The following is a 45,493-nucleotide window of genomic DNA, read 5'->3' as shown; positions in this document are numbered from 1 at the left end:
GTCCAGGGATTTTTCCGTGACCCGAATTTGGCCTACATCGCGGCGTGACTCGACTTACTTACGATCGCCTTAGTAACAGTGCTCCAGACCATCTCGGTATCCGAAGACGGCGTCGAACACCTCTTCGCCCATTGGGGAGGGGAGATCACCTACTTCTGGCAAACACACGGAAACCGCGCTCCTGCGCTCGCCGCCACGCTCCAACGCCTCGGCACGCCCGCGCTGATCGAGTTCGCTCTCAATCCGGCCGAGAACCAACACTATTCACCCGAGCTGGCCAACATTGTCATCGCCCGATGGCGCAACCTCGACGACTGTGAGGGTGAAGTTCACTTCTCAGTCCTACCAGGAGCCCGCGTTCCCGTGCTCGATGTCTGGCTGCCGGACGACCCTCGATGGCCGACGACGACTGTAGGAACGGCCGACGCGCTGTAGCGCGGTAGGCGGCTTAAAGTCGCGTAGTGAAGTGCGGCGCAATTCTTCTCCGGCCTCGGCAGACCCGGGTATCTCCTCCATTTCTACATCCTCTCGATATCTATGGAGTCGCCTTGGCCGGTGCAACGAAGCATAGAAGATGAAGATCTTGGACTCGTCGCCCTGGCGACGGGGGACTCGACATGACGTTGGCGTGACATCACCTGATTCGAGTGCTAGGAGCATCGGAAGTCAGCCGAAGTCCGCCCATCCAAGCATTTCTCGATAAAGGAGTTCGTTTGGCAACGCGGCCGGCATCGGGCGGGGATCATCTGCCAAGCACCCCAGTACGGGGTGCTTCTGGGTTGTGACTCTTGCCAGCGTCTTGTTGCGAATGATGAAGTGCGAGAACTCTTCCAGATAGCGCAGCGTCTCCATGAAGAGGGTCGTCGCGAGTGTGGCGATGTCGGCAACATATGTGCTTGGCTGAAACGGATTGGATGACTGCGCTTTCCAGACTCCCAGCCTGTCCAGTTGGTCTTGATTGAGCGGTGTGACGGCGGGTTCGAACTCTTCGAGCCCATTGAGAGTGATTGCTACCGTTGTGGACGAGCCATAGCTTCGCGACAACTGGTGTTGGGTATCGAGGGGAATGGCATGAATTCGGTTGCGCAACTGTCCGATAACCCAAGCGTATGAGCTCAACGATTCCAGCTCTGAGCTATCTGTCGGTTCGAACTTTCCGATAACTGAGCGCAGTTCGTCCACCGAGGTGAGGGACCCACGCTGCTTGTCGGGATTGAGGCTGGTGTCGAACAATGTTCGAGTGACGCGCGCGTACCTGTCCATCGCCGCACAGAGGTACAACAGCATGCGGTCGAACGCCTCTGCAGCGGTCTCGGACATGTCGGAGCGGTGCATTTCGGATGAGGTGCCATTGCTGAGCGCTGCGAGTAGATGGTCCACCGCCCCCGCGGCTCGGCTGAGGCGCAGGCCAATCGCTACCATGGACTCAACGAGGTCACGGTCGGCGCCCGCCGTCGCCATCAGACGGATTGCTGTGAGGTGCGGAACTGACGCGTCGATGCCAGCCAGGTACAGGTCCGCGACCGAGGTTGCGTTGTAGGTGCGGACGAAACTGCCCCCACCCACCAATTGTCCCTTGGTAGTTGTTAGCACGGGATTACCCGTCATTCGAAGGTAATGCCCGAACAACGGCACCAACTGGCTCGGCGTCACGCTCACGACCAGATCGTTGTCAGCGGCATCATCGCGTCCAGCGGTGGGCGCAGCTGTCACGATGACATCAGCCCCAATTGCCCCTGACGCGCTTGCGAGGGCTGCGGCACGGTGGCGATCTGCGAGAGTGATTCCAGAGTCGTCGGAGTACTCGGAGCGTGCAACTTCGTCAAGATGTGCGTAAACGCTGAAGAAGTGCCCGGAGGTCGCCAGAGTACGTCTGCCGTCCTCGTAGCCGGAAACTCCGACCGTCGATGAGTCCATGAACTTCGGTGTCTCGGTAACCGTCGTGAATGTGAACTGGTACCAACGGCGACATCCGAGCGCCTGCATCCATCTCGTGGGCTCCGACTCGTCGTTCTGGACGAGAAGAAGCGGTTCGACTTCCTCATCCCGGGCAAGGACTCGCAGCAGCTCCAGGGTGGGCTCACCCAGGGTCTGCACATCGACGGCGACGCGTAGCTTGCGTGTACTCGGTCGAAGTGGAAACAGCGGCCCAGCCTCACGTTGTGCGCTGGTTCGATCCGCAGGCGGTCGTACGTACCGCATGAAGCGGTGCCGGGGTGCATCATTGGGCACGTCGAGAGACACGGCGTAGTGATAGCACGTGACACCGACATGCTGATCTGTTTTTTGGGGCGTTCCCCAGAAAACGCTGCTGTGCGCAGCACCAGTGGCTGGCTTGATCCGTTAGGCGTCCACTGTCCACCTGCCTGGAACTGGGCTCGCCGGGGGCGCCACTGGAGGTCGTGGCCATCCGCAAAGCGCATCTGTGGGAGGCGCGCTGTATTGCACATCGCGAGGTTGACTCACATTCTCGGTGCCTGAATCCCGTTCATGCCATCAACGCGAAGCTCAATCGACATCAGCAAACGCGAAAACCCGCTCCAGCCCAGTTCAAGGTGAGTTGCTATCTGCACAGCGAAGAAATTGTGTCCGAGGGGGGACTTGAACCCCCACGCCCATTAGTAGGGCACTAGCACCTCAAGCTAGCGCGTCTGCCATTCCGCCACTCGGACATGACCAACCGCTCGGGTCGGCAGCTAAGGCTATCGGATTCGCCCGCTTCGGCCCAACCCAGCTGCTGAGACCGCCCCCGGTCCCCGGCGATGGTAGGAATTTGGGTTGTGACCGTTGATCGTGGGCAGACCGAGGTTCCCGACAACCCGGGCGACGACGTGGTCGAGGTCGTCAGCAGGTTGATCCGTTTCGATACCACCAACACCGGCGAACCGGAGACGACGCAGGGCGAGGCCGAGTGCGCGCGGTGGGTCGCCGAGCAGCTCGCGGAGGCCGGCTACCAGACCGAGTACGTCGAGTCCGGCGCGCCCGGCCGGGGCAACGTGTTCGCCCGCCTCGAGGGCGCCGACAACGCGCGCGGCGCACTGCTGATCCATGGGCATCTCGACGTGGTGCCCGCCGAGCCGTCCGAGTGGAGCGTGCACCCGTTTTCCGGCGCCGTCGAGGACGGCTACGTCTGGGGCCGCGGCGCGGTCGACATGAAGGACATGGTCGGCATGATGATCGTGGTCGCCCGCCAGTTGAAACGCGCGGGCGTCGTGCCGCCACGCGATCTGGTGTTCGCCTTCGTCGCCGACGAGGAGCACGGCGGTCAGTACGGCGCGCACTGGCTGGTCGACAACCGTCCCGACCTGTTCGACGGCGTCACCGAGGCCATCGGCGAGGTGGGCGGCTTCTCGCTGACCGTGCCGCGCCGCGATGGCGGCGAACGTCGGCTCTATCTCATCGAGACGGCCGAGAAGGGCCTGTCGTGGATGAGGCTGACCGCCCGGGGCCCGGCGGGACACGGCTCCATGGTGCACGAGCAGAATGCCGTCACCGCCGTCGCCGAGGCGGTGGCACGGCTGGGCCGGCACCGGTTCCCGCCGGTGATGACCGACGCGGTCGCCCAGTTTCTGGCCGCCGTGGGCGAGGAGACCGGCCTCGCGTTCGACACGGCGTCCCCCGATCTGGAGGGGACGATCGAGAAGCTGGGCCCGATGGCGCGCATGCTGAACGCGGTGCTGCGCGACACCGCGAACCCGACGATGCTGAAGGCCGGCTACAAGGCCAACGTCATCCCCGCGACCGCGGAGGCGGTGGTGGACTGCCGCATCCTCCCGGGCCGCAAGGCGGCGTTCGAGGCCGAGGTCGACGCGCTGATCGGCCCGGACGTGACGCGGGAATGGATCCGGGACCTGCCGTCCTACGAGACCACCTTCGACGGCGACCTGGTCGACGCGATGAACGCCGCCGTGCTGGAACTCGACCCGGACGGCCGGACGGTGCCCTACATGCTTTCCGGTGGTACTGACGCGAAAGCCTTTGCACGTCTTGGTATCCGGTGCTTCGGGTTCAGTCCGCTGCGGCTGCCGCCCGATCTGGATTTCGCCGCTCTGTTCCACGGTGTCGACGAGCGGGTACCCGTCGACTCGTTGAGGTTCGGCACCGGGGTGCTGGCACGCTTTCTGACCCATTGCTAGCCGAAAACATCACGCCACGAGAGGACTTTCCATGAGCTCGCCTACCGACCCCTACGACGCACTGCCCAAGCTGCCGACGTTCACCCTGACGTCCAACTCCATCACCGACGGCGCACCGCTGGCCACACCACAGGTCAGCGGGATCATGGGCGCGGGCGGCGAGGACGTCAGCCCGCAGCTGAGCTGGTCGGGGTTCCCGAAGGAGACCCGCAGCTTCGCGGTCACCGTCTACGACCCCGACGCCCCCACGCTGTCGGGGTTCTGGCACTGGGCGGTGGCCAACCTGCCGGCCGATGTCACCGAGTTGCCGGCCGACGCCGGCAACGGCGGTGAGCTGCCGGGCGGCGCGGTGACCCTGGTCAACGACGCAGGCATGCGCCGCTTCGTCGGCGCCGCGCCGCCTGCGGGCCACGGGGTGCACCGCTACTACGTCGCCGTGCACGCCGTCGACGTCGACAAGCTGGATCTGACCGAGGACGCCAGCCCGGCGTTCCTGGGATTCAACCTCTTCCAGCACGCGATCGCGCGGGCCTACCTCTACGGCACCTACGAACAGCGGTAGGGCGGCCCGGCCGGGCCCCGCCGAGGTTGCGCGCGCGTGGGTTGCCGGGCGAACGCCCGGTCGGCGCCGACAATCCCATCCCGTTCGGGCCCATCTCGTTCGGGCCCATCTCGTTCGGGCCCATCTCGTTCGGGCCCATCTCGTTCGGGCGGTGCATCACCTCCGCGAGGCGATTGGGTAGCCTGGCTGCTGGCAGACGCTAACGTCGTCGACGCCGCAACCCCATCGTGATGAGCCCAGGAAGGCCATTGATGTTTGCACTCGTCATCGAGTTGAAGGTCTGTGACCGCCACAGCCGGGCGCCGCACACGCGGCGTTTGGACGCGGTCGCCGCGACCACCCGTTACGAGCGCGCCACCGTCGGCGTCCAACCGCAGCCCGTTCGGCGACACCCGCTCGTGGCCCCTCCGAGGGGGGCCCTGCCGCCGCGAGGCGATCGCCCGTCGAGGAACAGCGTCGGCAGACCCACGCCGCGACGGCCTCGGTCCGCGAGCGGTGCGGCCAACCGATCACCGCTCATGGGGCACCGTGGCAGAGCCTGAATCCACCATCGCCGACCTCGTTTACCAGTACCGAGTCGAACGCGACTGGTCGCGTGAGCGGCTGGCCGAGGAGATGCACAAACCCAGTAGCTGGCTGTCGCAGGTCGAACGTGGCGAAGTCGTCCTGACCGATGTCACCGTGCTCGACAGGTTCGCGAAGCTGTTGGGTGCCCCGCTCGGCGAGTTCATCCAAGCGGCGCTCGGGGGCGGCCCGCGTGTGCACGGAATAATCGTCGACGAATCTCAACGGAGCAATGCGGACGAAGGGCCGGACGCTCTGCACGAATCGATTCAATACGAGTTGCAACGGTACGGCGTAAGCGATGTGCTGACTCTCTACGCCAATGATGACCTGGGTGAGTTGATGGATAGCTGCTCGCCCGCAGACGAGGTAATTCTCATCCGCTCCGGCCGGGAGTTGATACCGTCGGTGGTGCGGCTCTTGACGTTGAGGTCGGTTCGCTTGCCCTCCCATTTCATCGTGTGGGATCCCAATGACAACGGCCGCATAGCCGCCGCCCGTCTCGCGTGTGGGGATGTGCTGCAGATAAATTGTAGCGATCCCGGTGATTTCGACTGCGAACTGCGGAAATTGAGCAGCACGAGGAAACTTCACCAATACACGGTTGATGAACTCGTGGCCAATGATGCGGTCCGTGTCGGGGGCTCGTTCGCAAAGTCGGGTGTGCAGAAATATTTTCGTAAGCAAGCCGAGGGCCGCGGTTCGGTGAAGTTGGGTGACGAGAAGCGTTTCTATGGGCGACTTCCGGAACCGCTTCGCCGTCATTATCCCAAGTTATTGTTTTCCCACGAAGAGGGCGATGCCGTTTGTCTCGGGCTCGACTATGTCGGCTACCCCAATCTGCGTGATTTATTGCTGAATCTTCTTATCACACCCGAGCGGGCGGCGTCCGTGCTCAGGCAGGTACTCGATTATGAATACAACGAGGTGTATCTCGGACATTTGACGGAGACACCCTCGACCTATGTGCAGGATTATCATTTCAGTCGCGTCTGGAATCGTCTCGGGGTTTCTATCGACCTGGACCCGGGATTTGTTCCGCTGATAGAGAGTCGTCGCCTGCAGGTCAACGGACGGGTTATTCCTAACATCCCGGCGATGCTGTTTGAGCTGGAGCGGAGCGGTCGTGCGGTGGCGGAATTGGCGCCCCCCGGGGTGTCGCCCTACATTCATGGCGATTTGCACCTGGAGAACATCTTGTACGACCAGGAGTCGGACAAGTTCTGGTTGGTCGATCCGCGTGGCTATCCCGCCTGCGATATTTACTATGACATCGGGAAGTTGGCCCATAGTTACAACGGAATGTACGACTTGCTGCACGAGGGCCGACATGAGGTAAGGCACCGTGTCGTGAACGACACCGTGGTCGTCGACCTGGGCTTCAGATCGCCGTATCTCGTCGGACTGTACCGGCGGTTGAAGGACTCCATGCAGGGCGTCGTCGAAGAAGTCCTGGGCGCCGATGTTGACGAAATGGACCTGAAGATCAACTTCAACGAGGCCATGCATTTCTGTTCTGACATGCCATTTCACATAAATGCCGAGGCCTCGCCGAATGTTGCCGTGGCCATATACGCGACGGGCGCGTTGCTTCTGGCGGACGTCCTCGGAAAACTGTCGATTGACCTGCCGTTCTCGGGCCAATTCCAGCACCGCGGATTGAGTCGCATGAATGACGTCAATCACGATGCGTGGCGACTCGAGGGATAGCAGACATGCACGATGTCCACGCGCGTCTCGTCGCCTTCGACGTCGACGGCACGTTGCTGGATTCGGAAAATCCTGTTTCCGACGTCACCGCAGAGTCCCTTCGGAAACTGCAGAAGCGAGGACTCCAGATAGTTCTCGTCAGCTCGAGACCGATTGCCTCACTGGAATTTCTTGCGCGTGGGTTGGGGTTGGATGCGCACCTGATCGCGTATAACGGCGCCCTGGCCAGAACCGCGTCCGGCCGGCAGCTCACCGCTGAGAGTTTCGGAGTCGACAGGCGCCTGATTGACGTCCTCCGCACATTTTCGAATATGGGCGGCACGGTGAACCTCTATGTGAGTGACGGACTGCACTGGATGGCGTTCGGGCAATCCACCCTCATCGAAGTCGAAGAGCGGGCGACAGGTTTGACGGCCGACTCCCGACTCCCCTCGGATGCGCTGCAGGATACGGTCGGTATTTCTGTTTTGAAAGTTATGTGCCGGGGGAATGAATCGGCCTGCAGACGGCTACTCGGCGATATGGAAGCATTTCCCAACCTGGACGCCGTGGCGAGCGGCTTGGATTGCTGTGACATCCAGGCCAAGGGCGTCGGGAAGGCTGATGCAATGACGGTACTGTGCCGGCATCTCGGCATAGCGCCGGGCGACGTCGTGGCCTTCGGCGACAGTGATTCCGACGCGCGGATGCTGCAGATGGCCGGCTACGGGGTCGCGGTGGGGGCCGCGACCGCCCGTGCGAGAACGGCGGCGCGCGAGCACATCGACGGCCCGGGCTCGAACGCCCTTGCCGGGTGGTTGGACAGGATCGTGACGTCCGACTGATGTGGGACGAAAGATGGCGACGGTGGGCGCGATGAAATTCGGGTCCCGCTGAGATGGCGATGTCTCGTCGCACCGACGTGCTGATCCTCGGAGCGGGTGGCCGCGTCGGGGAAGCGTTGGGCCGGCTGCTCCCCGGATACGGCTTGTCGATCAGCAGTGCGTCGCGCCACCCGCCGGTGGCGAACGTTCACGGCGTCGACGTCCGCTCCGCCGGGGACGTCGTCGAGTGTGTCGAAGCCGTGCGGCCCCGGGTCGTGATCTACGCTGCGGGTTTGTCCGACCCGGATCGGTGCGAGCGGGATCCGTCGGCCTCTTACGACGTCAACGTGCGGGGCGTGCGGCATGCGGCGGCCGCGGCGTCGCGTATCGGCGGTCGCGTCATCTACTATTCGTCCGACTACGTATTCGGGGCGCCCGGGTCTTACCGTGAGGACGCCCAGGTGGCGCCCCGGCAGGTTTATGGGCGTCACAAGGTTGAGGCGGAGCAGTTCCTCCTCGGCGACGGCGACAATGTCGTGCTGCGGCTTCCTCTGCTGTTCGGGAGTAGAGATTTTGTTGCTGAAGCCGTCAACGCGACAGTGCAGGGCCTACCGCTTCGATGCGACGAGCGCCGACGGTTCCCGATTCCGCTGGACCATGTCGTTCAGGTCACCGCCATGACCATCGCGACGCATGCCCGGCGCGGTGTCTATCACGCCGTCGGCGTCGACGGGCTGACGAAGTTGGAGTGGGCAAACTACATCGCCGGGCTGCTCGGCAAACGCGCCCCGGCTGTGGCCGTGGCAACCGAAAGGTCATGCGCACGGCGACCGGTGGATGTTGAGCTCTCGACACGTCATCCCGAAATGCGCGCTGCCGCCGGAACGGTGTGGTCGGCCACCCGGGTGCGGGTCGCCGAACTGACAACCTGATCGACCGTGCGCCGCAACACCCGCCGCCCGAACCATATCGGGGGCCGGGCGCACGCACCCTCGCGCCGGCGGGTCGCCCACGGCCGGTTCACGCCGCCGGGCCCTCCCGCCCGGCCGCCGAGCCGACGGCATCGGCCAGGCAGGCGAACCCTCCCTCGTGCAGCCGGCGGGCGAGGCCGTCGTGAATGTGTTTGGCCCACAAGGGGCCGCCGTAGATGAAACCGGTGTAGCCCTGCAGCAGCGCGGCCCCCGCGGTGATGCGTTCCCACGCGTCGTCGGCGGTCTCGATGCCCCCGACGCTGATCAGCACCAGCCGGTCGCCGACCCGCGCGTGGAGCCGGCGCAGCACCTCGACGGCGCGGCGCGCCACCGGCGGTCCCGAGATGCCGCCCGGGCCCAGCCGGTCGACATCCGGGGTGCGCAGTCCGGTGCGCGACACGGTGGTGTTGGTGGCGACGATTCCGGCCAGGCCCAACTCGACGGCCAGGTCCGCGATGTCGTCGACGTCGGAATCCGACAGGTCCGGGGCGATCTTCACCAGCACGGGGGTCGACGTCCCGGCGGCCTCGGCAAGCACGGCCGCCAGGATCGGCCGCAGCGACTCGACGGCCTGCAGGTCGCGCAGGCCGGGCGTGTTCGGCGAGCTCACGTTGACCACCAGGTACGACGCGAGCGGACCGACCAGGCGGGCGCTCGCCCGGTAGTCGTCGACGGCCTCGGCGGCCGGGGCCGCCTTCGTCTTGCCGATGTTCACCCCGACCGGCACGTCGGGACGGTGCTGGGCGAGCCGCATCGCGAGCGCGCCCGCGCCGAGGTTGTTGAAGCCCATCCGGTTCAGCAGGGCCCGGTCGGCGGGCAGCCGGAACAGGCGGGGGGCCGGATTGCCGGGCTGACCGAGCGCGGTGACGGTGCCGACCTCGGCATAGCCGAACCCGAGCGCACCCCACGTGCGCAGCCCCGTGCCGTCCTTGTCGAAGCCGGCGGCCAGCCCCAGCGGACCCGGGAACCGCACCCCGAACACCGTGCCGGCCAGCACCGGATCCGACGGCGCCAACAGCCGGTGCAGCGCCCGCCGCGCCGGGGCGAGGGCCGTTGCGCCGCGGAGCATGGCGAAGGCCAGCGTGTGGATTCGTTCGGGCGCAACGACGAACAACAGCCGGCGCACCAGACCGTAGATACGATGGGCGGAGTCGTGCCGCGCGACGGTCGTCACAGTTCCAGCTGGTCGGGCCGCCGCCCCGCCGAATCGGCCCTGTCAAGGCGAGTTTTCTTGCGCCGCAACAACACCCGTCTGCTGCCGTCGGTATAGAGCCGGACGCGGGTCAGCTCCCAGCCGCGGTATTCAGCCTCGATCGACAGGCGGATGGAGGCGCTGATCCGCGTCACGTCCGGGGGCAGCCGCAGCGGCGCCCACTCGTATTCGTCGGACATCTCGGTGTCCCAGCCCGCGGTCAACGCCCGCCCGCCGCGTGTTCGATGACCTGGACCCCCGCGCCGCACCCCGACACCACGTACAGGGTGCCTGACGCTTCGTCAAAGGCCAGCGAGTTCGGTTGCTGCACGGTGGGGTAGTGCACCCTTTCGACGGGAATTCCGGTGGACAGATCGTAACCAACCACCGTATTCGACGCGGTCTGGGATACCCAGGCCAACGCGCGGGAACCGGCCAGCCCGTAGGGGGACCGGCGCACCGGATAGGCCTGGCGCAGCATCAGCGGGTTGACGCCGTACACCAGCAGCTGGCCGCCGCGGGTGTCCGCGGCCAGCACCACGCCCAGCGGGTCGGCGGCCAGGGTGGCCGCGCCCTCGCCGGCCCGCAGCGCCTGCTGAGCACGCCCGTCGGCGCCGATCGCCGTCACCGAGGTCTGCCCCCGGTCCAGCACCACCGTCGTATCCCCTTGGGTCGCAAGGGCATCCACGCGGGCAAAGATCTTGCTGCGGCTGCCGACGGTAGCGGTGCCGCCGCGGTCCGGGTTCGGGGAGGCGAGGATGTAGACCGCGCCGTCGGCGCTGCCGAGCACCAGCTTGCCGTCGGCGCGTTGCGCGATCGCGGTGAACGGGGTCTGCCCGGCACCGGCGACGCTCACGCGGGCGGTGTGGCCGCCGGAGACGTCGACCACGAAGTACCCGCCGGGAGTGGCCAGGTAGACCGTGCCGCGGCCGTCGCCGGCCAGCGCCGGTGCCGGTCCGGGCAGCGCGACGACACGCGGCGCGACCCGGGGATCGCCGAACATGGTGAGGCCGGCCGGGGCCGCCGGGTCGGCCCCGGGTGTCAGGACCACCAACTGGTGAGTCGCCGCGTCGAAGGCCGCCGCCGCTGCATGTCCCGCCAGGGGCCGCACCGAACCGGCCGGATCCTGCGACACCGGCGGTGACGCGGCCGGCCGGGCCGGTTCGATCGTGGGCGGAGGGGCCTGCAGCGGATTCGAGGAGCACGCAGCGACCAGCGACAGCAACGCCAGCATTGCGGGTAGGCGGCGCTGAGCGGCGCGCATACCGAATCTTTGTGGTGACAGCAACGGGCAACCTCGGGTCGGATAACGGAGAGATCGAATTTTAAGGAACGGTTTCGCATCCAATACGGCCATGGTGGCTACACCGGGCCGCACCGGAGCGGTATGGTCGCGACATGACCGTCACCGTGGACCGGCATGTCGTAGACGACCAATTCGCGGTCGAAGACATGCTGACGGGGATTTTCGCCAGTGGCTACGGGCGGGTCGGAGACGGACGTAGTTTCTCCTTCCACATCGAGCACCGATCACTCGTCGTCGAGGTGTACCGGCCGCGCCTGGCCGGACCGGTTCCACAGGCCGAAGAGGTGGTCGCCACGGCGGTCCGCGGCCTGGTCGACATCGACCTCACCGACGAGCGCAGCCTGACCGCGGCGGTGCGCGACTCGGTCGCGCACGCAGTGCCCGTCACACGCTAGTCAGGTCGGTCGCCCGCCCCGCCCACCAGGTACCGTCGTCGTCGTGACTGCGGTTTGGGCGACGACTCGGCTCCCGGGCATCGTCCCGGCTGCGGCGGCCGCGGCATGACCGTGATGTTGCTGCGGCACGGCCGGTCCGCGGCGAACACCGCGGGCGTCCTCGCGGGCCGGTCCGAGGGTGTCGACCTCGACGACAAGGGCCGTGAGCAGGCAGCCGGCCTGATCGACCGGATCGGCGACCTGCCGATCCGCGCGGTGGTCTGCTCCCCGCTGCTGCGCTGCCGGCGCACCGTCGAGCCACTCGCGGAGTCGCTGTGCCTCGAGCCGCTGGTCGACGAGCGGCTCGCCGAAGTCGACTACGGGGAATGGACGGGTCGCAAGCTGGGCGACCTGGCCGGCGAGGCGCTGTGGAAGGTGGTTCAGGCCCACCCCAGCGCGGCCGTGTTCCCCGGCGGTGAGGGGCTGGCGCAGGTGCAGGCCCGCGCGGTGGCCGCCGTACGCGAACACGACCGCCGGCTTGCCGAGCAACACGGGGGCGACGCGTTGTGGGTGGCGTGCACCCACGGTGACGTCATCAAGTCGGTGATCGCCGACGCCTACGGCATCCATCTGGACGGCTTCCAGCGCGTCACCGCCGACCCGATTTCGGTCAGCGTCATCCGCTACACCGAACTGCGGCCGTTCGTGCTGCACGTCAACCACACCGGGGCGCGCTTGTCGGCCGCGTTGCGGGCGGCGCCCACACCCCGGGACGACGCGCGGGAGGAGTCCGGACAGGCGCAAGAACAACCGGCCACGGCGGTGCCCGCGAGCGACGCGGTGGTCGGCGGCTCGACCGACTGATTTCGCCGCCGCCCGACGATCGGGCCCCATCGGATCGCACGGCGATGGCAACAGCCGGTATTTTGGAAGGGCCATGTCCCGCGCCATTCATGTCTTCCGCACCCCCGACCGATTCGTGGCCGGGACTGTCGGCCAGCCCGGCAATCGCACGTTCTACATCCAGGCGGTGCACGATTCGCGGGTGGTGTCCGTGGTATTGGAGAAGCAACAGGTTGCGGTGCTCGCCGAACGCATCGGTGCGCTGCTGCTCGAGGTGAACCGCAGATTCGGTACGCCCGTACCGCCGGAGCCCTCCGCGATCGACGACCTCAGCCCACTGGTCACGCCCGTCGACGCGGAGTTCCGGGTCGGCACGATGGGGCTGGGCTGGGACTCGGAGGCCCAGACGGTGGTGGTCGAACTGCTCGCGGTCACCGACGGCGAGTTCGACGCCTCGGTGGTGCTCGACGACACCGACGAGGGTCCCGACGCCGTGCGGGTGTTCCTGACGCCGGAGTCGGCGCGGCAGTTCGCCAGCCGCTCCACCCGCGTCATCTCCGCGGGACGGCCGCCCTGCCCGCTGTGCGAGGAACCGCTGGACCCCGACGGGCACATCTGCGCGCGCACGAACGGCTACAGACGCGGCGCGCTGCCCGGGCCCGGCGATGACGTCGACGAATGACCGGCGTGAGGTGCTGCGCGACGGCGAGCTGACGATCCTGGGACGGATCCGCGCGGCCAGCAACGCCACCTTCCTGTGCGAGGCGACTCTGGGCCAGTCGACCGTGCACTGCGTCTACAAACCCGTCTCCGGCGAGCAACCGCTGTGGGACTTCCCCGACGGGACGCTGGCCGGCCGGGAGGTCGGCGCCTACCTGGTGTCGGCGCGGCTGGGTTGGAACATCGTGCCCTACACGGTGATTCGCGACGGACCCGCGGGACCCGGCATGGTGCAGCTGTGGGTGCAGCAACCCGGCGACGCGGTCGACTCCGAGGCCCGGCCGGGACCGGACCTCATCGACCTGTTTCCGGCCGGCACACCGCAGCCGGGCTATCTGCCTGTTCTGCGGGCCTACGACCACGCCGGCGACGAGGTCGTCCTGATGCACGCCGACGACCTTCGGCTGCGGCGGGTCGCGGTCTTCGACATCCTGGTCAACAACGCCGACCGCAAGGGTGGTCACGTCCTGTTCGGCGTCGACGGGCGGGTGTACGGGGTCGACCATGGTGTGTGTCTGCACGTCGAGAACAAACTGCGCACGGTGCTGTGGGGCTGGGCCGGCAAGCCGATCGACGACCAGACGTGCGAGTCGGTCGCCGGCCTCGTCGACGCGCTGCGCGACTCGCTGTGCGAAGAATTGGCCGGGCACATCACCCCGGCGGAGATCATGGCCCTGCGCCGGCGCGCCCAGGCGCTGCTGGACAAGCCGGTGATGCCCGAACCCAATCGGCACCGTCCCATCCCGTGGCCGGCGTTCTGACGCGGGCTCTGACGAGGGTTCGGGGGCGGTGTCGGCGATACTGAGACGGTGAGCGCCGACGCGGATGAGATGACCGATGCCGCACTGGCCGCCGATCTCGCCGCCGATGCCGGGCAGTTGCTGCTCAAGGTGCGCGCGGAGATCGGTTTCGGCCATCCGTGGATGCTCGGCGACGCGGGCGACAGGCTGGCCAACGACCTGTTGCTGCGACGGCTGCGGGCCGAACGCCCCGGGGACGCGGTGCTCAGTGAGGAAGCTCACGACGACCTGGTCCGGCTGCAGCGCGACCGGGTGTGGATCGTCGACCCGCTCGACGGTACGCGCGAGTTCTCCACCCCCGGCCGCGACGACTGGGCGGTCCACATCGCGTTGTGGCGGCGGCCCACCGACGGGCGGCGCGAAATCTCCGACGCCGCCGTGGCATTGCCGGCCCGCGGCAACACCGTGTACCGCAGCGACACCGTGACCGCCGACGCCGCCCGCGTCGGTGTCGGCGGCACCATCCGGATCGCGGTCAGCGCCACCAGGCCTCCCGCGGTGCTCTACCGCATCCGCCAGATGCTGCCCATCCAGCCGGTGGCGATCGGCTCGGCGGGCGCCAAGGCGATGGCCGTGATCGACGGCGAGGTCGACGCCTACGTGCACGCGGGCGGGCAATGGGAATGGGATTCGGCGGCGCCGGCCGGGGTGTTGATGGCCGCCGGTATGCACGCGTCGCGCCTCGACGGCTCCCCGCTGCGCTACAACCAGTTCGACCCGTACCTGCCGGACTTCGTGATGTGCCGCGCCGAGCTGGCGCCGATTCTGCTCGGTGCCATCCGCGACGCCTACCGCTGAGCGGCCGCGCTGGACTGGACTGGACTGGACTGGACTGGACTGGACTGCCTCCTCAGCGGCCGACTACCCCGTAGGCGAACAACTGCTGCAAGAGCTTGTTCAAGTCGCCGATGAGCGGCGTGACGGGCAACGTTCTCCCGTCGAGCATCAACGAAAGCGCGGTGATTTGGGGGTATCCGGTGCCGTTCACGGGAAGGATCCCGTCGATCGAACCATCCGCGCTGTAGGACGGACCGTGTCCGGTCAACGCGGCCGCGAACGCACCGGTGATCTCATTGAGGGTTGCGTTTCCGGTGGCCCAAATCGATGCGCCGCTTCCAGTGAAGTCTCCCGACAGGATGCCGTTGATCGAAGAGAAGTTCTCGTTCCCGTTGCCCGAGAAGAGGTTTACGAGGCCGCCCGGAGCGTTGAAGCTAAGGCCCGCATGGATTATTCCGGAGAATCCACTGATGGTGGGGGTGAGCGTCTGATTCAGCGTTATCGTGAACGGACCGAACGGGATGTTGAAGGTCTGCTCGGTCAAGCCGATGACGGCAATCGCGGCCGCGGGCGAGGTACCGTTTACCGAATTCACCAAATTTTGAGCATTAGCCAACTCGGCATTGACATATTGCGCAGCCGCGCCATTCAATAGCCTAACGAATTGATCATGAAAGGCCGCTGCCCTACTGCTGAGGGCCTGGAATTCTTGCGCGTGCGCACCAAAAATCGACGCGACTGCCGTCGATACCTGGTCCGAGGCCGGCGCCGCGAACGCGATGGTTCGGTTCGCCGCCGCCGCCGTCGCGCTGCGTAGCGCAGAGCCCAGGTTCTCCAAGTTCTCGACCGCGTCCGATACAGCTTCCGGTGCGATGCTCAGCACTGACATGGCTTTCTCCCTTCTCGGAAAGGGCCGCGAAAACGGTCCGCTAAATTTTGTCGAGAGAGTCAAATGCTAACAAAATATTCGAGCCATTCACCGCCTGAATTCTTGGACCATTTTTCTAGTTCGAAAGCAATAAGCAACTAGCGGGTCGCGGTTTGGCATCGCCGACTCGACAATGCACCGCGAATTCGCGCTCGAGTCGTCCAGAATTGTGCAACGACAGCGCTCGGCACGACTTTCGGTTTGTGCGCGGCCAAGCGGGCTTGTGCCGGGTGGCCGCTTGTTGCGTGGGGCCGAATGCCGGTCGCAAATACGCGCACTGTGGATGCCACTGCGCGGGCCGGGGGGGATGTTGATGACCATTGGCATGCACGCCTCGCGACTCGATGGGTCGCCGCTGCCTAACCACCCAGCGGCCCGTTCCCGGGCCGCACCGTCGCCGCGCCTAAAGTCAAGGCATGCAGTCGTGGAGTTCGCCCGGGGTTCCGGAGTTGCCGGGACGTGGCCCGGAGCTACGGCTCTATGACACCTCCGACCGTCAGGTCCGCCCGGTCGCGGTCGGGACCGGTCCGGGCGCGTTCGCCGGCATGTACGTCTGCGGGATCACGCCGTATGACGCGACCCATCTGGGTCACGCGGCCACCTATCTGGCGTTCGACCTCGTGCATCGGCACTGGCTGGACGCCGGTCACAACGTCCGCTACGTGCAGAACGTCACCGACGTCGACGATCCGCTGTTCGAGCGGGCCGATCGTGACGGCATCGACTGGCGTGCGCTCGGCGACCGCGAGGTCGCCCTCTTCCGCGAGGACATGGCGGCGCTGCGCATCCTGCCGCCGCACGAGTACGTCGCGGCCACCGAGGCGATCGCCGAGGTCGTCGAACTCGTCGAGAAGATGGTCGCCGCCGGGGCGGCCTACGCCGTCGAGGGCGAGTACCCCGACGTCTACTACCGGGCGGATGCCACGCTGCAGTTCGGCTACGAGTCCGGCTACGACCGCGAGACCATGCTCCGGCTGTTCGCCGAGCGCGGTGGCGACCCGGAGCGGCCCGGCAAGTCCGACGCGCTCGACGCCGTGCTGTGGCGCGCCGCGCGGCCCGGGGAGCCCAGCTGGCCGTCGCCGTTCGGCGCCGGCCGGCCCGGCTGGCACGTCGAATGCGCGGCGATCGCGCTCAGCCGCCTCGGCGGCGGACTGGACGTGCAGGGCGGCGGCAGCGACCTGATCTTCCCGCATCACGAGTTCACCGCCGCCCACGCCGAATGCGTCGGCGGCGAGCGGCGCTTCGCCCGCCACTACGTGCACGCCGGGATGATCGGCTGGGACGGGCACAAGATGTCCAAGAGCCGCGGCAACCTGGTCCTGGTCTCGGCACTGCGCGCCCAGGGCGTCGAGCCGGCGGCCATCCGGCTCGGCCTGCTCGCCGGGCACTACCGTGCCGACCGCTTCTGGAGCGAGCAGGTGCTCGACGAGGCGACGGCGCGGCTGCGGCGCTGGCGCGCGGCGGCGGCGCTGCCGTCGGGCCCGGACGCTGCCGACCTCGTCGCCCGGCTGCGGCGCTACCTGGCCGACGACCTCGACACTCCCAAAGCCCTTGCTGCCCTTGATGGTTGGGCAACCGACGCGCTCGAATACGGTGGCCACGACACCGCCGCGCCGCGGCTGGTGGCCACCGCGGTCGATGCGCTGCTCGGGGTGGACCTGTAACCGCCGCGACGGTACCTTTTCGACCATGACATGGTTGCAGGGCAAGGTCGTCTTCATCACCGGTGGCGCCCGGGGGATCGGGGCGGAAATCGCCCGCCGCCTGCGCAACAAGGGCGCCAAGCTCGTGCTGACGGACCTGGACAAGGCCGAGCTCGCCACGCTGGCCACCGGGCTCGGCGAGGACGGGGTGCTGACCGCGGTCGCCGACGTGCGCGATCTGCCGGCCATGCAGGCGGCGGCCGCGGCGGCCGTCGAACGCTTCGGCGGCATCGACGTCGTCGTGGCCAACGCCGGCATCGCCAGCTACGGGTCGGTGCTGCAGGTCGATCCGGAGGCCTTCAAGCGGGTGCTGGACGTCAACGTGCTGGGCGTCTTCCACACCGTGCGGGCCACGCTGCCGTCGGTGATCGAGCGCCGCGGCTACGTGCTGGTGGTGTCGTCGCTGGCGGCATACGCCGCTGCCCCGGGACTGGCGCCCTACAACGCGTCGAAGGCGGGTGTGGAAATCCTCGCCGACGTACTGCGGTTGGAGCTGGCCCACCGGGGCGTCGGGGTGGGTTCCTCGCACATGTCCTGGATCGACACCGCGCTGGTGCGCGACACCAAGACCGACCTGCCCGCGTTCGGCGAGCTGCTCGCCAAGCTGCCGTGGCCGTTGAACAAGACGACCACCGTCGACAAGTGCGCCGACGCCCTGGTCAAGGGCATCGAGGGCCGCCGGGACCACGTCTACTGCCCGCCGTGGGTCGGCGCGTTCCGCTGGCTCAAGCCGGTGCTGTCCACCCCGGTCGGGGCGTTCCCCATCCGCAGGACCACCGCCGAGTTGTTGCCGCGGATGGACGCCGAGGTCGCCGCGCTCGGCCGCTCCACGAGCGCCTACAACGAGGATTTGCAGAAGCCCGGCGCCTGACCCGCCGGCGTCAGCGTCGGGTCAGGACAGGTCGCGGAAGACGAGCGCGAACCCGCCGAGGGCGATGAGCGTGGCGGCGCCGTACCCGATGGCCGACCACCAGCCCGCGTGCAGATACGCGGTGACCGCGACGACGGCGATGGCCAGGAAGACCATGGCCATCCCGTACAGCGGTGGCGTGGCGGCGTAGCGGTTGCGAATGGTCGGTTCACTCCTGTGGGCGGGGTCCGGCGACGGGCATCAGTCTCGCGGATGCACCGCCGGGTTGGCAATCGGCGGATGCGGCCCCGCGCGGCCCGTGTGCTCACCCGCGACGGCCATGACGCGGTGGCGCACCACGTACCATCCCACGACCAGGGCCGGGACGATCACCACCAGTGATGCGACGGTCCAGGTGCCGATCGGTGCGTCGAAGCCCATCAGCACCAGGATGGCGACCAGGAAGGCCAGGGTCGCATATCCGCTGTACGGCGTCAGCGGCATGCGGAACCGCGGGCGCCGCAGGAGTCCCGCACGCGCCACCTGGTAGAGCCGAAGCTGGCAGAGCACGATCGTGGCCCAGGACGCGATGATGCCCAGCGCGGCGACGTTGAGCACGATCTCGAACGCCTCACCGGGGTTGAAGGCGTTCAGCGCGATGCCGAGCAGGCAGATGACGGCCGTCATCGCGATGCCGCCGTAGGGCACGCCGTTGCGGGACATCCGCTTGGCGAACTTCGGGCCGCTGCCGCTCATCGCTATCGAGTGCATGACGCGACCGGTCGAATACAGGCCCGCGTTCAGGCTCGACAGCGCCGCGGTGAGGACCACGACGTTCATCAGGTCGCCGGCGCCGTAGAAGCCGACCTTGGAGAAGAACGTGACGAACGGGCTCTCCCCGGCCTTGTAGGAGGTGTAGGGCAGCAGCAGCGCCAGCAGCGCGACCGACCCGACGTAAAAGACCGCTATGCGCGCGATCACCGAGTTGATGGCCCGCGGCATGATCTTCTCCGGTTCCGCGGTCTCCCCGGCCGCGGTGCCCACCAGTTCGACCGCGGCGTAGGCGAACACGACGCCCGAGGCGACCACCAGCAGGGGCGCCAGACCGGTCGGGAAGAAGCCGCCGTGGCCCGTCCACAAACTCAATCCGGCGCTTCGTCCGTCGATGGAGTAGCGCCCGGCAAGAAAGACGGTCCCCACGACCAGGAAGGCCATCAGCGCGAACACCTTGATCAGCGCGGCCCAGAACTCCATCTCGCCGAACCATTCCACCGAGATCAGGTTCATGCCCAGGACCGCCGCCAGGGCGATCAGGGCCAGGAGCCATTGGGGGACGACGGCGAACACGCTCCACCGGTGCAGGTAGGTGGCGATCGCGGTGGTGTCCACGATGGAGGTCATCGCCCAGTTCAGGAAATACATCCACCCGACCACGTACGCGGCCTTCTCGCCGAAGAATTCACGCGCGTACGACACGAACGAGCCCGACGACGGCCGGTGCAACACCAACTCGCCGAGCGCGCGCAGGATCAGGAAGACGAACACGCCGCACAGCGCGTAGACGAGGAACAGCCCGGGCCCGGCCTTGGCGAGCCGGCCGCCGGCACCGAGAAAAAGCCCGGTGCCGATCGCACCCCCGATGCCGATCATCTGCAGCTGGCGCGGCTTGAGCCCCTTGTGATATCCGGCCTCTTCGCCGAGGCGGTCCGGGGCCGGATCGGACTGATCGGCGGCCAACCGGGGGTTGTCGGGATCAGGCCACGCGGCCATGCGGGTCCTTATCGTCGTCGCTTGCGCCGTCCGGCTGGGCTTGCGGCTGGGCTTGCCCTCGAATTGCCGATCTTTTCGCATCGCCGCCGACGACGGCAAATTGCGGCGGTCTCGTCGGCGGCCGGACTCAGCGCCCGTATCCGGGGCGGCGGCGGCGCAGGTAGCGTTCGAAATCCGCGGCCAGGGCGTCGCCGTCGATCTTGCCCAGGGCTTCGCTCATGTCGACCTCGGCGTCGCGCTGCTCCAGCGACTCCACGTATTCGGCCAGGTCCTCGTCCTCGGTGGCCACCTCGTTGATGGCCTGTTCCCATTCCTCGGCGAGCGCGGGGAGTTCACCCAGCGGCACCTCGATGTCGAGTACCTCTTCGACGCGGCGCAGCAGCGCCACCGTCGCCTTCGGGTTGGGCGGGCTCGACACGTAGTGCGGCACCGCCGCCCAGAACGTCACCGCCGGGATCCCGGCGGCCACGCATGCGTCCTGGAAGACCCCGGCAATCCCGGTCGGCCCCTCGTAGCGGGTTTCCTCCAGGCCGAACAGCTTCGCCGACTCCGGCGAGTAGGCCGCGCCGGAGACGGGCACCGGTCGCGTGTGCGGGGTGTCGGCCAGCAGTGCGCCGAGGATGACAACGGTGTCGACGTTGAGCTTGTCGGCGATGGCCACCAGTTCGGCGCAGAAGGTGCGCCAGCGCATGTTGGGCTCCACCCCGTGCATGAGCACCACGTCGCGGTCGCTGCCCGGTGGCCGGCAGTGCGAGATGCGCATCGCGGGCCACACCAACTCGCGGGTGACCCCATCGATCTGGCGGATCACGGGACGATTCACCTGGTAGTCGTAGTACGCCTCGTCGTCGATCTCGACGAGCGGCTCCGCTTCCCAGATGGCATCGAGGTGCTCGAGCGCGTCGCTGGCCGCGTCGCCCGCGTCGTTCCAGCCCTCGAACGCCGCCACGACGACGGTGTTGTGCAGTTCGGGTAGCGCGGCACTGCCGTCCGGCCCCCCATCCCTCCAAGTCACAACGTCAGGGTACGGCTAGCCCGCCGACGATGCGGGCCGCGTGGCGGCCCGGTGAGGAGGGGGGCGGTTGGTGTAGCCCGCCGACGATGCGGGCCGCGTGGCGGGAACCGGGGCGGCGGTTGGCGGGGGATACGGTGCTGCCCTGCGGTGACGTGGCCCCGGCAAAACCCCGGGGTCACGGGCCCGACCGCCGTCGGCCGACCGATTTCATAGGACGACTATCCTTAAGCGGGTGATTGCCGGAAACACACCGCGCCACGCCACCGACACCCTCGATGCTTTGGCGCAGCCGGTGGTGGTCGGCGACGGCGCGATGGGCACCCGGCTGCAGGCGGCTGACCCGAGCCTCGACGGCTTCGACATCCGGCGTCGCCGTGGTCGAGACGAAATACGTTCGGCTGCAATCTGGTTAAAGTTGACAACTACGACATTTGCCGACAAGGTCCGCAAGCCGGCGCTCAAGGGCACCGCAATCGCCGAGCGGGTCGGGTCGAGCTGGGCGTCCAGACGTCGGGTGACGACGTAGACTTTCCTGGTCGAGAGGCGTTGCAACGGTTCCGGTCCCCGCCGGTGTCCGCCACGCTCGGCAGAGTCAAGGACGCCTTCCACTACGGAAGGAATGTACGTGAACGCCTCGGAGCCGAACATCCGCGAGCCGAACACCTTTGAGCCGCACATCCGACCCGACTGCACCGACGAACTGACGGCCGCTCTGCGCCGGCGGATCATGGTGATCGACGGCGCGATGGGCACGGCGATCCAGCGCGACCGCCCGGACGAGGCCGGCTACCGCGGCGACCGGTTCACGGAGTGGCCGACCGCTCTTCAGGGCAACAACGACTTGCTCAACCTGACGCAGCCACAGATCATCGCCGGGATTCACCGCGAGTACCTCGAGGCGGGCGCCGACATCCTGGAGACCAACACGTTCAACGCGAACGCGATCTCGCTCTCCGACTACGGCATGGCGGACCTGAGCTACGAGCTGAACTACGCCGGTGCTGCGCTGGCGCGGGCGGCCGCCGACGAGTTCAGCACCCCGGAGAAGCCCCGCTACGTGGCCGGCGCAATCGGGCCCACGACGCGGACCGCGTCGATCTCGCCGGACGTCAACGACCCCGGGGCCCGCAACGTCTCCTACGACCAGCTGGTCACCGCCTACCTCGAAGCCGCCAACGGCCTGGTCGACGGGGGTGTGGACCTCCTCATCATCGAGACGATCTTCGACTCGCTCAACGCCAAGGCCGCGGTGTTCGCCGTCGAGACGCTGTTCGAGGACCGCGGGCGCCGCTGGCCAGTCATCATCTCCGGCACCATCACCGACGCTTCCGGGCGGACGTTGTCCGGTCAGGTCACCGAGGCGTTCTGGAACTCGATCAGGCACGCGAAGCCGATCGCGGTGGGCCTGAACTGCGCCCTGGGTGCGCCGGAGATGCGCCCCTACATCGCCGAGGTGTCGCGGATCGCGGACACCTTCGTCTCCTGCTACCCGAACGCCGGCCTGCCCAACGCCTTCGGCGAATACGACGAGTCCCCCGAGCGCCAGGCGAGCTACATCGCCGATTTCGCCGACGCCGGCCTGGTCAACCTGGTCGGTGGGTGTTGCGGGACGGCGCCGCCGCACATCGCCGAGATCGCCAAGGTCGTCGAGGGCAAGCCGCCGCGCGAGGTGCCGAAGATCCCGGTGGCCACCCGGCTCGCGGGCCTCGAACCGCTCAACATCACCGACGATTCCCTGTTCGTCAACATCGGTGAGCGCACCAACATCACCGGCTCCGCCCGGTTCCGCAACCTGATCAAGGCCGAGGACTACGACACCGCGCTGTCGGTCGCCCTGCAGCAGGTCGAGGTCGGTGCGCAAGTCATCGACATCAACATGGACGAGGGCATGATCGACGGCGTCGCCGCGATGGACCGGTTCACCAAGCTGGTCGCGGCCGAACCGGACATCAGCCGCGTCCCGGTGATGATCGACTCCTCCAAGTGGGAGGTCATCGAGACGGGCCTGAAGAACGTGCAGGGCAAGCCGATCGTCAACTCGATCTCCATGAAGGAGGGCGAGGAGAAGTTCGTCCGCGAGGCACGGCTGTGCCGCAAGTACGGCGCCGCCGTCGTCGTGATGGCCTTCGATGAGCAGGGTCAGGCCGACAATCTGGAGCGCCGCAAACAGATCTGCGGGCGCGCCTACCGGATCCTGACCGAAGAGGTCGGCTTCCCGGCCGAGGACATCATCTTCGACCCGAACTGCTTCGCGCTGGCCACCGGTATCGAGGAGCACGCGACGTACGGGATCGACTTCATCGAGGCCTGCGCCTGGATCAAGGAGAGCCTGCCCGGGGTGCACATCTCCGGCGGAATCTCCAACGTGTCGTTCTCGTTCCGGGGCAACAACCCGGTCCGCGAGGCGATCCACGCGGTGTTCCTGTACCACGCCATCAAGGCCGGCCTGGACATGGGCATCGTCAACGCCGGTGCGCTGGTGCCCTACGACTCGATCGACCCCGAGCTGCGGGACCGCATCGAGGACGTCGTGCTGAACCGCCGCGAGGACGCGGCCGAGCGGCTCCTGGAGATCGCCGAGCGCTTCAACAGCTCGGAGAAGTCCGAGGACCCGGTGGCGGCCGAGTGGCGCAGCCTGCCAGTCCGCGAGCGGATCACCCACGCCCTGGTCAAGGGCATCGACGCCCACGTCGATGCCGACACCGAGGAACTGCGGGCCGAGATCGCCGCCGCCGGTGGTCGCCCGATCGAGGTGATCGAGGGCCCGCTGATGGACGGCATGAACGTCGTCGGCGACCTGTTCGGCGCGGGCAAGATGTTCCTGCCCCAGGTGGTGAAGTCGGCCCGGGTGATGAAGAAGGCGGTCGCGTACCTGCTGCCCTACATCGAGGCGGAGAAGGAAGAGTCCGGCGCCGCCCCAGGTGATGGTGGAGGGAAAGACACCAACGGCACGATCATCATGGCGACGGTCAAGGGCGACGTCCACGACATCGGCAAGAACATCGTCGGGGTCGTCCTGCAGTGCAACAACTTCGAGGTGATCGACCTCGGCGTGATGGTGCCCGCGCAGAAGATCCTGGACGCGGCGAGGGAACACAACGCCGACATCATCGGGCTGTCCGGCCTGATCACCCCGTCCCTGGACGAGATGGTCAACTTCGCCGTCGAGATGGAACGCGAGGGGCTGAAGATCCCGCTGCTGATCGGTGGCGCGACCACCTCGCGCGCGCACACGGCCGTGAAGGTGGCGCCGCGCCGTAGCGGTCCGGTGGTCTGGGTCAAAGACGCGTCCCGCTCGGTGCCGGTCGCTGCCGCGCTCCTCGACGACAAGCAGCGGCCGGCCCTGCTCGAGGCCACCGAGAAGGACTACGCATCGCTGCGCGAACGGCACGCCCAGAAGAACGAGCGGCCGATGCTGACGCTGGAAAAGGCCCGCGCGAACCGGACGCCGGTCGAGTGGGACGGCTACACGCCGCCGGTGCCCGCCCAGGGCGTGGGAGTGCGGGATTTTCATGACTACGACCTTGCCGAGCTGCGCGAGTACATCGACTGGCAGCCGTTCTTCAACGCCTGGGAGATGAAGGGCAGGTTTCCCGACATCCTCAACAACCCGGTCTCGGGGGAGGCTGCCCGCAAGCTGTACGACGACGCCCAGGAGATGCTCGACACCCTGATCAAGGAGAAGTGGCTGAGGGCCAACGGGGTGATCGGGTTCTTCCCGGCGAACGCGGTCGGCCTCGGTGCTGAAGACATCGAGGTGTACACCGACGACACCCGTACCGAGGTGCTGACCACGTTGCACAACCTGCGCCAGCAGGGCGAGCACCGGGACGGGATCCCGAACCGGTCGCTGGGCGACTACATCGCGCCCAAGGACACCGGTCTGGCCGACTACGTCGGCGCCTTCGCGGTCACCGCGGGGCTCGGCGGCGGTGACAAGATCGCAGAGTTCAAGGCGGCCAACGACGACTACAGCGCGATCCTGCTGGAGTCGCTCGCCGACCGGCTGGCCGAGGCGTTCGCCGAGCGGATGCACCAGCGGGTCCGCAGGGAGTTCTGGGGATACCAGCCGGACGAGCAGCTGGACTGCGAGGCGCTCATCGGTGAAAAGTACGTGGGAATCCGCCCTGCACCCGGCTACCCGGCCTGCCCGGAGCACACCGAGAAGGTGACGCTCTGGAAGTTGCTGGACGTGCGGGAGCGGACCGGCATCGAGCTGACCGAGTCGATGGCGATGTGGCCCGGCGCCGCCGTCAGCGGCTGGTATTTCTCGCACCCGCAGTCGCAGTACTTCGTCGTCGGGCGGATGGCCCAGGACCAGGTCGCCGACTACGCCAGGCGCAAGGGCTGGACCCTGGCCGAAGCCGAGCGCTGGCTCGGCCCCAACCTCGGCTACAACCCGGAGGACTGAGCCCTTCGTCGGTGCCGCGAAGGCGCGTGTCTGTACAACGACACGCCGGTCGGCGTGGCATTTTGCGCACCCTCGCGACGGGTGGGGCGGGCGCAGCATGACAGAATCGCTGGCCGTGAAGACCTTCGAGGATCTGTTCGCCGAACTCGGCGACCGCGCCCGCACCCGACCGGCCGGCAGCGCCACGGTCGCCGCGCTGGACGGCGGCGTGCACGGGCTGGGCAAGAAGATCCTCGAGGAGGCCGGCGAGGTGTGGCTGGCCGCCGAGCACGAACCCGACGACGCCCTGGCCGAGGAGATCAGCCAGTTGCTCTACTGGACGCAGGTGCTGATGATCGCGCGCGGACTGTCCCTCGACGACATCTACCGGAAGCTGTGAGCATGTTGCGGGTCGCGGTTCCCAACAAGGGTTCGCTGAGCGAGCCGGCCACCGAGATCCTCGCGGAGGCCGGCTACCGTCGCCGCACCGATCCCAAGGATCTGACCGTGCTCGACCCCGTCAACCAAGTCGAGTTCTTCTTCCTGCGGCCCAAAGACATTGCGATCTACGTCGGTTCGGGAGAGCTCGATTTCGGGATTACCGGACGCGACCTGGTGTGCGATTCCGGCGCGGCGGTGCGCGAGTGCCTGGCGCTGGGGTTCGGGTCGTCCAGCTTCCGCTACGCCGGCCCGGCCGGGCGCAAGTGGACGACGGCCGACCTGGCCGGTAAGCGCATCGCGACCGCCTACCCGAACCTGGTGCGGAAGGACTTGGCCGAGCGGGGGATTGAGGCCACCGTGATCGGGCTTGACGGCGCGGTGGAGATCTCGGTGCAACTCGGGGTCGCCGACGCCATCGCCGACGTGGTGGGGTCCGGAAGGACCCTGAGCCTGCACCACCTCGTCGCCTTCGGCGAGTCGCTGTGCGATTCGGAGGCGGTGCTGATCGAGAGCATGGACTACGACACCCGGCAGGACAGGGCTGCGCGCGACCAGTTGGTGGCCCGGATCCAGGGCGTGGTGTTCGGCCAGCAGTACCTGATGCTCGACTACGACTGCCCGCGCTCGGTGCTGGAGCAGGCCACCTCGATCACGCCGGGGCTGGAGTCGCCGACTATCGCTCCGCTCGCCGACCCGGACTGGGTCGCCATCCGCGCCCTGGTACCCCGCCGGGGCGTCAACGAGGTCATGGACGAGCTCGCCGCGATCGGCGCCAAGGCGATCCTCGCTTCGGACATCAGGTTTTGCCGGTTCTGATCGCGGGTTCGACGCGCGCGGCTGTGTTAGCGTCCGCCTAGGCCGTTGTCCGCGTTGTCTCCATGGGCCGTTGCCCCGACGGTCGCCGGACAGTTCGTCCCCGGGAGGACCTCCGTGTTACATGTCCTTGTTTTGCTGATGGCCTTGTTGATCGGCGTCGTCGCCGGGTTGCGTTCCCTGACGGCTCCCGCCGTCGTCGCATGGGCCGCCATGCTCGGATGGATCGACCTGCAGTCCACCTGGGCGTTCTGGGTGGGCAATGTGATCACGGTCGCGATCGTCACCGTTCTGGCGATCGCCGAACTCGTCACCGACAAGCTCCCGAAGACGCCTCCGCGCACCGTCCCCCCGTCTTTCGCCGCGCGGATCACGATGGGCGCATTCGCCGGCGCGGTGATCGGCGCCGCGTGGCACTTCACCTTCTCCGCACTCGGCTGTGGCGTGATCGGCGCGGCGCTGGGCACCGTCGGCGGCTATCAGGCACGCCGGCGACTGGTGGAATCCCGCGGCGGGCAGGGCCTGCCGATCGCGCTGTTGGAGGACGCGGTCGCGGTATTGGGGGGGTTCGCCATCCTGTCCCTGACGGCCAGTCTGTGACGGTGCATTGCGGCGCGATCATCGTGGGTGCCGGGCAGGCGGGGCCGCCGCTGGCCGGACGGACCTGCTGCGTGGCGAGCGGATCTTCCTCAACGTCGGTGGCCGCGCGGTGGTGCCCGACATTCCGGGACTCTCCGGCGTCGACTACCTCACCAACGTGTCGATCCTCGAACTGGACACGCTGCCAACGCATCCGGTCATCGTGGGCGGCAGCTACATCGCGCTGGAGTTCGACCGGATGTACCGGCGATTCGGGTCCTGGCTCACCGTCGTCGAGCGCGGTTCCAGGCTGGCGTCCTGCGAAGACGACGTCATCCTCGGCGCCGGAGAAGTGCGGATTACCAAGAGCAACAACGGATTCGATCTGACAACCGCGCCGGTCGCGGGCAGTCATCTGCTGCTGGCGGTGGGGCGCCGGCCGCCAATCTCCTCGACAGCGATTCTCACGCGACCCCGCGGCGCGTGAGCGACCGCATCACCACCCACGCGCTGTGCATCGACCCGCCGCTCGGGCGCGCCGGCATGACCGCCGCGCAGGTGCGGGCGTCGGGCCGCAGGGCGCTGGTCGGCATGCGGCCGATGACCAGGGTCGGCAGGGCGGTGGAAAAAGGTTGAGAAACAAGGCTTCATGGAGATCGTTGTCGACGCCGACACCGAGAAGATCCTGGGGGCGGCCATCCTGGGGGTCGGCGGCGACGAGGCGATCCACGCCATCCTGGACGTCATGTCGGTGGACGCGCCGTACACGACGCTGTCGCGCACCATGCACATCCACCCCACCGTCGGCGAACTCATCCCCACGATGCTGCAGGGGATGTCGCCGTTCTAGGCCGCCGGTGAGGTGTGCGGCGAAACTTCAGCGACCGCAAAGTGTTCCGGCCAGCCGGGGTAGGGCGGCGGCGTTCCCCCGAAAAGTGGGCAGTGCTGCTGGTGGGGACACCAGTCGCACAGCCGCGACTGTTTGGGCCGGAAATCGCCGCTCTGGCCGGCGGATTGGATGGCGCGCCACATCGCCATCAGGGTCTTTTCGAAGCGCAGCAGTTCGTCGTGATCCGGCGAGTAGTCCAGCACCTGCCCGTCGGCGAGGTAGATCAGGCGCAGCCGGGTGGGCAGCACACCGCGGGAACGCAGCAGCGCCACCGCGTAGAACTTCATCTGGAACATCGCCTTGAACTCGGCCGTGAAGCCCCCCGCAGCCCGCGCGGCCGGCGGCGCCTTGCCGGTCTTGTAGTCGACCACCCGCACCTCGCCGGTGGCGGCGACGTCGATGCGGTCGATGAAGCCGCGCAGCAGCGTGCCGTCGGCAAGTTCGACCTCCACCCGCTCTTCGCAGCACTGCGGGTCGAACCGGGTCGGGTCTTCGAGCCGGTAGTAGCCGGAGAGCAGGTCGCGGGCCTCCTCGATCAGCCTGCTCCGCTGGTCGGGATCGAACTCGCCGGCCAGATCGGGCTCCGCGGCGACCACGTGCTCCCATGCCGACTCCACCAGCGACCGCGCCGTGTCGGGGTCGCGCCGCGGCGCGGGCAGGCCGTAGAGCTGCTCCAAGGCGGCGTGCACCACCGAACCCCGCAGCTGCGCCGCCGACGGGGCCTCGGGCAACCGGTCGATCGCCCGGAACCGGTACAGCAGCGGGCACTGCTTGAAGTCCGCCGCCCGCGACGGCGACAGTGCCGGTTTTGAAGCCGGCCGCGGCGGGCGTGTCTCCGGCTGGACGGTCATTCCCGCAGCCTAGGACCGGGCGCCGACAACCCCGGGCACCGGCCACGGCGAGTCGACTGGCACGCTGGACGGCGTGTCTGCCACCGGCCCGTTCACCAGCGGGGAGCGCGTCCAGCTCACCGACGCCAAGGGCCGGCACTACACGCTGTCGCTGACGCCCGGCGCCGAGTTTCACACCCACCGCGGCTCGATCGCCCATGATGCGTTGATCGGTCTGCAGCAGGGCAGCGTCGTCAAATCCAGCAACGGCGCCCTGTTCCTCGTGATGCGCCCGCTGCTCGTCGACTACGTGATGTCGATGCCCCGCGGGCCGCAGGTGATCTATCCCAAGGACGCCGCCCAGATCGTGCACGAGGGCGACATCTTCCCGGGCGCCCGGGTGCTCGAGGCCGGAGCCGGGTCCGGCGCGCTGACCCTTTCGCTGCTGCGGGCGGTCGGACCGGAGGGGCGGGTGGTCTCCTACGATCAGCGCGCCGACCACGCCGAGCACGCCCGGCGCAACGTCGCCGACTTCCACGGTGATTCGGGCCGTCCGCCCGCGAACTGGCAGCTGATCGTCGGCGACGTCCGTGACTCCGATTTCCCCGACGGATCCTTCGACCGGGCGGTCTTGGACATGCTCGCGCCCTGGGAGGTGCTGGACACGGTGTCGCGGCTGGTGGTCGCCGGTGGGGTCCTGATGATCTACGTCGCCACGGTGCCTCAGCTGTCGAAGGCGGTGGAGGCGCTGCGGGCACAGCAGTGCTGGATCGAGCCGCGCGCGTGGGAGACACTGCAGCGGGGCTGGAACGTCGTCGGGCTGGCCGTGCGGCCGCAGCATTCGATGCGCGGGCACACCGCGTTCCTGATCTTCACGCGTCGGCTCGCTCCCGGCGCGGTGGCCCCGGCGCCGTTGGGCCGCAAGCGGCCGGGACGCGACGGCTAGCGCTGGTCGTCGTCCAGATCGCCGCTGCGGAGCAGGCGGCGCCGCACCGACAGCAGCTCGAACTCCGGATGCGCGGCGACAAGACGTTCGGCGGCGTCGAGGACGGCGTCCGCATGGCTGCGGTCGCCGGACACCATGGCCACCCCGATGCCGGCCCTGCGATGCAGCTCAAGGGAACCGGTTTCGGCCGCCGACACGCTGAGCTTGCGCTGCAGCTCGGCTACCACCGGACGCACCAGCGCGCGTTTCTGTTTCAGCGATCGCACGTCGCCCAGCAGCACGTCGAACTCGAGCCAGCCGATCCACATCGCGCGGGTCAACTCGGCGGAGCCGGAGCCGGAGCCTGCGAGGGAGCCGGCGCGAGGGCGGCCGGCGGACCGGAGGTCGTCGGCGCAGACGACTTGCCCAGGGCCAACAGCATCTCCGCGGTCCGACGCGACAACTGCCAGCCGTCCTGGGAGGGGGTGAACTCCATCGGGAAGGTGAAGTTGGCGTTGTCCGCCCTGGCGGTCTTGACGGTGACCGCGGCCTTGACGTTCGACGGGTTCGTGTCCGACCACGCGATGTCGTTGGCCGCGAAGGTCATCGGCAGATAGCCGTTGTCGTGCAGCGCGGTGGTGAACTTCTCCAGGGTGCCCGCATTCTCGGGCGTTGCGCCCTCGATGAGGTTCACTTTCTCGGTGGCGGGGACAGCGGGGTCGGCGAGCCGGTTCAGCAGGTCGGTGAGCGCCTGGGGTGCGGGCAACGGGACCGTCGGGGGAGCGGCCACCGGAGGCGGCGACGTCGGAGCCGCCCGCGAGGACGGCTGCAACGACACCGTGGGCCTGGAGTGCTCACACGCCGAGAGCCCGAACACGGCCACGGCGGCCAGCACAACGCAGAGTTGCCGGTGCATCCAGTCGGTCAGCCCCGGCGCCGTCCGTCCGCGCCGGCGGCCCGGGCGTCGGATGCAGCACATGTCACAGCGGTGGCTCCCGCGCCGGGGACGGCGGCGGTAGCTACGCACGTGGCGAGGGGTTTTGTGGTCACGCCTTCCCTTCCGATCCGCGGACTGCAACGCGACGTTACCAGCGGCATCACAGTTTTAACTTTTCGGCGGCATTCGGTTCCGCACATGAAGCGCCGATCGCCGGTAGCGTTGGAGTATCCGCTGCACCAATTCCTGGTGTGGGAAAGGAGCGCAACATGGGTGACTCAGAGCGTTCTGATGCATTCGGTAACCCCCGGGGATCGATCCCGTCCAGCGGCGATGCTGCCGAATTGGAGCAATTGCGGCGTGAGGCGGCGCTGCTTCGCGAGCAACTCGAACATGCGGTCGGCCCCCACGGCGGCGGCCGCACCGCGCACGACGTGCACCAACTCGAGGCCCGTATCGACTCGCTGGCGGCCCGCAACTCCAAATTGATGGAAACGCTTAAAGAGGCCCGCCAACAACTGCTGGCGCTGCGCGAGGAGGTCGATCGGCTGGGCCAGCCGCCCAGCGGCTACGGCGTCCTGCTCGGCGCCCACGACGACGACACGGTGGACGTGTTCACGTCGGGCCGCAAGATGCGCTTGACGTGTTCGCCGAACATCGATACCACGGCGCTGCGGAAGGGCCAGACGGTCCGGCTCAACGAGGCCCTGACCGTCGTCGAGGCCGGCACGTTCGAGTCGGTCGGTGAGATCTCGACGTTGCGGGAAGTCCTGGCCGACGGTAACCGGGCCCTGGTCGTCGGCCACGCCGACGAGGAGCGCATCGTGTGGCTCGCCGAGCCGCTGGTGGCCGAGGACCTGCCGGACGGCGTTCCGGACGCCCTGAACGACGACACCAAGCCGCGCAAGCTGCGCCCCGGCGACTCGCTGCTGGTCGACACCAAGGCGGGCTACGCCTTCGAGCGCATCCCGAAGGCCGAGGTCGAAGACCTGGTCCTGGAAGAGGTGCCCGACGTCAGCTACTCCGACATCGGTGGGCTCACCCGCCAGATCGAGCAGATCCGCGACGCCGTGGAGCTGCCGTTCCTGCACAAGGAGCTCTACCGCGAGTACGCGCTGCGCCCGCCCAAGGGCGTGTTGCTCTACGGCCCGCCCGGCTGCGGTAAGACGTTGATCGCCAAGGCGGTGGCCAACTCGCTGGCCAAGAAGATGGCCGAGGTTCGCGGCGACGACGCCCGCGAGGCGAAGTCCTACTTCCTTAACATCAAGGGTCCGGAGCTGCTCAACAAGTTCGTCGGCGAGACCGAGCGGCACATCCGGTTGATCTTCCAGCGCGCCCGCGAGAAGGCGTCGGAGGGAACGCCCGTGATCGTGTTCTTCGACGAGATGGACTCGATCTTCCGCACCCGCGGTACCGGGGTGTCGTCGGACGTCGAGACCACGGTGGTGCCGCAGTTGCTCAGCGAGATCGACGGCGTCGAGGGGCTCGAGAACGTCATCGTGATCGGCGCCTCCAACCGCGAGGACATGATCGACCCGGCGATCCTGCGGCCCGGCCGTCTCGACGTCAAGATCAAGATCGAACGCCCCGACGCCGAAGCGGCCCAGGACATCTTCTCGAAGTACCTGGTCGAGTCGCTGCCGCTGCACGCCGACGATCTCGCCGAGTTCGGCGGAGACCGCACCTCCTGCATCAAGGCGATGATCGAGAAGGTCGTCGAGCGGATGTACGCCGAGATCGACGACAACCGGTTCCTGGAGGTCACCTACGCCAACGGCGACAAGGAAGTCATGTACTTCAAGGACTTCAACTCCGGGGCGATGATCCAGAACGTCGTCGACAGGGCGAAGAAGAACGCCATCAAGTCGGTGCTCGAAACGGGCCAGCCGGGTCTGCGCATCCAGCACCTGCTCGACTCGATCGTCGACGAGTTCGCCGAGAACGAGGACCTGCCCAACACCACCAATCCCGATGACTGGGCGCGGATCTCGGGCAAGAAGGGCGAGCGGATCGTCTACATCCGCACCCTGGTCACCGGCAAGTCGTCGAGCGCGTCGCGGGCCATCGACACCGAATCCAACCTGGGCCAGTACCTGTAGCGTCACCGCGCTGAACGCGTGAGTCAGTCAGTCTCCATCGAGTAGCTGTTGGTCAGGTTGTCCTGCAGCACCCGGGCCGGCCGACTGCGGGTGTCCACCCTGAGCTCGCTGGTGAGCACCCGCGGTCGGTAGGTCCATCCGGCCGGGAGGTCGAGCCGCTCCGCGAGGCCAGGCAGGTCTGCGCGTGACAGGCCGGGATCGGCGACCTGGCTGTAGGTCTGCATGACCCAGCGCCGCCCGTCGGGGTCGACCAGCTCGTAAATCTCTTCGCCGGCGTTGAAGACGAAGACCGTGTTGCGGTCCACCTCGTTGACGCTGTAGGGAGCCGGGTTCATCGACGACATCGCGACCGTGGCCTGACGGATCATCTGGATCCCGCCGAAGGTCTTCCTCTCCTGCGGGCCCTGTGGCTCCTTTTCGATGGCGTTCATCAGCCAGTAGCGCGGGCCGTTGAGCAGCGCCGCGACCGCGCCGTGCGCGGCGGCGATGGCCTGGGGGTCGAGCGCGGACCACAGCTCGGCGGGGCAGTCGTTGAGCGGGAAGCTGTTGTAGACGGTGGCCTGGGGGCCGGACTCGCCGACCTGGACCAGAAGCACTTCGCCATAACGCTTTCCGGCCAGGTCGGTCGCTTGTTGACTCGCTACGCGGTCGGATTCGGGGGCGGCCACACGGTGAAATTAGCCAGTGCCATACGCGGCGTCAACAGCGCGCGGTGCCGTCGCGACGGCACCGCGGTAGCGGTTGCGTGCGATCAGGGTGACATGCAGGTCCTCGATCAGCGGGTCGAGGAAGGTGGAACGGTATTCGCCGTCGCCGACCGCGCGGGCGCCGATGTACATGAACGCCAGCGCGACGAGGAACAGACAGGTGTTGATCAGCGGCTGCGGCACCGGAATCGTCATTCCCGGCAGCGTCCCGTGGGTCGAGCCCTTGTTGTGGGTCCATTCGGCGAGCAGGGGTTCACTGAGCAGGATCAGGCCGAGAACGAAGAAGATCGTGGCGATGACCGCGGCCACCACCAGGATCTGCACCAGCTGCGAGGTGGCGAGCACGAACACCACGTTGACGCGTTCGGTCCTGGTCAGTCGGGGACTGACCGGCGGGTCGGGCATGTCCGCAAAGGGCGTGCCGGCCAGTCGTTCGCAGTCATGGGGCGGTGCGGCAGTCGCTCGCAGCATCGGCCGGACCCGTTCCAGACTTCCCGATACGACGAACGCCGCCGCGACGGCGACGAGAAACAGCAGCGCCAGCCAGAGCCGCCGCTGGCTGATCGTCGCCGCCATGAGCCAGACATAGGGATTGAGGAACACCAGTACGGTCAGCAACACGACGGGCAGGGCCCGCACCGTCATGGAACCGACCGCCGCGAGGTGCGACAACGTCATCCGCACCGCCCAGGCGAACACCGCCCCGACGCCGGAGGCGGTCAAAAGCAACACCAGCACTACCAGGACGGCGATCCGCAGCACGTGAATCGGGCCGGTTTCGATGGTTCCGGTCATGGTCGCGAAGGCCACCGCGATGGCCGCGACGACCGTACGGCTGCGGTTGCCCGACAACCGGGACACCAGCCAGCCGACGACGGCGGCCAGCGGCAACATGGCCCCGAGTATGGCCAGCAGTCCCCATTCGACAGCGGTCGGGTTTCCGACGATGTCGACATTGCGGTCGCCGGTGATCATCCAGATCGCGAGCTCGCAGCCCTCGGTCGTCGCGTAGGCCGCCAACACGGGCGCCGACCGGGGCCAGAGTCGCCGCCCCCGCGCCCGCGGCGTCAGCACCAACGGCAAGCCGCGCGCCAGGAACCAACTCTCGGCCGCGTCACCGGCCGACGTTCGGGCCGGCGGGCGGCGAAGAGGAAGGCCCATGACGGCTCACCCTACGACCGGCGCGCGCCCGGTGCGCCGGCGATACCGCCGCGTCGGGGCTCAGCGGCGGACCGCGGGCACGATCCCAGCCTCTTCGTCGCGCGGACTCCTCACGCCCCGCTCGGACGTCCGGGGTCATCGGGCCGGATGGGATGGCCCGACTCCTCACGCCCCGCTTCGCGGGCCGCTTCGTCATCGGGCCGGATGGGATGGCCCGACTCCTCACGCCCCGCTTCGCGGGCCGCTTCGTCATCGGGCCTAGGCTTGCGGCATGCAACGGATTATCGGGACGGAGGTCGAGTACGGCATCTCGTCGCCGTCGGACCCGACCGCCAACCCGATCCTCACCTCGACTCAGGCGGTGTTGGCCTACGCTGCCGCCGCCGGCATTCAGCGGGCCAAACGCACCCGTTGGGACTATGAGGTCGAATCGCCGCTGCGCGACGCCCGGGGCTTCGATCTGAGCCGGTCGACCGGACCGCCTCCGGTGGTCGATGCCGACGAGGTCGGCGCGGCCAACATGATTCTGACGAACGGGGCGCGGCTCTACGTCGACCACGCGCACCCCGAGTACTCCGCGCCCGAGTGCGCTGACCCCCTGGACGCCGTGATCTGGGACAAGGCCGGCGAGCGGGTGATGGAAGCCGCTGCCCGCCACGTCGCCAGCGTGCCGGGAGCCGCGAGACTGCAGCTCTACAAGAACAACGTCGACGGCAAGGGCGCCTCCTACGGGGCGCACGAGAACTACCTGATGAGCCGGCAGACGCCATTTTCGGCGATCATCGCCGGGCTGACCCCGTTCCTGGTGTCGCGCCAGGTGGTGACCGGCTCCGGGCGGGTGGGCATCGGGCCCTCCGGCGACGAGCCGGGCTTCCAGCTGTCCCAGCGCTCCGACTACATCGAGGTCGAGGTCGGGCTGGAGACCACGCTGAAGCGCGGGATCATCAACACCCGCGACGAACCGCACGCCGATGCGGACAGGTACCGCCGGTTGCACGTCATCATCGGGGACGCCAACCTCGCCGAGACCTCGACCTACCTCAAGCTCGGTACCACCGCGCTCGTCCTCGACGTGATCGAAGAGGGGCCCGCCCACGGTATTGACCTCAGCGACCTGACCCTGGCCCGTCCGGTGCACGCGGTCCACGCCATCAGCCGCGATCCCGCGCTGCGTGCCACCGTTGCCCTGGCCGACGGTCGTGAGCTGACCGGCCTTGCGCTACAGCGCATTTACCTGGACCGGGTGGCGAAGCTGGTCGACGGCCGCGACCCGGATCCGCGCGCGTCCGACGTCGTGGAGACCTGGGCGCAGGTGCTCGACCAGCTCGAACGCGACCCCATGGACTGCGCCGAGCTGCTCGACTGGCCGGCCAAGTTGCGACTGCTGGAAGGCTTTCGGCAGCGGGAGAACCTGAGCTGGTCGGCGCCGCGGCTGCACCTGGTGGATCTGCAGTATTCCGATGTCCGGCTGGACAAGGGCCTGTACAACCGGCTGGTGGCGCGCGGATCCATGAAGCGCCTGGTCAGCGAGCAGCAGGTCCTCGACGCCGTCGACAGTCCACCGACGGACACCCGCGCCTACTTCCGCGGTGAGTGCCTGCGCAGGTTCGGCGCCGACATCGCGGCAGCGAGTTGGGACTCGGTCATCTTCGACCTGGGCGGCGATTCGCTGGTCCGCATTCCCACCCTGGAACCGCTGCGGGGCAGCAAAGCGCACGTCGGCGCGCTGCTGGACTCGGTGGACAGCGCAGCCGAGCTGGTCAAGCAGTTGACCAGCTGATACCGGGTGACCCGATCGTTCGCGGGCGCGAAACGCGACGGGGCGGGACGGGCCGACAATACGGGTGTGGAGCCGGGAAACGTCGGAGCGAAACGGTAGGGTAGAGAAATACCAGCAGGCGCGTGACGCGGCTGTTTATCAAGCAGGAGGCGGCGATGGCGCAGGAGCAGACCAAGCGTGGCGGTGGTGGCGATGACGACGACTTCACCGACACCACGGCCGCGGGCCAGGAGCGCCGTGAGAAATTGGCCGAAGACACCGACGATCTGCTCGACGAGATTGACGACGTCCTCGAGGAGAACGCGGAGGACTTCGTCCGCGCGTACGTGCAGAAGGGTGGACAGTGACCTGGCAGTTCTCCGACCGCCTGCCCACCAACCCCGCGCTTTGTGAAGCCTCAGCCGTCAATTTGTCCTCGTTCGCCGACCTGCTCCGCCGCCGGGCGCCGGAGTTGCTCCCGGCCAGCTTGGTTGGCGGCACTCAGATCGGCGGTCAACTGGCGCACGGCACCACCATCGTCGCGCTGAAATACCCCGGCGGCGTCGTCATCGCCGGTGACCGGCGCTCCACGCAGGGCAACATGATCGCGGGCCGCGACGTCAACAAGGTGTACATCACCGACGACTACACGGCGACGGGCATCGCCGGGACCGCGGCGATCGCCGTCGAGTTCGCCCGGCTGTATGCGGTCGAGCTCGAGCATTACGAGAAGCTCGAAGGCGTGCCGTTGACGTTCCCCGGCAAGGTCAACCGGCTGGCCACCATGGTGCGCGGCAATCTGGGCGCCGCGATGCAGGGCCTGGTGGCGCTGCCGTTGCTCGCGGGTTATGACATCAACGCCGCGGACCCGCAGAAGGCGGGGCGGATCGTGTCCTTCGACGCCGCCGGCGGCTGGAACATGGAGGAAGAGGGCTACCAGTCGGTGGGGTCCGGGTCGGTGTTCGCCAAGTCGTCGATGAAGAAGTTGTACTCCCAGGTAACCGATGCCGACTCCGCGCTGCGGGTGGCCATCGAGGCGCTCTACGACGCCGCCGACGACGACTCGGCCACCGGCGGTCCCGACCTGGTGCGGGGTATCTACCCGACGGCGGCCACCATCGGTGCCGACGGCGCGGCCGAGGTGCCCGAAGAACGCATCGCCGAGCTGGCCCGCGAGGTCATCCAGAGTCGTTCGCGCGCCGATACTTTTGGCCCGGAGGCAGACCTCTGGGGTGAGTCGTGAGCTTCCCGTATTTCATCTCGCCCGAGCAGGCGATGCGCGAGCGCAGCGAGCTCGCGCGCAAGGGCATCGCGCGTGGCCGCAGCGTGGTGGCGCTGACCTACGCCGACGGCGTGCTTTTCGTCGCCGACAATCCGTCGCGGTTGTTGCAGAAGATCAGCGAACTGTATGACCGGGTCGGCTTCGCGGCCGCGGGCAAGTTCAACGAATTCGACAACCTGCGACGCGGTGGCATCCAGTTCGCAGATACCCGCGGCTACGCCTACGCCCGCCGGGACGTCACCGGTCGCCAGTTGGCCAACGTCTACGCGCAGACGCTGGGCGCGATCTTCACCGAGCAGGCCAAGCCCTACGAGGTCGAGCTGTGCGTCGCCGAGGTCGCGCATGCCGGGGAGACGAAACCACCCGAGCTGTACCGCATCACCTACGACGGGTCGATCGCCGACGAGCCGTATTTCGTGGTGATGGGCGGTACCACCGAGCCGGTGACCACCGCGCTCAAGCAGTCCTACGCCGAGAACGCCGCGCTTCCCGATGCGGTGCGGATCGCCGTGAACGCGTTGCGGACGAGCAGTGGCGAGGCCTCGGGTAGCGATCAGCCCTCCCTTGGGGCGTCGAGCCTGGAGGTCGCGGTTCTGGACGCCAACCGGCCGCGGCGCGCGTTTCGGCGGATCACCGGACCCGCGCTGGATGCACTGCTGCCCCAAGCCGACGGCTCGGAATCGACCGACGAGTCGGCGGCGAAAAAGCCGCAATAGGCTCCTGCTCAGACCTACCGAAAACCTGTCGCGTCCTGTCGCCGCGTGCTGATCGGCTTGCTAGCCGCATTGGGCACTTCGGTGGGCTACGGCACGCTACGGTGTTGCAGGCTGCGGCTTGGTCCCGCACTCGTCGGGGTGGCGTGGCGCGGCGACCGGCCGAGTCCTGATTGACATCCCAAAATCCTTCTACGGCAACTTTTTTGGCGCAGGCTCCACCGCTGCGGGAGGGTCTTGCACGCCCGGGGATCGGTGGATGCCTGCCTGGCGAAGGATGTACCGAAAGGCTTCGGGCTGCTCTGTGTCGGCCAGGTCGCCGGCGAAAATCACTGCATCGGGGCGAGTGGCTCAGGCAGTTCGGGTCCAAGTCGGCATCAGCTCTCATTCAGCTTGTCGACGACCTCGTGCGCCGCGACCATGAGCTGCCCGGTGGTGAAAGCCTTGGCATCGACCCGTGCCTCGGCCAGGATCGTCGGCAACGGCTCGCCCAGGTCTCGCCTGAGCGTGTCGACCAGCAGATCGGCTGCGCTGGAATGGCCTTCGCCGTGCCCGAAGACCACGATCATGTCGGCACCGCGCACTTCGTCGACGATCTCGCGATAATAGCCGGGATCCTCGGGCGCCCGTTGACCTTGGTAGTTGCCGTTGATGTGGCGCAGGTGGCGCAGGTGGCCGTGCGGGTCGTAGGGTTTGACGGTGTCGAGCGTGGCGGCCGGAGGTTCGAACTCGTAGATCGTGGTTTCGTGATGGTCGGTTACGAGCAACAGGTGTCGCGACGGCTGCGGCGTGACCGCGGATTGGCTCGTCTCCTGAAGGAAGTGCCTGATCTCCATCACCAGGTCGGCGCTGAGATCGCGGTGATGGACGGGCGGGCGGAAGACCGCAGCGCGCGTGCCGATCGTGACCCGAAAACGGTCGCCGCTTTCGGGCACCACCTCGCCTAGCGCCTCGAACAGAGCCAGGACCGGCTTCCATTTGATGTTGTGGCTCACCGGGTGGGCGTTCAGCTTGTCCAGTGTGCGCCGTTGCTCGCTGTTCAAGTGCGACTGATCCGTCATCTTGTGATTCCCATTCGCTGTCCGGTGGCGCCTGTGTCGACGTGTTCTCCCGTATTGTGCCTGCAGGCGCCGACGCGTGGCGCAGCGTTGGAGCTTGTCGCGCAGCTGCCCACCTCGTGACTCAACAACCAGTACCCTCAACTACATGCAGCGGCGGATCATGGGCATCGAGACCGAGTTCGGTGTCACCTGCACCTTTCACGGCCATCGCCGGCTTTCCCCGGACGAGGTGGCCCGCTACCTCTTCCGCCGCGTGGTGTCGTGGGGGCGCAGCTCCAACGTTTTCCTGCGCAACGGCGCACGGCTTTACCTCGACGTGGGCAGCCACCCCGAGTACGCCACGGCGGAATGCGACAGCCTGGTGCAGCTGGTCACCCACGACCGGGCCGGCGAGTGGGTGCTGGAAGACCTGCTCGTCGACGCCGAGCAGCGGCTCGCCGACGAGGGCATCGGCGGTGACATCTACCTGTTCAAGAACAACACCGATTCGGCGGGCAACTCCTACGGCTGCCACGAGAATTACCTGATCGTGCGGGCCGGTGAATTCTCCCGGATCTCCGACGTGCTGCTGCCGTTCCTGGTCACGCGCCAGCTGATCTGCGGGGCCGGCAAGGTGCTGCAGACCCCCAAGGCCGCGACGTTCTGCCTTTCCCAACGTGCCGAGCACATCTGGGAGGGCGTGTCGAGTGCGACCACCAGGTCCCGGCCGATCATCAACACGCGCGACGAGCCGCACGCCGACGCCGAGAAGTATCGGCGGCTGCACGTCATCGTGGGCGACTCGAACATGTGCGAAACCACCACCATGCTCAAGGTGGGCACCGCCGCGCTGGTGCTGGAGATGATCGAGGCCGGGGTTCCCTTCCGCGACTTCTCGCTGGACAACCCCATCCGGGCCATCCGCGAGGTCAGCCACGACACCACCGGCCGGCGGCCGGTCCGGCTGGCGGGCGGGCGGCAGGCCAGCGCGCTGGACATCCAGCGCGAGTACTACGCCCGCGCCGTCGAACATCTGCACACCCGCGAGCCGAACGCCCAGATCGAGCAGGTCGTCGACCTGTGGGGCCGCCAGCTCGACGCCGTGGACAGCCAGGATTTCGCCAAGGTGGACACCGAGATCGACTGGGTGATCAAACGGAAGCTGTTCCAGCGCTATCAGGACCGCTACAACATGGAGTTGTCCGACCCCAAGATCGCCCAGCTGGACCTGGCCTACCACGACATCAAGCGCGGCCGCGGTGTCTTCGATCTGCTGCAGCGCAAAGGCCTGGCGACGCGCGTGACCACCGACGAGGACATCGCCGACGCCGTCGAGAACCCGCCGCAGACCACCCGCGCCCGGCTGCGCGGCGAGTTCATCTCCGCCGCCCAGGCCGCCGGGCGCGACTTCACCGTCGACTGGGTGCACCTCAAGCTCAACGATCAGGCGCAGCGCACGGTGCTCTGCAAGGACCCGTTCCGGGCGGTCGACGAGCGGGTCAAGCGGCTCATCGCGAGCATGTAACGAGTCTGCTGCGTGGCGGAAGACGCCGCCCGCGCGAACGCTTTAGGCTCGGGCGCATGGCGACCTCGAAAGTCGAACGGCTGGTGAACCTCGTCATCGCGTTGCTGTCCACCCGCGGCTACATCACCGCGGAGAAGATCAGGTCCAGCGTGGCGGGTTACACCGACAGCCCCAGCCTCGAGGCGTTCTCCCGAATGTTCGAACGCGACAAGAACGAGCTGCGGGACCTCGGCATCCCCCTGGAGGTCGGCCGGGTGTCGGCCCTGGATCCCGCCGAGGGATACCGGATCAACCGCGACGCCTACGCGTTGCCGCCGGTGCAGCTGACCCCGGACGAGGCGGCCGCCGTCGCGGTCGCCACGCAGCTGTGGGAGTCGCCGGAGATGGTCACCGCCACGCAGGGCGCGCTGCTCAAGTTGCGCGCCGCCGGGGTCGACGTCGACCCGGACGCCCCGGTGACCATCGCCTCGCCGGCGGGTGTGCCAAGTCTGCGCGGGTCGGAGGATGTTCTCGGCGTTCTGTTGTCGGCGATCGAGTCGGGGCAGGCCGTGCAGTTCCCGCACCGCTCGTCGCGGGCCGAGCCGTACACCACGCGCACCGTCGAGCCGTGGGGCGTCGTGACGGAGAAGGGCCGGTGGTATCTGGTCGGGCACGACCGCGACCGCGACGACACGCGCATCTTCCGGCTGTCCCGCATCGGGGCCGAGGTCACGCCGATCGGAGGGCCCGGTGCGATCACGGCGCCCCGCGACGTGGATCTGCGCGGCATCGTTTCGCAGAAGATCGCCCGGGCGGAAGCGGAGGTTCCGACGGGCGAGCTCGCCCGGGTCTGGGTCGCGGACGGCCGGGCCACCGCGCTGCGGCGCGCCGGGAGGTCGACGGCCGCGTGCCGGCTGAGCGACCGCGACGGTGAGGTGATCGAGGTCGACATCGGATCGACCGATCGACTGGCGCGCGACATCGCCGGGTATGGGCCGGACGCCGTCGTGCTGGAGCCGCAGTCCCTGCGTGACGACGTGCTGGGCCGGCTGCGCGCCCACGCGGGCCCGGGGGAACGCTGGTGACGCCCGTGTCGGCCCGGCTGGTCCGGTTGCTCAACATGGTGCCGTATTTCCAGGCCAATCCGCGGATCACCCGGGCCGAGGCCGCGGCCGACCTGGGGGTGACCGACACGCAGCTGGAGGAGGATCTCAACCAGCTGTGGATGTGCGGACTTCCCGGCTACTACCCGGGGGACCTCATCGATTTCGAGTTCTCCGGTGACACCATCGAGGTGACGTTCTCGGCGGGCATCGACCGGCCGCTCAAGCTGACGTCGCCCGAGGCGACCGGCCTTTTGGTGGCGTTGCGGGCGCTGGCCGACATTCCGGGCGTCGTCGATCCGGAGGCGGCCCGCAGCGCGATCGCCAAGATCGAGGCCGCGGCCGGCGCCGTCGGGCAGGAGGCCCCGGGTCGGCCGTCGGCCACCGGCGAGCCCGCGCCCGCCGAGAGCCGGATCGCGGCGGTGGTGCGCGCGGCGCTGCAGGACCAGCACGCGCTGGCCATCGATTACTACTCGGCGTCGCACGACACCCTGAGCAGCCGTGTCGTCGACCCCATCCGGGTGCTGCTGATCGGTGGCCACAGCTACCTGGAGGCATGGTCGCGCGACGCGGAAGGGGTCCGGCTGTTCCGTTTCGACCGGATCGTGGACGCCACCGACCTGGGCGAACCATCCGCTCCGCCGGAGCCGGCGCGGCAAGCGCCGCCGGACATGTCGCTGTTCGACGGCGACCCGGCGCTGCCGTCGGCCAGGCTGCGGGTGGCGCCCTCGGCGTCGTGGATGTTCGAGTACTACCCGATGCGGGAGGTTCGCGAGCTGGCCGACGGATCGTGTGAGGCCGTGATGACCTACGCCTCGGACGAGTGGATGACGCGTCTGGTGCTGGGCTTCGGGCCGGCGGTCCGGGTGCTCGAGCCGGAATCGCTCGCGCGCCGGGTACGGGACACCGCGGCGACTGCCCTCGAGCTCTACCAGCATCAAGGCCAGACGTGACCGGATCGGCACCTACCACGCCGGGACGCGGAGACGCCGGTACCGGGCCACGCTGCGGTAGCATCGGGTGAACGTCTGGAGGTAAGGAACGTGGGCAGTCTTAGTCCGTGGCACTGGGCCATCCTCGCTGTCGTGGTGATCGTCCTGTTCGGTGCCAAAAAGCTCCCCGATGCGGCGCGTTCGCTGGGTAAGTCGATGCGCATCTTCAAGTCAGAGATCCGTGAAATGCAGAGCGAGAGCAAGTCGGAGGCGTCTGCGATCGACTCCCCGTCGGCGAACGCCACTCCCGTGCAGGCGCAACGGGTCGACCCTCCCGCGGCCACCGAGCAGGGTCACTCTGAAGCACGCCCGGCGTAGCGCGGCATCATCCCCGTGGTGCCCGGGCACCATTGACCCAGCGTCGTGAACGCCACCAAGATTTCAGCGGTGTCAGCGCGCACCGCCGCCGTGCTGAAGCGGCTCGATCCGCGGAATCGGCGCAGCCGCACCAATCCCGACGCGACGATGTCGCTGGTCGACCACCTGACCGAGTTGCGCACGCGGCTGCTGATCTCGCTGGCCGCGATCCTGATCACCACGATCTTCGGATTCGTCTGGTACTCGCATTCGGTCTTCGGGCTGGAAAGCCTGGGGGAATGGCTGCGCCATCCCTACTGTTCCCTGCCGGCGTCGGCGCGGGCCAGCATCAGCGCCGACGGTCAGTGCCGGCTGCTGGCCACCGCGCCGTTCGACCAGTTCATGCTGCGGCTCAAGGTCGGGCTCACGGCCGGGACGGTGATGGCCTGCCCGGTGTGGCTCTACCAGCTCTGGGCGTTCATCACGCCGGGGCTTTACCGCAACGAGCGTCGCTTCGCGATCGGGTTCGTCGTCCCGGCCGCGGTGCTGTTCGCCGGTGGGGCCGTGCTGGCCTACTTCGTGTTGTCCAAGGCGCTGGGCTTTCTGCTGACCGTGGGCAGCGACGTGCAGGTGACCGCGCTGTCCGGGGATCGATATTTCGGCTTCCTGATCAACCTGCTGGTCGTTTTCGGGGTCAGCTTCGAATTCCCGTTGCTGGTCGTCATGCTCAACATGGCCGGGTTGTTGACCTATGCGCGGCTCAAGTCCTGGCGCCGTGGCCTGATCTTCGGGATGTTCGTGTTCGCGGCCGTGTTCACTCCCGGCTCCGACCCGTTCTCGATGACGGCGCTCGGCGTGGCGTTGTCGGTGCTTCTCGAGTTCGCCATCCAGATCACCCGCCTGCACGACAGGCGCAAGGCCAGACGCGAAGCGCAGGCCGAAATCCCCGACGACGAGGCCTCGGTCATCGAGCGGCCCACCCCGGTGACCTCCCCGGTGCCCGAGCCGTCGTTCACCGCGGGACAGCATGACGACATCACCTAGCTCCCCGCAGCGACGCGAGCATGCGTGTCGGTACGACGACACGCCGCTGCGGCCGGCATTTTGCGCACGCTCGCGGCGCACGACGGGCGCCCAGTGACCGAGCTGCCCGAGCTGGCCCGCTTTGCCGCCGATGTGCCGTTCGCGCTCGACGACTTCCAGCAGCGGGCGTGTGCGGCGCTGGAGCGAGGCCACGGTGTGCTGGTCTGCGCGCCGACCGGCGCCGGCAAGACCGTGGTCGGCGAGTTCGCCGTGCACCTGGCGCTGGCGGCCGGCGGCAAGTGCTTCTACACCACGCCCCTCAAGGCGTTGAGCAACCAGAAGCACACCGATCTGACGGCGCGCTACGGCCGCGACCGCATCGGCCTGCTGACCGGTGACCTGTCGGTCAACTCCGATGCGCCGGTGGTGGTGATGACCACCGAAGTGCTGCGCAACATGCTCTACGCCGATTCGCCCGCCCTGCGCGGGCTTTCCCACGTGGTGATGGACGAGGTGCACTTCCTCGCCGACCGGATGCGCGGCCCGGTCTGGGAGGAGGTGATCCTGCACCTGCCCGACGAGGTGCGGCTGGTCAGCCTGTCGGCGACGGTGAGCAACGCCGAGGAGTTCGGTGGCTGGATCCAGACCGTGCGCGGCGACACGACGGTGGTGGTCGACGAGCACCGGCCGGTGCCGCTGTGGCAGCACGTCCTGGTGGGCAAACGTCTCTACGACCTTTTCGACTATCGCGTTTGCGAGGCCGGCGAGCCTCAAGACGGCAACCGCGAGCCGCGCGTCAACCCGGACCTGCTGCGCCACATCGCACACCGCCGGGAGGCGGACCGCATGTCGGACTGGCGCGGTCCCCGCCGGCACGGTTCCGGACGCCCGGGCGGCCGGCCGCGGTTCTACCGCCAGCCCGCCCGGGAGAACACGAACGTGATCGCGGGCAGCAGGCCCTCGGAGTCCAGGGTCGCGATCTCGT

The 45,493-nt window shown here is 67.8% G+C and carries 44 protein-coding genes, 1 tRNA gene and 1 pseudogene; 31 read left to right on the top strand and 15 right to left on the bottom strand.

Going from position 1 to position 45,493, the window contains the following annotated elements; translation table 11 throughout:
* Positions 1-78 precede the first annotated feature (78 nt).
* A complete protein-coding gene (locus FPZ47_RS10185; RefSeq protein ID WP_144948896.1) occupies positions 79-435 on the top strand; it encodes a hypothetical protein in 357 nt (118 codons plus the stop codon).
* Positions 436-666: 231 nt separating this feature from the next.
* Here FPZ47_RS10185 and FPZ47_RS10180 read toward each other — a convergent pair whose 3' ends face one another.
* Both FPZ47_RS10180 and FPZ47_RS10175 read right to left on the bottom strand, forming a co-directional pair.
* Positions 667-2,097, bottom strand: a complete 1,431-nt coding sequence (locus tag FPZ47_RS10180) for a hypothetical protein (RefSeq protein ID WP_246133282.1) — start codon at positions 2,095-2,097, stop codon at positions 667-669.
* Between the two features lie 489 nt (positions 2,098-2,586).
* Positions 2,587-2,672, bottom strand: a tRNA-Leu gene (locus FPZ47_RS10175).
* 90 nt (positions 2,673-2,762) lie between these two features.
* On the opposite strand from FPZ47_RS10175, the gene FPZ47_RS10170 reads away from it, so the two are divergent.
* The 5 genes from FPZ47_RS10170 to FPZ47_RS10145 all read left to right on the top strand — a co-directional run bounded on the left by FPZ47_RS10170 (position 2,763) and on the right by FPZ47_RS10145 (position 8,707).
* Positions 2,763-4,136 (top strand): M20/M25/M40 family metallo-hydrolase, encoded by a 1,374-nt coding sequence (locus FPZ47_RS10170; RefSeq protein ID WP_144948890.1) that lies wholly within the window; start codon positions 2,763-2,765, stop codon positions 4,134-4,136.
* A 31-nt stretch (positions 4,137-4,167) separates the two neighbouring features.
* Entirely contained in the window at positions 4,168-4,698 is a 531-nt protein-coding gene (locus FPZ47_RS10165; RefSeq protein ID WP_144948887.1) for a YbhB/YbcL family Raf kinase inhibitor-like protein, read from the top strand.
* Between the two features lie 528 nt (positions 4,699-5,226).
* Positions 5,227-6,972, top strand: coding sequence for a helix-turn-helix domain-containing protein (locus FPZ47_RS10155; RefSeq protein WP_144948881.1), 1,746 nt, complete (start codon positions 5,227-5,229; stop codon positions 6,970-6,972).
* 5 nt (positions 6,973-6,977) lie between these two features.
* Positions 6,978-7,796, top strand: a complete 819-nt coding sequence (locus FPZ47_RS10150) for an HAD-IIB family hydrolase (protein WP_144948878.1) — start codon at positions 6,978-6,980, stop codon at positions 7,794-7,796.
* Between the two features lie 59 nt (positions 7,797-7,855).
* A complete protein-coding gene (locus FPZ47_RS10145; RefSeq protein ID WP_168209409.1) occupies positions 7,856-8,707 on the top strand; it encodes an SDR family oxidoreductase in 852 nt (283 codons plus the stop codon).
* Positions 8,708-8,795: 88 nt separating this feature from the next.
* On the opposite strand, the gene FPZ47_RS10140 is transcribed toward FPZ47_RS10145, so the two are convergent.
* From FPZ47_RS10140 to FPZ47_RS10130, 3 genes are read right to left on the bottom strand one after another with little or no spacing between them, the layout of a single operon-like run.
* Positions 8,796-9,884 (bottom strand): quinone-dependent dihydroorotate dehydrogenase, encoded by a 1,089-nt coding sequence (locus FPZ47_RS10140; RefSeq protein ID WP_168209410.1) that lies wholly within the window; start codon positions 9,882-9,884, stop codon positions 8,796-8,798.
* Positions 9,885-9,916: 32 nt separating this feature from the next.
* Positions 9,917-10,138, bottom strand: a complete 222-nt coding sequence (locus FPZ47_RS10135) for a DUF5703 family protein (RefSeq protein WP_144948918.1) — start codon at positions 10,136-10,138, stop codon at positions 9,917-9,919.
* Between the two features lie 20 nt (positions 10,139-10,158).
* Complete coding sequence (locus FPZ47_RS10130; RefSeq protein WP_144948872.1) at positions 10,159-11,202, bottom strand: YncE family protein; 1,044 nt, start codon at positions 11,200-11,202, stop codon at positions 10,159-10,161.
* Between the two features lie 134 nt (positions 11,203-11,336).
* Here FPZ47_RS10130 and FPZ47_RS10125 point away from each other — a divergent pair, with 134 nt between their 5' ends.
* The 5 genes from FPZ47_RS10125 (at position 11,337) to FPZ47_RS10105 (ending at position 14,779) form a co-directional block, all read left to right on the top strand.
* The gene (locus FPZ47_RS10125) at positions 11,337-11,639 is read left to right on the top strand and encodes a hypothetical protein (RefSeq protein WP_144948869.1); all 303 of its coding nucleotides are present in this window, start codon (positions 11,337-11,339) and stop codon (positions 11,637-11,639) included.
* Between the two features lie 105 nt (positions 11,640-11,744).
* On the top strand, positions 11,745-12,482 hold the full coding sequence (locus tag FPZ47_RS10120) for a histidine phosphatase family protein (protein ID WP_144948866.1): 738 nt from the start codon (positions 11,745-11,747) through the stop codon (positions 12,480-12,482).
* Between the two features lie 73 nt (positions 12,483-12,555).
* Positions 12,556-13,143, top strand: a complete 588-nt coding sequence (locus tag FPZ47_RS10115; RefSeq protein ID WP_144948863.1) for a DUF3090 domain-containing protein — start codon at positions 12,556-12,558, stop codon at positions 13,141-13,143.
* Positions 13,127-13,942, top strand: coding sequence for an SCO1664 family protein (locus tag FPZ47_RS10110; protein ID WP_342781046.1), 816 nt, complete (start codon positions 13,127-13,129; stop codon positions 13,940-13,942). Before FPZ47_RS10115 ends, FPZ47_RS10110 begins: the two co-directional genes overlap by 17 nt.
* A gap of 69 nt (positions 13,943-14,011) precedes the next feature.
* Positions 14,012-14,779: a 3'(2'),5'-bisphosphate nucleotidase CysQ gene (locus tag FPZ47_RS10105; RefSeq protein ID WP_144948912.1), complete on the top strand. Its 768-nt coding sequence runs from the start codon at positions 14,012-14,014 to the stop codon at positions 14,777-14,779.
* Between the two features lie 52 nt (positions 14,780-14,831).
* Here the strand turns inward: FPZ47_RS10105 and FPZ47_RS10100 are convergent, their stop codons facing one another.
* The gene (locus FPZ47_RS10100) at positions 14,832-15,647 is read right to left on the bottom strand and encodes a PE family protein (protein WP_144948859.1); all 816 of its coding nucleotides are present in this window, start codon (positions 15,645-15,647) and stop codon (positions 14,832-14,834) included.
* 455 nt (positions 15,648-16,102) lie between these two features.
* Between FPZ47_RS10100 and mshC the strand changes: the two genes are divergently transcribed.
* Both mshC and FPZ47_RS10090 read left to right on the top strand, forming a co-directional pair.
* Entirely contained in the window at positions 16,103-17,350 is a 1,248-nt protein-coding gene (gene mshC, locus FPZ47_RS10095) for a cysteine--1-D-myo-inosityl 2-amino-2-deoxy-alpha-D-glucopyranoside ligase (protein ID WP_144948856.1), read from the top strand.
* Positions 17,351-17,375: 25 nt separating this feature from the next.
* Positions 17,376-18,260, top strand: a complete 885-nt coding sequence (locus FPZ47_RS10090) for an SDR family oxidoreductase (protein ID WP_144948853.1) — start codon at positions 17,376-17,378, stop codon at positions 18,258-18,260.
* A 21-nt stretch (positions 18,261-18,281) separates the two neighbouring features.
* Here FPZ47_RS10090 and FPZ47_RS10085 read toward each other — a convergent pair whose 3' ends face one another.
* The 3 genes from FPZ47_RS10085 to FPZ47_RS10075 form a co-directional block, all read right to left on the bottom strand.
* A complete protein-coding gene (locus tag FPZ47_RS10085; RefSeq protein WP_246133280.1) occupies positions 18,282-18,422 on the bottom strand; it encodes a hypothetical protein in 141 nt (46 codons plus the stop codon).
* A 78-nt stretch (positions 18,423-18,500) separates the two neighbouring features.
* Entirely contained in the window at positions 18,501-20,009 is a 1,509-nt protein-coding gene (locus FPZ47_RS10080) for an amino acid permease (protein ID WP_144948846.1), read from the bottom strand.
* Between the two features lie 127 nt (positions 20,010-20,136).
* A complete protein-coding gene (locus FPZ47_RS10075) occupies positions 20,137-21,024 on the bottom strand; it encodes a PAC2 family protein (RefSeq protein WP_144948843.1) in 888 nt (295 codons plus the stop codon).
* A 232-nt stretch (positions 21,025-21,256) separates the two neighbouring features.
* Between FPZ47_RS10075 and FPZ47_RS10070 the strand changes: the two genes are divergently transcribed.
* The 6 genes and pseudogenes from FPZ47_RS10070 to FPZ47_RS10045 form a co-directional block, all read left to right on the top strand.
* The gene (locus FPZ47_RS10070) at positions 21,257-21,550 is read left to right on the top strand and encodes a hypothetical protein (protein WP_144948840.1); all 294 of its coding nucleotides are present in this window, start codon (positions 21,257-21,259) and stop codon (positions 21,548-21,550) included.
* A 93-nt stretch (positions 21,551-21,643) separates the two neighbouring features.
* Positions 21,644-25,435 (top strand): methionine synthase, encoded by a 3,792-nt coding sequence (gene metH / locus FPZ47_RS10065; protein WP_144948837.1) that lies wholly within the window; start codon positions 21,644-21,646, stop codon positions 25,433-25,435.
* Between the two features lie 97 nt (positions 25,436-25,532).
* Positions 25,533-25,814, top strand: a complete 282-nt coding sequence (locus FPZ47_RS10060; RefSeq protein WP_144948834.1) for a phosphoribosyl-ATP diphosphatase — start codon at positions 25,533-25,535, stop codon at positions 25,812-25,814.
* Between the two features lie 2 nt (positions 25,815-25,816).
* A complete protein-coding gene (gene hisG, locus FPZ47_RS10055) occupies positions 25,817-26,671 on the top strand; it encodes an ATP phosphoribosyltransferase (protein WP_144948831.1) in 855 nt (284 codons plus the stop codon).
* A gap of 114 nt (positions 26,672-26,785) precedes the next feature.
* Positions 26,786-27,268: a DUF4126 domain-containing protein gene (locus FPZ47_RS10050; RefSeq protein ID WP_144948828.1), complete on the top strand. Its 483-nt coding sequence runs from the start codon at positions 26,786-26,788 to the stop codon at positions 27,266-27,268.
* 61 nt (positions 27,269-27,329) lie between these two features.
* A pseudogene (locus FPZ47_RS10045) lies at positions 27,330-28,097 on the top strand (FAD-dependent oxidoreductase); the annotation flags it as partial.
* Here the strand turns inward: FPZ47_RS10045 and FPZ47_RS10040 are convergent.
* Positions 28,094-28,987, bottom strand: coding sequence for a RecB family exonuclease (locus tag FPZ47_RS10040; protein WP_144948825.1), 894 nt, complete (start codon positions 28,985-28,987; stop codon positions 28,094-28,096). The pseudogene FPZ47_RS10045 and the gene FPZ47_RS10040 overlap by 4 nt on opposite strands.
* Positions 28,988-29,060: 73 nt before the next feature.
* Between FPZ47_RS10040 and trmI the strand changes: the two genes are divergently transcribed.
* Positions 29,061-29,912: a tRNA (adenine(58)-N(1))-methyltransferase TrmI gene (trmI, locus tag FPZ47_RS10035; protein WP_144948823.1), complete on the top strand. Its 852-nt coding sequence runs from the start codon at positions 29,061-29,063 to the stop codon at positions 29,910-29,912.
* On the opposite strand, the gene FPZ47_RS10030 is transcribed toward trmI, so the two are convergent.
* Complete coding sequence (locus tag FPZ47_RS10030; RefSeq protein ID WP_144948820.1) at positions 29,909-30,220, bottom strand: DUF503 domain-containing protein; 312 nt, start codon at positions 30,218-30,220, stop codon at positions 29,909-29,911. The genes trmI and FPZ47_RS10030 overlap by 4 nt on opposite strands.
* An 8-nt stretch (positions 30,221-30,228) precedes the next feature.
* A complete protein-coding gene (gene lppK / locus FPZ47_RS10025; RefSeq protein WP_144948909.1) occupies positions 30,229-30,807 on the bottom strand; it encodes a lipoprotein LppK in 579 nt (192 codons plus the stop codon).
* A 290-nt stretch (positions 30,808-31,097) separates the two neighbouring features.
* Here lppK and arc point away from each other — a divergent pair, with 290 nt between their 5' ends.
* The gene (arc, locus tag FPZ47_RS10020) at positions 31,098-32,927 is read left to right on the top strand and encodes a proteasome ATPase (protein ID WP_144948816.1); all 1,830 of its coding nucleotides are present in this window, start codon (positions 31,098-31,100) and stop codon (positions 32,925-32,927) included.
* 23 nt (positions 32,928-32,950) lie between these two features.
* Here the strand turns inward: arc and FPZ47_RS10015 are convergent, their stop codons facing one another.
* Complete coding sequence (locus FPZ47_RS10015; protein ID WP_144948813.1) at positions 32,951-33,595, bottom strand: hypothetical protein; 645 nt, start codon at positions 33,593-33,595, stop codon at positions 32,951-32,953.
* A gap of 9 nt (positions 33,596-33,604) precedes the next feature.
* On the bottom strand, positions 33,605-34,795 hold the full coding sequence (locus FPZ47_RS10010; protein WP_144948810.1) for a hypothetical protein: 1,191 nt from the start codon (positions 34,793-34,795) through the stop codon (positions 33,605-33,607).
* A 271-nt stretch (positions 34,796-35,066) separates the two neighbouring features.
* Here FPZ47_RS10010 and dop point away from each other — a divergent pair, with 271 nt between their 5' ends.
* From dop to prcA, 4 genes are all read left to right on the top strand, one after another.
* Positions 35,067-36,575 carry a pup deamidase/depupylase gene (gene dop, locus FPZ47_RS10005; protein ID WP_168209408.1) on the top strand — a complete coding sequence of 503 codons (1,509 nt, stop codon included), beginning with the start codon at positions 35,067-35,069 and terminating at the stop codon, positions 36,573-36,575.
* A 155-nt stretch (positions 36,576-36,730) separates the two neighbouring features.
* Positions 36,731-36,922 carry a ubiquitin-like protein Pup gene (locus tag FPZ47_RS10000; RefSeq protein ID WP_144948905.1) on the top strand — a complete coding sequence of 64 codons (192 nt, stop codon included), beginning with the start codon at positions 36,731-36,733 and terminating at the stop codon, positions 36,920-36,922.
* On the top strand, positions 36,919-37,797 hold the full coding sequence (gene prcB / locus FPZ47_RS09995; RefSeq protein ID WP_144948807.1) for a proteasome subunit beta: 879 nt from the start codon (positions 36,919-36,921) through the stop codon (positions 37,795-37,797). Before FPZ47_RS10000 ends, prcB begins: the two co-directional genes overlap by 4 nt.
* On the top strand, positions 37,794-38,552 hold the full coding sequence (gene prcA, locus FPZ47_RS09990) for a proteasome subunit alpha (protein WP_144948804.1): 759 nt from the start codon (positions 37,794-37,796) through the stop codon (positions 38,550-38,552). The genes prcB and prcA overlap by 4 nt, the downstream gene beginning before the upstream one ends.
* 374 nt (positions 38,553-38,926) lie before the next feature.
* Here the strand turns inward: prcA and FPZ47_RS09985 are convergent, their stop codons facing one another.
* Positions 38,927-39,544 (bottom strand): hypothetical protein, encoded by a 618-nt coding sequence (locus FPZ47_RS09985; RefSeq protein ID WP_144948801.1) that lies wholly within the window; start codon positions 39,542-39,544, stop codon positions 38,927-38,929.
* 211 nt (positions 39,545-39,755) lie between these two features.
* On the opposite strand from FPZ47_RS09985, the gene pafA reads away from it, so the two are divergent.
* The 6 genes from pafA to FPZ47_RS09955 form a co-directional block, all read left to right on the top strand.
* Entirely contained in the window at positions 39,756-41,114 is a 1,359-nt protein-coding gene (pafA, locus tag FPZ47_RS09980; RefSeq protein ID WP_144948798.1) for a Pup--protein ligase, read from the top strand.
* Positions 41,115-41,170: 56 nt separating this feature from the next.
* On the top strand, positions 41,171-42,178 hold the full coding sequence (locus FPZ47_RS09975) for a helix-turn-helix transcriptional regulator (RefSeq protein ID WP_144948796.1): 1,008 nt from the start codon (positions 41,171-41,173) through the stop codon (positions 42,176-42,178).
* Positions 42,175-43,149, top strand: a complete 975-nt coding sequence (locus FPZ47_RS09970; protein ID WP_144948793.1) for a helix-turn-helix transcriptional regulator — start codon at positions 42,175-42,177, stop codon at positions 43,147-43,149. Before FPZ47_RS09975 ends, FPZ47_RS09970 begins: the two co-directional genes overlap by 4 nt.
* A gap of 90 nt (positions 43,150-43,239) precedes the next feature.
* A complete protein-coding gene (gene tatA / locus FPZ47_RS09965; protein ID WP_144948790.1) occupies positions 43,240-43,506 on the top strand; it encodes a Sec-independent protein translocase subunit TatA in 267 nt (88 codons plus the stop codon).
* 147 nt (positions 43,507-43,653) lie between these two features.
* Complete coding sequence (gene tatC / locus FPZ47_RS09960; RefSeq protein WP_144948902.1) at positions 43,654-44,529, top strand: twin-arginine translocase subunit TatC; 876 nt, start codon at positions 43,654-43,656, stop codon at positions 44,527-44,529.
* A gap of 93 nt (positions 44,530-44,622) precedes the next feature.
* The coding region (locus FPZ47_RS09955; protein WP_145039415.1) for a DEAD/DEAH box helicase at positions 44,623-45,493 on the top strand (871 nt) is incomplete at its 3' end.

The organism is Mycobacterium helveticum (genome assembly GCF_007714205.1).
Taxonomy (GTDB): Bacteria; Actinomycetota; Actinomycetes; order Mycobacteriales; family Mycobacteriaceae; genus Mycobacterium; species Mycobacterium helveticum.
This window is presented reverse-complemented; position numbering and strand designations above follow the sequence as displayed.

Coding starts and splice junctions, on each gene's coding strand:
- FPZ47_RS10170 (WP_144948890.1), top strand. CDS start 2,763: ATGGTAGGAATTTGGGTTGTGACCGTTGATCGTGGGCAGACCGAGGTT.
- FPZ47_RS10165 (WP_144948887.1), top strand. CDS start 4,168: ATGAGCTCGCCTACCGACCCCTACGACGCACTGCCCAAGCTGCCGACG.
- FPZ47_RS10150 (WP_144948878.1), top strand. CDS start 6,978: ATGCACGATGTCCACGCGCGTCTCGTCGCCTTCGACGTCGACGGCACG.
- FPZ47_RS10145 (WP_168209409.1), top strand. CDS start 7,856: ATGTCTCGTCGCACCGACGTGCTGATCCTCGGAGCGGGTGGCCGCGTC.
- FPZ47_RS10135 (WP_144948918.1), bottom strand. CDS start 10,138: ATGTCCGACGAATACGAGTGGGCGCCGCTGCGGCTGCCCCCGGACGTG.
- FPZ47_RS10130 (WP_144948872.1), bottom strand. CDS start 11,202: ATGCGCGCCGCTCAGCGCCGCCTACCCGCAATGCTGGCGTTGCTGTCG.
- FPZ47_RS10125 (WP_144948869.1), top strand. CDS start 11,337: ATGACCGTCACCGTGGACCGGCATGTCGTAGACGACCAATTCGCGGTC.
- FPZ47_RS10120 (WP_144948866.1), top strand. CDS start 11,745: ATGACCGTGATGTTGCTGCGGCACGGCCGGTCCGCGGCGAACACCGCG.
- FPZ47_RS10115 (WP_144948863.1), top strand. CDS start 12,556: ATGTCCCGCGCCATTCATGTCTTCCGCACCCCCGACCGATTCGTGGCC.
- FPZ47_RS10110 (WP_342781046.1), top strand. CDS start 13,127: ATGACGTCGACGAATGACCGGCGTGAGGTGCTGCGCGACGGCGAGCTG.
- FPZ47_RS10105 (WP_144948912.1), top strand. CDS start 14,012: ATGACCGATGCCGCACTGGCCGCCGATCTCGCCGCCGATGCCGGGCAG.
- FPZ47_RS10100 (WP_144948859.1), bottom strand. CDS start 15,647: ATGTCAGTGCTGAGCATCGCACCGGAAGCTGTATCGGACGCGGTCGAG.
- mshC (WP_144948856.1), top strand. CDS start 16,103: ATGCAGTCGTGGAGTTCGCCCGGGGTTCCGGAGTTGCCGGGACGTGGC.
- FPZ47_RS10090 (WP_144948853.1), top strand. CDS start 17,376: ATGACATGGTTGCAGGGCAAGGTCGTCTTCATCACCGGTGGCGCCCGG.
- FPZ47_RS10085 (WP_246133280.1), bottom strand. CDS start 18,422: ATGGCCATGGTCTTCCTGGCCATCGCCGTCGTCGCGGTCACCGCGTAT.
- FPZ47_RS10080 (WP_144948846.1), bottom strand. CDS start 20,009: ATGGCCGCGTGGCCTGATCCCGACAACCCCCGGTTGGCCGCCGATCAG.
- metH (WP_144948837.1), top strand. CDS start 21,644: ATGTACGTGAACGCCTCGGAGCCGAACATCCGCGAGCCGAACACCTTT.
- FPZ47_RS10060 (WP_144948834.1), top strand. CDS start 25,533: ATGACAGAATCGCTGGCCGTGAAGACCTTCGAGGATCTGTTCGCCGAA.
- hisG (WP_144948831.1), top strand. CDS start 25,817: ATGTTGCGGGTCGCGGTTCCCAACAAGGGTTCGCTGAGCGAGCCGGCC.
- FPZ47_RS10040 (WP_144948825.1), bottom strand. CDS start 28,987: ATGACCGTCCAGCCGGAGACACGCCCGCCGCGGCCGGCTTCAAAACCG.
- FPZ47_RS10030 (WP_144948820.1), bottom strand. CDS start 30,220: ATGTGGATCGGCTGGCTCGAGTTCGACGTGCTGCTGGGCGACGTGCGA.
- lppK (WP_144948909.1), bottom strand. CDS start 30,807: ATGCACCGGCAACTCTGCGTTGTGCTGGCCGCCGTGGCCGTGTTCGGG.
- arc (WP_144948816.1), top strand. CDS start 31,098: ATGGGTGACTCAGAGCGTTCTGATGCATTCGGTAACCCCCGGGGATCG.
- FPZ47_RS10010 (WP_144948810.1), bottom strand. CDS start 34,795: ATGGGCCTTCCTCTTCGCCGCCCGCCGGCCCGAACGTCGGCCGGTGAC.
- dop (WP_168209408.1), top strand. CDS start 35,067: ATGCAACGGATTATCGGGACGGAGGTCGAGTACGGCATCTCGTCGCCG.
- FPZ47_RS10000 (WP_144948905.1), top strand. CDS start 36,731: ATGGCGCAGGAGCAGACCAAGCGTGGCGGTGGTGGCGATGACGACGAC.
- pafA (WP_144948798.1), top strand. CDS start 39,756: ATGCAGCGGCGGATCATGGGCATCGAGACCGAGTTCGGTGTCACCTGC.
- FPZ47_RS09975 (WP_144948796.1), top strand. CDS start 41,171: ATGGCGACCTCGAAAGTCGAACGGCTGGTGAACCTCGTCATCGCGTTG.
- tatC (WP_144948902.1), top strand. CDS start 43,654: ATGTCGCTGGTCGACCACCTGACCGAGTTGCGCACGCGGCTGCTGATC.